The organism is Mycobacterium sp. NBC_00419 (assembly GCF_036023875.1).
GTDB lineage: Bacteria > Actinomycetota > Actinomycetes > Mycobacteriales > Mycobacteriaceae > Mycobacterium.
Genome location: NZ_CP107931.1, coordinates 857,942 through 915,612, shown reverse-complemented (window position 1 = coordinate 915,612; position 57,671 = coordinate 857,942). Strand labels below are relative to the sequence as shown.

Sequence of the window (57,671 nt, the reverse complement as noted above, 5' to 3'; positions counted from 1 at the left end):
CAGCCCGATGTGCACGTCGACACCCATCGGCTCGGCGATCTCGGTGCGCAGGTACTGCCCGATGGTGCGGCCGGTGACCCGGCGGACGACCTCGCCGAGGATGAAGCCGAAGCTGACCATGTGATAGCCCTGCGCGGTGTCGGGCGTCCACCACGGGGCGGCGTCGGCGAGTTCGTCGCACACCCGATCCCAGTCGGCGGTGTCGCTCCAATGCAGCCGGGCGCGCGGACCGATCACCCCCGAGCGGTGTCCCAGCACTGAGGCGACGGTGATGTCCTGCTTGCCGTTGCGGCCGAACTCCGGCCAGTAGGAGGCCACCGGTGCATACAGGTCGATCTCGCCCCGGTCGGCGAGCAGATGAACACACGTACTCGTCAGGCCTTTGGTTCCGGAGAACACACTGGCCAAGGTGTTCTCCCGCCAGTGCCTGCGCCGGCGCGCGTCGGCGTACCCGCCCCACAGGTTGACCACGAGGTCCCCGTCGACCCACACGGCCACGGCGGCGCCCACCTCGTTACGGTCGTTGAAGTTCGCGACGAAGGCCTCGCGCACCGCGTCGAATCCCGCGACGCATACGCCGCCGAAGGGGATGGGGTTGCTCAACGCGCCTCCTGGTCGGGCATCCCTGACCGGCGTCGGGAACCGAACCTGAATCTACGACGCCCGACGATAGCCACCGATGCTGCGAACTTGATTGGAGCCGAACCGACATCGTGTCGTGACCAGCAGATTCAGTGCTTCCCGAGCGAATGCCCGGGCCGCACTTCACACTCAGACGTCGAACGACGACGGCGGTATCGAGGAGGACTTGTTTGAGCGGCGACAACGAAGTGCACACCGCTGTGGTCTTCGTGCACGGTCTGCTGGAACGCCGGCCCACCGACATCCTCGACGCCTTCGCCAAGACGGTGCTGCCCGGCCACGACAGCCACTGGGAGTGCCACCCGCAGCCCATCGAGGTCACCGACTCCTACGAGGCGCGCCGCTACGCCGTGCCGTCGGCCGGTGTCGACCTCTTCGAGTACGACTGGTCGTTCCTGATGACGAGCACCCGCTATGCGGGGTTCGCCCCCGCGTTGCTGCGGGTGTTCCTGCGGCGCCCGCGCAATGTGCCCGACCAGATCTTCGGCGTCTGGCGCGCGGTGTGGCTGGCTCTGCTGGTCCCGGCTGCCGTGCTGATCACGCTGAGCGTGGTGGGCGGGTATCTGTTGCACACCGGCATTCCGGGCTGGATTCTCGGGGTGGTCAGCAGCGTGGTGGTGCTGAGCATCGCGGTGGCGGTGTTCCGGATGTTGCCGCGGGCATTGACCCGCAGCTTTCTCACCACCGGATTCGTCAACGTGGCGCGCTACTTCGACCCACTGCCCGAGTCGCACGCGGCGCGGCGCGCCATCCGGGGCGGCCTCGTCGATCTGCTGCACACCCTGCACCAGGGCAGTTATGCGCGGATCGTCGTGGTCGGACACGGACTGGGCGGGTTCATCGCCTACGACGCGCTGAGCACGCTGTGGGCCGAAACCCATGAACTGCACGCGGGGGAGGCCGCCGGGCTGACGTCGCTGAGCCGTGCGGAGGAGGCTGCCGGTGGTCCGATCGACGACTTTCAGGACGCCCAGTTCCAGCTGTGGCAGGAGCTCCGAGCGCAGGGGAATCCTTGGCGGACAACTGATTTCGTGACCATCGGGACGCCGATGGCTTACGCCGACCTGTTCGTGGCCCGCCCGCCGGTCCTGGCCGGCTTGGGTCGTACCGACGCCCGTCACGCACTGTTCGACCGGATGGTCAGACGGGCCGTGGTGCTGACCTGCCCGCCGCGGTCCACGGCGCTGCCGGTCGACGCCGACGGCGGGCCGACCTCGTTCGGCGCGGGGCCGGTGCTGGGCGCGCAGTCCCTATTCGCCGTGACTCGCTGGACCAACCTGTGGTTCCCGGTGCGGCGCGGCAGCATTCGCGGCGACTGGTTTGGCGGGGTGCTGCGCCCGTTGTTCGGGCCGGGCATCCGCGAGATCGCCGTCACCGGCAATCTGCCCGAGCGACTGCGCCCCGGCGCCGCGCAGACCCAGTACTTCGCCCATCCCGAGCGTGACGGCGACGGCGACGTGGCCCGGCATCTGCGCGACGTGATGGCGCTGGGCGAGATTGACGGGCTGGCGGCGTCGCGCAACGCGCCCGAACCCGATCCTGCGACGGTTTCCCGGGTGGTCTATCGGTCATGGCAGCGCAGCATGTGATGCCACGAACTCGACAGCTTTCGCCGACTCTTGCGCGTGCGGTCTGCGCGGCCTTCGCCGTCGCAGCATTGCTGTCGGCTGTCATCGCCGGCGGCGATCTGTACTTCGCCGGCTTCCCGGATTCACACCTGACCGACTACGACACCGCGGCCGCGACGCCCAAACGGATCCTGATCTGGGCGGAGGTGGGTCTTGTCGTGGTCTTTGGGTATCTGGCCGTGGCGTCGATCGGTGCGCGGGCGCGCACGCTAGGACTTATCGCCGCTGTCGCTGTGTTTGGTGTTGTCGTGCTGGTCCAATGGTTCGGCATCCCTTGGTATTTCATTGAGCATCGGGGACTCGACAACGGAATTGGGGGCTGAGCAGCAAGCTCAGTCGGTAGAGGTCTTCTTGCCCCGCTTGCTGGTGCCGGTCGCTGCTGAACCGGTTGACTTCTTGGCGCCGCGGTCTGCCCTGGCCGTGGTGTTGTCGGCGGAGGTGTCGTTCCGCGTCGCGGCCGGCCGTGCGGTGGCAGGGGTGGGAATCGGCCTGGCGGAGGCCTTAGCGGATCCACCGTCGCGGTTGCTTCGCCCCACACTTCGCTGGACTGGTTCGACGGGGCTGTCCCCAGAGTCGGCGGCGATCGTGTTGGCGGCTGCGGGCCGGGCCTGCGCGGCCGCTGCGCTGCCGCAATTCTGGCCGAAGAAACACACCGGGATTGTCGGCACTTTGGGTATGTGCAGGAAGTCCAGCACGGGATTGACCAGACCGGCGAAGCCATTCCAGGCGTAGACGACTGCACCCAGAGTCACGACGACCCCGGTCACGCCGATGGCCAACAGGCCCGGGACCGGGCCCAGACCGAGACTGTTGAGGTAGTCCAGGAACGATGCCGCCAGCGCCAGCAGGTCGGGCGGTGATGAGGTGTCCGCCGCCGTCGGGGAAGCAGAGGTTTGGCTCGCGGCTGCCGGACTGGCCGATGCTGTCGCGGGTCGGGGCACCGCGGACACCAGGGCGGACACCGGGCTGGGCAGCTCAGCCACCGCGGCGAACGCGGCAGAAATCCGCACCGCGGCGGCGCTGACGTCGGCCGTCGTGACTCCTGCGAGCTGCAGCAGGTGACTTTCGGCACGGGGAGCCGCTACACCGGTGATCGTCGGTGGCGCGGTCAACAAGCCGAGGGTGACGATGCCGGCACTGGCGGCAGCCAAGCCGGCGGCGAACGGACGAACACGCGTGCACTCGGATGGTCGGGACATCGTTACCTTCGGTCGGCGGTCACACGAATGGGATCGATCCTCGCATCGGGGAGGGCGAATCGAAGCGGCTTCCCGGCAATATCGCTCGCTCAGATCGCCGCAATCGCCTCTCACCAGTCGCTTCCGCCACACAGAAAAGGCCCTGAACTGCATGTGCAGTTCAGGGCCGTCATCTGAGCGGGCGACGGGAATCGAACCCGCGTAATCAGTTTGGAAGACTGAGGCTCTACCATTGAGCTACGCCCGCGTACATTGCGCGAGCCCAAATGTACCGGCGGCTCCCAGATCAAATCCAGTCGGCCCTGTCGAACCCCTCTCGACAAGGTGGATTGAGGCTGAGCAGCGGTGGGGCCGTAGGATCGCGGGCGCGATAAACGCAGCACGGGGTGTAGCGCAGCTTGGTAGCGCATCCGCTTTGGGAGCGGAAGGCCGCAGGTTCAAATCCTGTCACCCCGACACGCCCTACAACCACGCGTCAACGAAGAACTACACCGAGGAGCACCGCAGTGAAGAGCACCGTCGAGAAGTTGAGCCCCACCCGGGTTCGCATCAACGTGGAGGTGCCCTTCACGGAATTGCAGCCCGACTTCGACCGGGCCTACAAGGAGCTCGCCAAGCAGGTCCGGTTGCCCGGATTCCGGCCGGGCAAGGCTCCCGCCAAGCTTCTCGAGGCACGCGTCGGCCGCGGCGCAGTGCTCGAGCAGGTCGTCAACGACGCACTGCCCAGCCGTTACAGCGAGGCCGTCACCACCACCGAGGTGCGCCCGCTGGGCCAGCCCGACATCGAGATCACCAAGATCGAGGACGGCGAGGAGCTGGTATTCACCGCCGAGGTCGACGTGCGGCCCGATATCGACCTGCCCGACCTGTCCGAGCTGAAGATCTCGGTGGACTCGATCGAGGTCTCCGATGAGGACGTCGACACCGAGCTGCAGTCGCTGCGGGCCCGCTTCGGCACCCTCAAGGGTGTGGAGCGTCCGGCCGTCGAGGGTGACTTCGTCTCCATCGACCTCTCGGCCACCGTCGACGGCGAGGACGTCCCCGAGGCCTCCACCGAGGGGCTGTCCCACGAGGTCGGTTCCGGCCAGCTCATCGACGGCCTCGACGACGCGATCGTCGGGCTGTCCGAGGGCGAGTCGAAGGTGTTCACCACCAAGCTCGTCGCCGGTGAGCACGCCGGCAAGGACGCCGAGGTGACCGTCACCGTCAAGTCCATCAAGGAACGCGAGCTGCCCGAGGCCGACGACGAGTTCGCCCAGCTGGCAAGCGAATTCGACACCATCGAGGAACTCAAGGCCAACCTCGTCGAGCAGGTCACCCGCGTCAAGCGCATCCAGCAGGCCGAGCAGATCCGCGACAACGCCCTCGAGCTGCTGCTCGAGAAGGTCGAGGTGCCGCTGCCCGAGGCGATCGTGCAGGCGCAGGTCGACGAGACCGTCCACAACGCCATCCACGGCCTCGACCACGACGAGGCCAAGTTCGCCGAGGCACTCGAAGCCCAGGGCAGCACGCGCGAGGAATTCGACGCCGACACCCGCGAAGCGGCCGAGAAGGCCGTCAAGACCCAGCTCCTGATGGACGCCATCGCCGACGATCTCGAGATCCAGGTCGGCCAGAACGACCTGACCGAGCGCCTGGTGCTGATGTCGCGCCAGTACGGCATCGAGCCCCAGCAGCTGCTGGGCATCCTGCAGCAGAACAACCAGCTGCCGGCAATGTTCGCCGACGTGCGCCGCGGCCTGACCGTGGCTGCGGTGGTCGAGGCGGCCACCGTCACCGATGCCGACGGCAACGTCGTCGACACCAGCGAGTTCTTCGGCCCGCCCGCGGGTGCCGAGTCCGCCGAGGTCGAGGGCGAAGCCGGCGATTCTAGCGACGAGGACGCGCAAGAGAAGGCTGACGAGGCCGAATAACGCCGATAGCGAAAGCACACTCCTCTGGGAGTGCGGTACGCCGCTGGTTGGTTAGGGTCGGGTAGAACTTCGATTAGTTCAAGGTCTGTAGAAAGCAGGTATCAAGTCGTGACTCATATGCGTTCGGGCATGCCAGGGCTGAACCTTTCCGACTCGGTATATGAGCGGTTGCTCGCCGAGCGCATCATCTTCCTCGGCTCCCAAGTCGATGACGACATCGCCAACCGGCTGTGCGCGCAGATCCTTCTGCTCGCCGCCGAGGATCCGACCAAGGACATCTCGCTCTACATCAACTCGCCCGGCGGCTCGATCAGCGCCGGCATGGCGATCTTCGACACCATGGTCCTCGTGCCGTGCGACGTCGCCACCTACGCCATGGGCATGGCCGCCTCGATGGGTGAGTTTCTGCTGGCCGCCGGCGCCAAGGGCAAGCGCTACGCCCTGCCGCACGCCCGCATCCTGATGCATCAGCCGCTGGGCGGTATCACCGGCGGCGCCGCGGACATCGCCATCCAGGCCGAGCAGTTCGCGCTGATCAAGAAGGAGATGTTCCGGCTCAACGCCGAGTTCACCGGCCAGTCGATCGAGCGCATCGAGGCCGACTCCGACCGCGACCGGTGGTTCACCGCTCAGGAAGCCCTGGAGTATGGCTTCGTCGACCACATCATCACCCGCGCCCACTTCAACGGAGTGTCCAATGCCTGACTACACAGATCCGCGGCTCGCACCCCAGGCGCGCTACATCCTGCCGTCCTTCGTCGAGCACTCCAGCTGGGGCGTCAAGGAGTCCAACCCGTACAACAAGCTGTTCGAGGAACGCATCATCTTCCTCGGCGTGCAGGTCGACGACGCGTCGGCCAACGACATCATGGCCCAGCTGCTGGTCCTGGAGTCGCTGGATCCCGACCGCGACATCACCATGTACATCAACTCACCGGGCGGCTCGTTCACCTCGCTGATGGCGATCTACGACACCATGCAGTACGTGCGCGCCGACATCCAGACCGTGTGCCTGGGGCAGGCTGCCTCGGCCGCGGCGGTGCTGCTGGCCGCGGGCACCCCGGGTAAGCGGCTGGCGCTGCCCAACGCCCGCATCCTGATCCACCAGCCGTCCCTCGGCGGTGTCATCCAGGGCCAGTTCTCGGACCTGGAGATCCAGGCCGCCGAGATCGAGCGGATGCGGACCCTCATGGAGGAGACGCTGGCGCGCCACACCGGTAAGGAGCCCGCGGTCATCCGCAAGGACACCGACCGCGACAAGATCCTCACCGCCGCCGATGCCAAGGAGTACGGGATCATCGACACCGTGCTGGAGTACCGGAAGCTGTCGGCTCAGAACGCCTGATCGGTTCGCGCTGCGCGAAACTGGCGTGACCGGGGACTTGCCGTTGTTATTCGCCGGCCCGGTGGTTATCGGTTGGGTAACGGCGGCGACACGCCAATAACCTGCGGCGCGTCCCGAAGCGACGAGAGCGGTGTCAGGGGATATGTTCACCATCACGCACGAATACCACCGACGCTATTCGGCTCTATCAGTCGCACCGTAGCGGAGCGAACGGGTAGCGTCGGGACATACACCACACAGGGTCGATGGCAACGATCGAACACCGACGGCGAAGGAAGTAGGACACCACCACCATGGCGCGCATCGGAGACGGCGGTGACCTGCTGAAGTGCTCGTTCTGCGGCAAGAGTCAAAAGCAGGTGAAGAAGCTCATCGCCGGTCCGGGTGTCTACATCTGCGACGAGTGCATCGACCTCTGCAACGAGATCATCGAAGAGGAGTTGGCTGACGCCGACGACGTCAAACTCGATGAGCTTCCCAAGCCCGCCGAGATTCGGGACTTCCTGGAGAACTACGTCATCGGGCAGGACACCGCCAAGCGCACCCTGGCCGTCGCGGTTTACAACCACTACAAGCGCATCCAGGCGCAGGAGAAGCACCGTGACTCCCGCGCCGAGCCGGTGGAACTGGCGAAGTCCAACATCTTGATGCTCGGCCCGACCGGCTGCGGCAAGACCTACCTGGCGCAGACGCTGGCCAAGATGCTCAACGTGCCGTTCGCCATCGCTGACGCCACCGCGCTGACCGAGGCCGGCTACGTCGGTGAGGACGTCGAGAACATCCTGCTCAAGCTGATCCAGGCTGCCGACTACGACGTCAAGCGCGCCGAGACCGGCATCATCTACATCGACGAGGTCGACAAGATCGCCCGCAAGAGCGAGAACCCGTCGATCACCCGCGACGTCTCCGGCGAGGGTGTGCAGCAGGCGCTGCTGAAGATCCTCGAAGGCACGCAGGCCTCGGTGCCGCCGCAGGGCGGGCGTAAGCACCCGCACCAGGAGTTCATCCAGATCGACACCACCAACGTGCTGTTCATCGTGGCGGGCGCGTTCGCGGGCCTGGAGAAGATCGTCTCCGACCGGGTCGGCAAGCGCGGCCTGGGCTTCGGTGCCGAGGTGAAGTCCAAGGCCGAGATCGATACCCAGGACCACTTCGCCGAGGTCATGCCCGAGGATCTGATCAAGTTCGGGCTCATCCCGGAGTTCATCGGCCGGCTTCCGGTGGTCGCCTCGGTGACCAACCTGGACAAGGAATCCCTGGTCAAGATCCTCTCCGAGCCGAAGAACGCGCTGGTCAAGCAGTACACCCGGCTCTTCGAGATGGACGGCGTTGAGCTGGAGTTCGACGAGGACGCCCTGGATGCGATCGCCGATCAGGCCATCCACCGCGGCACCGGCGCTCGAGGCCTGCGCGCGATCATGGAAGAAGTCCTGCTGCCGGTGATGTACGACATCCCCAGCCGCGACGACGTCGCCAAGGTCGTGGTGACCAAGGAGACCGTGCAGGACAACGTCCTGCCGACGATCGTCCCGCGCAAGCCGGCTCGGCCCGAGCGCCGCGACAAGTCGGCCTGAGCAAAGCAGCGTTCGCCGATTCGCTCGGTCGTCATCTTCGATAGAACCGAGTTCACGCCGTGTCATGCCCTAGCTGATGAGGCGCTCCGCAATGGGTAGCCGCTTCACCGGCTCTGACCAGGGTATATGCCTTCTCTTTAGGGCTGCTACGTTGCCTCAACGCGGTTGTAGACCATTCGTACGAATTGCGGCTACGGACGGTGCGTGCCGTAGACAGCAGGGTGTTTGATACCAGAAGATCGGACCCATCAGGCACCGATATCTCGGTACGGGAGGCTACTGCATGGACATCGATCTGTTCCGCCAGCAACTGAGGGACGTCGATCCATCCATGCTGTCAGTTGACGACAGGCTGGCCCTCATCGACTTACTGAGGCGCTGCTTCGTCCACCACGCGCTGCACTCATCTGCCGTCGACGGTGCGCCGACGTAACTCATCGAGCAGGTCGTTGGTGCTGTATTCGCTGAGCGCTTGATTGACCTCGATACGCTGGGCGGCCTCTGAGGGCGTCAGATAGCCTGCGGCCACCAACGCCTCGACTGGGGGCTTTCCGATCGCCCGGGCGAAAGCGACGACACTCTCCGCGCGCGGTGCGGCCGTCTCGCCGCGTAGCCACCGTCCGATTGCGGTTTGCGCGACGCCGGTCACGAGCGCCAGCTGTACCTGCGTGGTGCCTTGAGTTGCCCGCCGCACATACTGCGCCCACGTCTCAGCCATCCTCCGCAAGGTACCTCGTTGCCTGCATAGCTGATATGGCTAGCAGGTGCTGACTAGGCATAAAGAGCTTGACGATCTCTGTTAGTGGCTGATCAGATGCCGTACTTGCGGATGAAATCAGTGCCGATGGGACCAAATCGTTACTAGATCGTTATCTCAGTTAGCTAGTTATGAATAGCTATCTAGCACCGCATAGGTAGTATCGCGGGTGCGAAATCAATCGATAACGGTCAGGAGTGCGTCATGGTGTTGAGCAAGGTTGCAAGTGCTGTCATAGGAGGCGGGTTTGCTGCCGCCGCGGGATTCGCCATCGCGGTTGCGGGGTCTGCGGTGGCGTCGGCGGACGGTCTCACGACCCAGACCGGCGGCTCGATCGACTATGACGGAACCCAGGGCTCGTTCGACGGCGACGGCACGAACGGAGCGAGTCGGGGTCTGACAACGGCATCGAGCAGTGGCCACGCCATTGTGAGCGATGCCTGCTACGTGAAGCAGAACCCGCACTACTGCCCGCCACCCTCTAGTTTTGATCCGAGCTACATCGCGTCAGTCTCTGGTACCAGCGACCAGACCGGTAGCGCACTGGATTCTGATGGCTATCAGGCCGACCACGCGTTCGGCCCAATAATTGCGGCCACGCCCGGGTCGAAGGCAACGCCTCCGAAGGGGTACTACCACTAGGAGGTTTCACCACTAGTAAGTCCGTCGTGATGAAAGTAGGTAAGTATGGTGCGATCAGCTCGCCGATTGACGGTTGCGCTCGCCATGGCTCTGTCTGTCGGGGCAACCAGCCTGACGGCAGCCTGCAGCTCTGACCAGAAGGAGCCGCCGCCCTCGCCTCAAACCAGTTCGAGCGTTACGCCGCCGTCGCCGACGGAAAAGGCTGTGACTCCTGGCGGCGGCAATAGCTTCTCACCGACGGTGAAGGCTCCTCCCGCACCTACTGCGATCCCAGGGGATCACAACTGACCACGGGCGGCCAGCGCGTCGAGCAATAGCTCGGCGTTCGCCCCGGGAGCGGCGACGACTGGAACAATCACGCCGATGGTCGTTTCTCCACTCGCGGCGCAGATTGGCTCGTGCGGGTCGCCACAGCTGGTGATCCGTTCGGCGCTGGACATTGTGCAGCTTGCCGGCGAACTGCTGATCCCTGCGGCGGCGGTCTGGATCGTGGCCGTCGTATTGCGGCGGCATCCGACTGACGTCCCTCGCTACACGAGCCCGCGCATCACCAAGGCGCTCGACAGGCGTGCCCTGCGCGTCGCCGCCGCGGTGACGCTCATCGCGGGTCTGCTGATCTTCGGCGCCAGCATCCTCACCGCCGCCGATGGCGGTCCCGAGTGCACGCAATGGTCGGTGGTCCTGGCGGCGGTGGGCATGCTGGTCACCCTCCTCGGGTCGATGGTGTTGGGGATTGCCTGGGCGATCCACAAGCAGGCCGGCTGGGTGCTGCTGGCCACCTTCTTCGCCCTCGACCTATGGATCGTGTTCGGCATGGTGATGATGCACCTCAAGGGTGTGCCGGACGCCCCGGACGCCATGCTGATGCTGGCCTTCGTCATGCACGCCATCTGCATGTACCTGACTACGGTGTGGGCGTTCCACGCCCGAAATCTCAGCACCCTGGCGCAGATTCGGGCGGGGGAGGCAGGCCGTTCGATCGGTGCGGTGTGGCTGTTCCTCGCCGCCTACATCGTGGTGAGTTTCTTCCACAACGAGACCGGACCGTTCGACTCCTCAGCCGGTGGCGCGGTGCTGTCCGCCCTGACGCTCAGCGCGCTCGCTCTGACGATGGGCAGCGGCTACACCAAGTACCGCGAAGTCATGGCCGAGCAGCCGGCTTAGAACTTCGCCGGCACCGCGGCGATCAGCGCCAGCGACTCGGCGAAGAAGTAGATCGCCTTGAAGAACTCGAGCACTTCGCCGCGCTCCAGAGCCATCCGGCGGTTGATGATGGTCCGCAAGACGTCGTAGCCGTCGCACAACGCCGTCCAGTCGGCGTGGTCGGCGGCCAGCACGTAGGTCGCGTCCACCGGCTCGGCGCCGGGCACCACCCGGCAGTCACGAACGAAGTACCCCGACCACGCGATGTACAGATGACGGTCGCCGCCGCCGAGCTCGGCAGGCAGATTGCGCACGACCAGCGCCCACGACGCGGTGTATTGGGCCCGCACCACGTCGTAGACATCCCAATACTGCGGCAACTTGCCGGTGAGGGCGACATCGTCAGGCCCGGCGTCGAGGGCCGCGCGAACGTCGTTGGCCCACGAGTCGCTGAAGAACGGCGATGCCACGGTCAGCCACCCCTGGCCTTCTGCTCGACCGGCACAAGGAGGCGTTCGAGGTCGGGGGTGAGGGCGAGGCCGAGCTCGTCGCATCGGCGCCGCAGACTGCTGCACACCAGGAGCCGCATTTCGTCTTCGCTCCAGCCCAGCGGCTCGTGGAAGTAACTGCGGCTCGATACCCCACTGATCGTCAGGATCGTGCGTAGCGTGTCGTGGATTTCGCTCACCACCGTGGGGTCCCGCCGCAGCGCGTCCTGCAGGAAGATCAACCCACCCCGCAGGTGTCGGGTGTGATCGGTATAGGTCGCCCACGCGCCGTCGAGGAATGTAGGTAGCAGGGCGCGGCCCGCCGCAAACCCCATCAGCACGCTCAGGAACGACGTGGCCAATACACCCTGGATCCACAGGAAACATGTTGTGGCGTAACGGACTCGAGCCCGAACATCGGCCGGATTGCGCCGCACTTCGTCGGCCTGAAAGGCCAGCAGGCCGAATGGTCCGACGAACGTCTCCTGCGCCAGGGGGAACGTCTCGTCCAGCATCGCCGTGACGTCGGCGACCTGCACACCGACCGCTTCACGGAAGAACCTTCCCAAGAACACCGTGTGGCGGGCCTGTGCCTCGACCTGAGCGGCGAGGTGGAGCTTGTGTTCCTCGGCTGCTCCGATCATGAACGCCGGCAGATCCGCCTCTAGTTGGCTGGCGCCGTGCAGGAAGCTTGCGGCGATGCCCAGAAACGAGTCCCGCTCGTCGGCGGTGACGTCGTGGGCCCAATCGATGTGATCCTGGCTGAAATCCAGTCCGAAGACGTCCCAGCGGGTTGCGAGGGACTGGCGGTAGAGCAGGACGAACGCCGACGGCGCGTTGACGTCGTCGCCGGCCGACCCGCCTCCGGCCAGGTCGGCGCGCGTGATGGCGATGTAGTCACGCTTGAACAGCGATCGCGTTCTCTCGTGATACACCGAAATAGGTACTTCAACCTCTGTCACCGCGTCCTCCCAGCGTGAGTGACAAGCATTACCTCGTATTGTCTCAGCCCGGGACGCGGTCCGCTCGGCTGTAGATGTTCATTGAGTCACCCCGTAAGAAAGCGATCAGAGTCAGACCGGACTGGGTTGCCAGGTCTACCGCCAACGACGACGGTGCCGACACCGCCGCGAGCACCGGGATTCCGGCCATCACCGCTTTCTGGGTGAGTTCGAACGACGCCCGCCCGCTGACCAGCAGGACGGTGCCGCCCAGCGGTACGCGATTGGCTTCCAGTGCCCACCCGATGACTTTGTCGACGGCGTTGTGCCTACCGATATCCTCCCGAACGGCCAGCAGCGTGCCGTCAGTGGTGAACAGCGCGGCGGCATGCACACCGCCGGTGCTGGCGAAAACCTTCTGCGCCGAACGCAATTGGGCCGGCATTGCCGTCAGGGTCGCCGTCGACACCGTGGACGGATCGTCACCGGGGGAGTGCCGGCTGGACAGCCTGACTGCTTCCAGCGAGGCTTTCCCGCACACGCCGCACGACGAGGTGGTGTAGAAGTTGCGGGTGACATCGGTGTCCGGGGGCGGCACGTCGGGGTGCAGTGTTACGTCGAGCACGTTGTAGGTGTTGGCCCCGTCCTCGCCGCTGCCGCGGCAGTACTGCACCGTCAGCACGTCCTCGCGGCGGGTGATCACGCCCTCCGTGAGCAGAAAGCCTTGGGCCAGTTCCACATCGGAACCCGGCGTGCGCATCGTGACCGTCACCGCCGCGGAATTGACCCGGATCTCCAACGGCTCCTCGACGACGAGTGTCTCGGGCCGCTCGGTGATGATGCCGTTGGTCAGGTGGCTGGCTCGCCGCCGTGCCGTCACCCGCCCCATGAGCGCTCCTGCCCGCCGGGTTCCAACCGAATGATGATCGCCTTGGACACCGGCGTATTCGATTTCAGCGCAACGTGATCCAGCGGAACCAGGGGATTGGTCTCGGGATAGTAGGCGGCGGCGTTGCCCTCCGGGGTGGGGTAGGGCACGACGAGAAAGTCCTTGGCGCGCCGTTCCTGGACCTCGCCCTGGGCGTTTGTGAACTCCGAGACCAAATCCACCCGAACGCCGTCGGCCAGTCCCAGCGACACGATGTCGGCAGGGTTGACGAAGACGACCCGCCGGCCGCCCTTCACGCCGCGATAGCGGTCGTCGAGACCGTAGATCGTGGTGTTGTACTGGTCGTGGCTGCGCATGGTCTGCAACACCAGCCGCCCGGGCGGCACCGGCACCCACCGCATCGGGTTGACGCTGAAGTTCGCCTTGCCGGTGATGGTCGGGAACTCGCGCGCATCGCGCGGGGGATGCGGCAGCTGGAAGCCGTCGGGCTGGCGCACGCGCCTGTTGTAGTCCGCGCAGCCCGGTACGACGGCCGCGATCGCGTCGCGGATGGTGTCGTAGTCGGCGGCGAAACCCTCCCACGGCACCGGGTGCCCGGCGCCGAGCACCGCGCGCGCCATCTGGCAGATGATCGCCACCTCGCTGCGCACCTGATCGCTCGGCGGGGTAAGTGAACCCCTGGAGAGATGCACCATCGACATTGAGTCCTCAACGGAGACAACCTGTTTGCGGCCGTCGACAAGGTCACGGTCGGTGCGGCCGAGGGTCGGCAGGATCAACGCGCTGTGGCCGTGGACGAGGTGGCTGCGGTTGAGTTTGGTCGACACCTGCACCGTCAGCGCGCATGAACTCAAGGCCGACTCGGTGACCGCGGTGTCCGGGGTGGCCGAGGCGAAGTTGCCGCCCATGCCGATGAACACCGAGGCGCGGCCGTCGCGCATCGCCCTGATGGCGTCGACGGTGTCGTAGCCGTGCTTGCGGGGGCTGGCGATACCGAACTGGCGGTCCAGGGCGGCCAGGAACGCCTCCGGCACCTTCTCCCAGATGCCCATCGTCCGATCGCCCTGAACATTGGAATGTCCGCGCACCGGGCACACCCCGGCACCCGGCTTGCCGATCATGCCGCGCATCAGCAGGACATTGGTCATCTCGCCGATGGTGGCCACGGCGTGCGTGTGCTGGGTGATGCCCATCGCCCAGCACACGATGGTGCGCTGCGAACCCGCCAGCATTCCCGCGACGCGCTCGAGCTGCGCGCGTTCGATGCCGGTGGCTTCGACGACGGTGTCGAGGTCGACGCTGCGGGCTTCGGCGAGATAGTCGTCGAACCCGTGGCAGTGCTCGTCGACGAACGCCCGGTCGATCACGCTGCCGGGGGAGCGGTCGTCGGCTTCGACGAGCAGCCGGCCCAGCCCCTTGAACAGAGCCAGGTCGCCACCGATCCGGATCTGTACGAACTCGTCGGCGATCGGCACCCCGTGGCCGACGACGCCGTGGACCTTCTGCGGATCCTTGAACCGGATCAGGCCGGCCTCGGGCAGTGGATTGATCGCGATGATCCTGGCGCCGTTGGCCCGCGCCTTCTCCAGCACCGACAGCATGCGTGGATGGTTGGTGCCGGGGTTCTGGCCTGCGATCACGATGACGTCGGCGTGCTCGATGTCCTCGACACTCACCGACCCCTTGCCGATGCCGATCGAGTCGACCAACGCGGTGCCCGACGACTCGTGGCACATGTTGGAGCAGTCCGGCAGGTTGTTCGTGCCGAAGCTGCGCACCAGCAACTGATAGAGGAACGCCGCCTCGTTACTGGTGCGGCCCGAGGTGTAGAACACCGCCTCGTCAGGTGAGGCCAGCGCGCCCAGATGTTCGGCGATCAGCGCGTAGGCCTGGTCCCAGCTGATCGGCCGGTAGTGCGCCTCACCCGGGCGCAGCACCATCGGATGGGTGAGCCGGCCCTGTTGGGACAGCCAATACTCGGGCTTGTCGGCCAACTCGGCCACGGTGTGCCGGGCGAAGAACTCTGGGGTGACGCGACGCTTCGTCGCTTCCTCGGCCACCGCCTTGGCGCCGTTCTCGCAGAACTCGGCCAGCTTGCGGCCACCCTGCTCCTCTGGCCAGGCGCAGCCGGGGCAGTCGAACCCGTGGCGCTGGTTGAGCCGGGTGAGCGCTTCGACGGTGCGCAGCGGACCCATCTCCGCCAGGCCGCGCCGAAGCGCCACCATGACGGCCGGGACACCGGCAGCCTCGGCTTTGGGCGCTCCGACGGTTACCGCATGCTCGTCGTAGTCGGCATCGATGTCCCGAGACTCACCCATGCCTCTAAATCTAGGCGGATTCGCTCAGGACTGACACGCGCCCTCGGCCGACGCCGACCTCAGTCGGCCGACTTGTGGCCGCCCCGCTTGCCCGATGCCCGGGCTGACCCGCCGGAAGCGCCCGTCGGCGAGCTCTTCTCGCTACCCGCACTGGGGCTGTCCGCCGAGTCGGCATCCTTCTTGGCGCCGGTCGGTGTGGCGACCACGGTCTTGCTCTCGCGGGCGCTGCCGGCCTTTGCCGGTGCGGCCGGGCTGCTGTCGTCGACCGATCCCTCGTCGTCCTTGGCGGGCGCGTCAGTGGTGTCGGCCGCCGGAGCGTCGGCCGGGTCGTTACTCGCGGCCGGTGTCGTCTCGGTTGCGGAGTCCTTGAGGGCCGACGGCGCCGCGGCAGGGGCCACCGCGGCTGCGGTTTGGGTTGGGGCTTGGCCGGTAAGGACCTGCTTGACCACGGCCGTGATGGTGGCGATGCCCTGAGCGACGGCGGTTGTGACGTTCTTGATGCCGGTCTGCACGACAGTGGTCAGGTCGGCTGACCCGATCGCACCCAGCACGCTAAGGGCAGCTGAGGTCACTGCCGTCACCACCGGCATGAAGGCACCCGGGAGCGCCGCGGCGATGGTCAGGGCGCCGCCGATCAGATTCGGCAATACGGTCAACACCTGCCCGATGCGCTCGAGCCCGGTCTGAATGACGCCGCCGAGCTTGCCGCCGATCGCCGTTGCGACCTGCTGGCCGGCGTCGGCGAATGCCTGGGCAAGCGATGATCCCTTGGCCAGGTCGGCGACGACCACGCCCACAGCGGTCTGGATAGCCGTGAGAATCGCCCCGCCATTGGCGGTCAACGTGTCGAAGATGCTACCCAAATCGAAACTCGGCCAGCCGTTGCCACCGCCACCCCAATTGTGGGACCCATCGTGGTAATCCTCGCCGTCATCGTGGCGGTTAGAGGTAATGGCCGAATAACTCGCCGACAATTGATCGGTCGCATTCGTGAGTGCGATTTCGACGGATGCGAATGTGGCCGCTTGGCTGTGCTCCAGGACCGGAACTGCCCCCACGAGCAGGGCCGCGACGGCGAAGGGCGCGATAGCGCGCGAAGTTTGCATGGTTATTATCCCCCCTGAGAGTTTTGACTGACGAACTCAACCCGGCATCACCATAACCTCACTGACGCCGCCATGCGACGCTTCCGGTAGGGCAATACGCCGATATTCCTGGGCCGCCGAACTGTGCCGAATTGGGTGCCGGGGAATTGTGTCGACATTAACCATTCGGGCGGAGTTGCTAGGAGTATGGGGTGCGGGGAGATAGGCCTGCGTATGCCGCATTCTGCCGTTGACGCGGACGTAACAAGTTTGGAACCGGAGCTTCCTACTGTGGGCCGGTCGCATACCCGCGAAGCAGACGCGGGTGTCCTGGGTGAAGAGGAAACACACTTGAGCGGAAACGCGGTCCGCCTGACGGCGATCAACAATGTCGAGGCTTACGAGCCGCCGCCCATCAGCTTCGATCCCGGTGAGGCGCCGGGCGAGATCTTCGGCGCCAACGTCTTCACGCTGGCCGAGATGCGCCTGCGGCTGCCCAAGTCGGTGTACAAGTCCGTCGTGGCGACCATCGAGAAGGGCGCCAAGCTCGACCCGGCCGTGGCCGACGCCGTCGCCTCGGTGATGAAGGACTGGGCACTGTCCAAGGGGGCGACGCACTACGCGCATGTCTTCTACCCGATGACAGGGCTGACCGCCGAGAAGCACGACAGCTTCCTCGACCCGGTCGGCGACGGAACCACGCTCGCCGAGTTCGCAGGCAAGACCCTGATCCAGGGCGAGCCGGACGGCTCGAGCTTCCCCTCGGGTGGCCTGCGCAGCACCTTCGAGGCGCGCGGTTACACCGGCTGGGACGTCACCAGCCCGGCCTACATCCTGGAGAACCCGAACGGAAACACGCTGTGCATCCCGACGGTGTTCGTCTCGATGACCGGTGAGGCGCTGGACTACAAGACCCCTCTGCTGCGTAGCCAGCAGGCCATGGGCGCTCAGGCCGAGCGAATCCTCAAGTTGTTCGGGCACAAGGATTTCGACCACATCGTGTCGTTCTGCGGGCCCGAGCAGGAGTACTTCCTGGTGGATCGTCACTTCTTCCTGGCGCGCCCGGATCTGATCAACGCCGGTCGCACGCTGTTCGGCGCGAAGCCGCCCAAGGGCCAGGAGTTCGACGACCACTACTTCGGCGCGATTCCCGACCGGGTGCTGGCGTTCATGATGGACACCGAGCGGGAGCTGTTCAAGCTCGGCATTCCGGCCAAGACCCGCCACAACGAGGTCGCGCCCGGACAGTTCGAGATCGCCCCGATGTTCGAGCGGGCCAACATCGCCGCCGACCACCAGCAACTGCTGATGACGACGTTCAAGGCCATCGCCAAGAAGCACGGCATGGAATGCCTGATGCACGAGAAGCCGTTCGCCGGTGTCAACGGATCGGGCAAGCACGTCAACTTCTCACTGGGTAACGCGCAGTTCGGTTCGCTGCTGGTGCCCGGTGACACACCGCACGAGAATGCTCAGTTCCTGGTGTTCTGCGCCGCGGTGATCCGTGCCGTGCACAAGTTCGCCGGCCTGCTGCGGGTGTCGGTGGCCTCGGCCACCAACGACCACCGCCTCGGCGCCAACGAGGCGCCGCCGGCAATCATCTCGATCTTCCTCGGCGACCAGCTGGCCGATGTGTTCGAGCAGATCGCCAAGGGCGCGGCGACGTCGTCCAAGGGCAAGGGCACCATGATCATGGGCGTCGACACGCTGCCGGTGCTTCCGACCGATCCGGGCGATCGCAACCGCACCAGCCCGTTTGCCTTCACCGGCAACCGATTCGAGTTCCGCGCACCGGGCTCGGGCCAGACCATCAACGTGCCGATGATCATCATCAACACGATCATGGCCGACTCGCTGGATTACATGGCGACGTGGTTGGAAGACGCGGTGGCGGGCGGCGAAGAATTCGATATGGCCGTGCAGAAGCTGCTGACCGAGATCATCACGGAGCACGGCGCCGTGGTGTTCAACGGTGACGGCTACTCGGAGAACTGGCAGACCGAGGCCGCAGCGCGCGGGCTGCCGAACCTCAAGACGACCATTGATGCCATTCCGGAACTGGTCACCCCGGAGGCCATCGAGGTCTTCGAGAAGTACGGGGTGTTCAACGAGCGCGAACTCCGTAGCCGCGAGGAGGTCCGCTACGAGATGTACTCGCTGACCGTCGGTGTCGAGGCCAAGATCACCCTGGAAGTCGGCTCGACGGTGATTCTGCCTGCCGCCGTGCGCTACCAGACCGAACTGGCTTCCAATGTCGCGACGCTCAAGGCGGCGGGGCTGGAGCCCGATCTGACGCTGCTTCAATCCGTCAGCACGCCGATCTCCGAGCTCACGAGTGCATTGACTGCGCTCAAGACGGCGATGGGCGAGCACGGCGGTGAGACGGCGGCCGAGGAGGCCAAGCATGCACAGAGCCTGCTGCCGCTGATGGATGCGGTCCGGGAGGCTGCCGACACGCTGGAAGGTGTTGTGGCCGATGACCTCTGGCCGCTGCCGACCTATCAGGAGATGCTCTACATCCTCTGAGTGGACAGACGATGATCGGCGCCCGGCGATATGCCGGGCGCCGATTTCGTTTAGCGCGGCGTCAGTGCGAACACCCGCAGTTCGCGGCTGGTACGGGTGCGATACGACTGGTACATCGGGTAGGCCAGGAAGCGCTGCAACCCTCGATCCCGGTCTTCTCCAGCGAGAAGAGTTGCCGTTACCGGGATTTCGATACCGTTGATGGCTACCACGGCTTCGGGATGGGCCAGCAGGTTCGCCGTCCACGCCGGATGGTGCTGCTGGCCGAAGTTGCTGCCGAGCACCAACAGTCGGTCACCGTCGCGCAGGTAGCTCAGCGCAGACATTCGGGGCTGGCCTGACTTGCGTCCGGTCGTGGTCAGCAGCAGTTCGGGCAGCGACGTGGGCCCGAAGAGCGTGTACTTGCCCTTGGTCGCCCCCAGGACACGCCGGTCCAGCGGTACGAGTACCCGGATGAACCGTGACCCCACCCGAGATGACGCCAGGGCGTAGAAGGGACGGAATAGCGTCGACATCCGTTCGCTGCCCCAGTGGGCGTCGGGAAAATCCTGCGGCACGGATGCCATAGTGCCCGATTCCGAGCCCCGCTGTTCGGCACTGTGAAACGTAGGATCGGGCGGTGGATGCGGTGTTGTACGTGGTCGACCTCCCGCGGATGGTTGCGTTCTACCACCACGCCCTCGGGCTGACGTTGTCGCGCAGCGACGACCGCGGTGCTGACGTGGCGGTTGCCGGGTCCACCCTGCACCTGCTCCGGGTGCCGGCTGAAGTCGCTGCCGAGATCGTCATTGCCGACCCGCCGGTGCGGCGTGAGGAGACCCCGATCAAGCTCGTCGTGCCCGTCGACGATCTGGCCGACGCGCGGCGGCGCATCGTCGAACACGGTGGCGTCGTGGATCCCCCGGACTTCGAGTGGACGTGGGCGAACACGATCCGCGTCGACGCGGTCGACCCGGAGGGCAACGTCGTGCAGGTGGCAGCCCGGCAGCGGCACTAGCATGTCGCCAATGCCACAGCCTCCCGCGAAGCCCGTTCCGGGCGTCACCGTGCTGGGCAACCTCGCCATCGACGTCATTGACGGCGGTGCCCGCACTCCCGGCGGGTGCGCGTCGTTCGCAGGCGTAGCCATCGAAGCCGCAGGCGGCCACGGTCGGATCGTGGCTCTGGCCGCGGCCAGGGACATGCCCTTGTTCACGGGTTTGGCCGAACGGTTCGGCCCGATTCTGACGATCCTGCCTGCCGAACGGACGAGCGCGTTTCGCCTCGACTACGACGACGTGGACCACCGCCGCATGTCGGTGACGGCGATCGGTCCGGTGTGGGGACCCCGCGAGATCGAGGCCGCCGACCCGGCCACCACGTGGTTACATCTGGCGCCGCTGCTGCGTACCGACTTCCCGGCCTCGACACTGGCGCTGCTGGCGAAGCGGGGCCACCGGATCGCCTACGACGGACAGGGCCTCGTGCGGGCCGACCGATTGGGGCCGCTGGTTGTCGATCGCCACTATCCGCGCGAGCTGCTGGCCGACGTCGACATCCTCAAGCTGGCCGAGGACGAGGCGCTGATCGTCGCCGACGGCGACTTCGACGAGGCCACGGCGCGACAGTTGGGGGTCCCGGAGATTCTGGTGACCTACGGGTCGGAAGGGTGCGACATCTATACCGAGGGCAGCTGCGTGCGGGTTCCGGCTGCGTGGCGTGTCGAGAACGTGCAGACCACGGGTGCCGGTGACATGTTCACCTCGAGCTATGTGGCCAACCGCGCGGCAGGCGCCGACCCCGCCTGGGCAGCCAAGGCGGCCAGTGAACTCGTCGCGGGTGAACTAGAGAAGCGGCGACGCGACGCACCGTAGCCGGGGGAGGGTCCGCGACGGCGGAGGTGACCTACTCGCGAGTAGCCAAATCTCTTAGAGTTAACAAGCCCGTAAAAGTGACGAACGACACACCGATGTCTCACTCGGTGGTACATCATGGCCGTGAGCTGTGACTTTGGGCCCTTGACGACGGCGTGTCAGGGTCCCACGCCGGCATAGCTTGCCTAAGAAAGTGCAATAATCGGTACTGCGAGTGACAGCAATTGAACACGGCTGTCCGATTTCGCTGGCGCGTCGTTCGACCGCGACACGGAATTGGCCCGAGAAGAACCAATGAAAGGCGGGCACGTGGGTCCGAACGGCAACGGGGCTACGGGTAACCGGCAGAAACTCGAGAAGGTTGTCATCCGATTCGCCGGTGACTCCGGCGACGGTATGCAGCTCACGGGTGACCGGTTCACCACCGAAGCGGCTCTCTTCGGCAACGACCTTGCGACACAGCCGAATTACCCCGCCGAGATCCGTGCACCTCAGGGCACGCTGCCCGGTGTTTCGTCGTTCCAGATCCAGATCGCCGACTACGACATCCTCACCGCGGGTGACCGTCCCGACGTGCTGGTCGCGATGAACCCGGCGGCGCTCAAGGCCAATCTCGAGGACCTGCCGCGCGGCGGCCTGGTGATCGCCAACTCCGACGAGTTCACCAAGCGCAACCTCGCGAAGGTGGGCTACGAGAGCAACCCGCTGGAGAGCGACGAACTCTCGGAGTTCGTGGTGCATGCGATCCCGATGACGACCCTGACCCTCGGTGCGGTCGAGGAGATCGGCGCGTCCAAGAAGGACGGTCAGCGGGCCAAGAACATGTTCGCCCTCGGCCTGCTGTCGTGGATGTACGGCCGGCCCATCGAGACCAGCGAGACCTTCATCCGGGAGAAGTTCGCCCGCAAGCCCGATGTCGCCGAGGCCAACGTGCTGGCGCTCAAGGCGGGCTGGAACTACGGCGAGACCACCGAGGCGTTCGGCACCACCTATGAGGTGGCCCCGGCCAAGCTGGCTCCCGGCGAGTACCGGCAGATCTCGGGTAACACGGCCCTGGCTTACGGCGTCATCGCCGCCGGCCAACTCGCCGACGTCCAGGTGATCCTGGGCAGCTACCCGATCACCCCGGCGTCGGACATCCTGCACGAACTGTCCAAGCACAAGAACTTCAACGTGCTGACCTTCCAGGCTGAGGACGAGATCGCCGGCATCGGCGCCGCGATCGGCGCGTCCTACGGCGGAGCACTGGGTGTCACCAGCACGTCGGGCCCCGGCATCTCCCTGAAGTCGGAGGCCATCGGCCTGGCTGTGATGACCGAACTGCCGCTGCTGGTGATCGACGTGCAACGCGGCGGGCCCTCGACCGGCCTGCCCACCAAGACCGAGCAGTCCGACCTGCTGCAGGCGATGTTCGGCCGCAACGGCGAGTCGCCGGTGGCTGTGCTGGCCGCGCGGTCCCCGTCGGACTGCTTCGAGGTCGCCATCGAGGCCGCCCGGATCGCGCTGACCTATCGCACGCCGGTGATCCTGCTGTCCGACGGTGCCATCGCCAACGGTTCGGAACCGTGGCGTATCCCCGACGTCGGGGATTTCGCGTCGATCGATCCCAACTTCGCGACAGCGGCCGAGGACTTCGCTCCCTACAACCGTGACCCGGAGACCCTGGCGCGTCAGTTCGCCATCCCCGGAACTCCCGGTCTGGAGCACCGCATCGGTGGCCTGGAGTCGGCCAACGGCTCGGGCAACATCTCCTACGAGCCGGCCAACCACGATCTGATGGTCCGGTTGCGTCAGGCCAAGATCGACGGCATCGACGTGCCCGACCTCGAGGTCGACGACCCGAGCGGCGACGCAGAACTGCTGCTCCTGGGCTGGGGCTCGTCGTTCGGGCCCATCGGGGAAGCCTGCCGCCGGGCCCGCCGCCGCGGAATCAAGGTGGCCCACGCCCAGCTGCGCTACCTCAACCCGTTCCCGGCCAACCTCGGTGAGGTGCTGGCGCGCTACCCGAAGGTGGTCGTGCCGGAGATGAACCTCGGCCAGCTGGCATTGCTGCTGCGCGGCAAGTACCTGGTCGACGTCCAGTCGGTCACCAAGGTGCAGGGCATGGCCTTCCTCGCCGACGAGGTCGAGGGCATCATCGATGGAGCCCTGGACGGAACGCTCAGGGAGACCGAAAGCGACAAGGCGAAGTTCGCCAGGCTGGCGGCAGCTACCGCGGGAGTGAACGCATGACCGATCTGATCGGAACTGACCTTCTGGCACCGGCGTCGAAGACGGACGGGGTGCCCACGACCGACGCGCCGCAGAAGGCCAAGGACTTCACCACCGACCAGGAGGTGCGGTGGTGCCCGGGGTGTGGCGACTACGTCATCCTCAACACCATCCGCAATTTCCTGCCCGAGCTCGGGTTGCGCCGGGAGAACATCGCGTTCGTCAGCGGCATCGGCTGCTCGAGCCGTTTCCCGTATTACCTGGAGAGCTACGGCTTCCACTCGATCCACGGCCGCGCGCCGACCGTCGCGACCGGCTTGGCGCTGGCCCGGCCCGATCTGTCGGTCTGGGTGGTCACCGGTGACGGCGACGCCCTGTCGATCGGCGGCAACCACCTGATCCACGCGTTGCGCCGCAACGTCAACATCACGGTCCTGCTGTTCAACAACCGGATCTACGGGCTGACCAAGGGTCAGTACTCGCCGACCTCTGAGGTCGGCAAGGTCACGAAGTCCACCCCGATGGGCTCGCTGGACTACCCCTTCAACCCGGTGTCGCTGGCACTGGGGGCCGAGGCGACGTTCGTCGGGCGGGCTCTGGACTCCGACCGTGCGGGGCTGTCCGAGGTGCTGCGCGCCGCGGCTGAACACCGGGGTGCTGCACTCGTCGAGATCCTGCAGGACTGCCCGATCTTCAACGACGGCTCCTTCGACGTCCTGCGCAAGGAAGGTGCTGAGGAGCGGGTCATCAACGTCCGCCAGGGTGAGCCGGTGACCTTCGGTGCCGACGGTGAGTACTGCGTCGTCAAGTCCGGGTTCGGCCTGGATGTCGCCAAGACTGCCGACGTGTCCGCCAGCGACATCGTTGTCCACGACGCACAGATCGACGACCCGGCGTACTCCTTTGCGCTCTCGAGGCTGTCCGACCAGAACCTCGAGCACACCGTGATGGGCATCTTCCGGCAGGTCAAGCGTCCCGCCTACGACGATGCGGCCCGCGACCAGGTCCGCGCGGCCCGCGAGGCCACCCCGCACGACCGCCACGCACTGCAGTCACTGCTGCGTGGGCGTGACACCTGGACCGTGGAATAGTCGGGACACCCGTGGGCGCTACCGCTCCGCTGGCCGCCGTTGTACTGGCGGGCGGTGCGTCACGCCGCATGGGCCGCGACAAGGCCACCCTGCCGCACCCCAGCGCGGCGACCACCATGGTCGAGCACACCCTCGAGGTGCTCAGCGCCCGTTGTTCCCCGGTGTTCGTGATCGCCGCACCCGGGCAAGCTCTACCAACCCTGGCCGCTGAGGTACTGCGCGACGAAGTCCGCGGAGTCGGTCCGCTGCTGGCCACCGGCCGCGGCCTGCGCGCTGCCGCAGCCGCCGGCTCCGAGCGGGCCTTCGTCACCGCCGTCGACATGCCCTTTCTGTCTGCCGAGGTCATCGACGCACTCGTGGACTACGACGGCGTCGACATCGTGCTGCCCTGGGATGGCAGGGACCACTACCTCGCCGGCATCTACCGGACCGGGCTGGCCGATCACATCGACGCACTGGTCGCCGCCGGTGAGCGCAGCATGCGTGCCCTGGCCGAGACCGTCGTGACTCAGCGCGTAGTGGTCCCCTTCGAGCACCAGCTGGCAAACATCAATTCGCCCGCTGACATGGCTCAGCAACCGTCGACATAAACCGACCAATAGTCGTTATAGGGCCGCCAATAACAAATCGGTAATCTACCGGCCCCCGTTATCTGCGTTGAAGTGCTTCCGGACGGCCGGAAATCTGATGCGGCAGAAGGTTTTTCGGCGTTCGGCGGGTAAGCGCTCACGTCCGCGGCGAGTAATTCGCACCATCGGCGCCGAGATGGCACCGAGTGTGACCGGTGCGCTGCGCATCAGGGGCGGGGGTCGGGCGTGGCACGCCCCGGCCTGCCGCCGGGGGTTGGCGGGGACTGCTCCCGCGCCGCGGCGCCGGTCTGGTGAACCCTATGGTCAGGTGGGTATCCGGTGTGGTATCAGCGCATCGCCGACCCGGTCGCCGATCGACCCGGCAAGCCTCGGAAGGGTCTGGCCAGTGCGCGAGAAATGTTGTCGCACAGTGGATTACGTGTCGCAAATCGCAGCGGCTCGGCTGTCTGCCCGTAGCTAACCACGCGGCGGACCGATACTGTGGCGTCGGCTGGCATGGGGCGCTGGTCGCCGAAAGCGGGATATTCATCGGCGCGGGAACGCTTGGTGTTATCCAAATACCTGTGGCCCATGCCACAAAAACTGCGTGATAAACATCACTTAATTTTCCGGCGCGTCAACATTCGACGTATGCAGAAAACACCCCGCTGACCTGCACAGACAACTCTCAGGTTCGTACTGTGATCGTGTTGTTATCAAACCGAGATAGGCGTGTCGCTGACGTGACTTCGTTCTGGCCGGTCCGTACGGTCCTAGTCGTTCCCCAGTGGGAGCAAACAACTCCAGATGTACGAACCCTGCGTATGAGTGGGGCCGGGGAGGTCGAGAGACCTCCTGCTGTCGCCGGTGACCGAACCCGGCGGGGCCAGCCGGCGCCACTGTCGTGCCCGACCGAGACGGCACGATCCGAGGACACCTGGCTGGAAAGCCAGGTACGCCCTGCCTGACGGCGGGTGGTCTCCCCGGCGGGCGCGCGGCGAAAGGATAGATTTTGAACCACCTCCGCAAGACGTTTGCCCGCTCCTTCGGGATGGCCGCCATCGGCGGCGCCCTGGTCGTCGCTCCGATGGCCATGGCTACCGGTACCGCCTCCGCCGACAGCGGCGTGAACTGGGACGCAGTCGCGGCCTGCGAGTCGGGCGGTAACTGGGCGATCAACACCGGGAACGGCTACTACGGCGGTCTGCAGTTCACCATCGGCACCTGGCGTTCCAATGGTGGCAGCGGCTCGCCGCATATGGCGTCGCGTTCGGAGCAGATTCGGGTGGCCGAGAACGTGCTGCGCACCCAGGGCATCGGCGCGTGGCCGGTGTGCGGGCGTCGCGGCTGATCTAGCCGTCAACAAGGGTGGCGCCGGACCTGATAGGTCCGGCGCCACCCTTGTCTCATTAAGAACTCCTCTATCAGAAATCTCAGAGAATTCAATTGACACGCCAGTAACACCCGTCCCTTTAGGTGCGATTCACCTCACAACAGCGCAGAAGTTGCGCCCCTTGTCGGGAAGGGCATACAGATGAGCACCATTCGCAGGATCGTCACTCTGGCAGTCATCTCCGGAGCACTTGCTCTGGCCGGATTCGCTCTGAGCTGCGGAAGTGCTTCTGCCGACAGCGGCGTCAACTGGGACGCGGTGGCGCAGTGCGAGTCGGGCGGCAACTGGGCGGCCAACACCGGCAATGGCTTCTACGGCGGACTGCAGTTCAAGCCGGCCACCTGGGCCGCCAACGGCGGTGTCGGCTCGCCTCACCAGGCTTCCCGCGAGGAGCAGATCCGCGTCGCCGAGAACGTGGTCAGCAAGCAGGGCATCGGCGCATGGCCGACCTGCGGCAAGAATGCCGCCGCCCCCGGTTTCGCCGTCCCGGTCTCCACCAGCTCCACTGCGAGCGGCGCCCCGGTCCAGGACGCCTGCGCGAACGTTCTGAGCGGCCCGTTCAAGTCGATCGACTTCAACAAGATGTGCCAGGCCATCCACGACCCGGGCAAGGCGATCGCCAACGCACTCGGCCTTCGCTGATATCCCGCCAACGACGCCCAGCCGGCTTACGCCGACTGGGCGTCGTGGTGTGTGGGGAGCGTGAACGCCGAGCGCCCGGCGATGGTGGCGAGGTGACGGGTCACCAGAAACTCCGGCAGCAGGACCGTCGCGCGGCTCAGCGCGCCGCTGAGGGCGGCGGGCCGCAGATTCACGATGCGTCCGATCGTGCGTGACTCGCGCACCAGGGCCGCCACCCGGTGGCGCCGAAACGCCGCGTAGGACGCGAATGCGCGCGGCAGATCAGGGTGCAGGCCGACAAAGGCACCGAGCACCGCAGCGTCCTCCAGCGCCTGACAGCCGCCCTGGCCGAGGTGCGGGCGCATTGGGTGGGCCGCGTCGCCGACGAGCGCGACGGGGCCAGCGGCCCAGCACCGTGCGGGGCTGCGGTCGTAGAGGTCGTTGCGCAGCACCTGCGCCGGGTCGGTCGCGGCCAGCATGCTGGGAATCGGTTCGGCCCAGGACGCCAGCTTCGCGCGCAGGTAGGCCAGCTCGCCCTGGGCGGCCGCGGCGCCCTCGGCCACCCGTTCGGTGACGAACCAATAGGTGCGATCGGCACCCATCGGCACGTGGCCCACCTCGGTGCCGGACCCCATCGTCTCGCCTGCCAGTTCAGCGGGGATCGCCATCGCGGCGACGCCGCGCCAGGCGGTGTAGCCGGCGTAGCGGTGCGCCAGCGGCCCGTTCAGGTGGCCGGCGACCACGGAACCGGTCCCGTCGGCGCCGACGACGGCGTCCACCTCCAGTAGTGAGGTATCCGAGAGTTCCAGCCGGACCCGGCCCGCGGCGACCGACAGCCCGCGCACCGCGATCCCGTTCACGACGGTCTGCGGCGCCAGCGCGCCGGCCAGAACGTCACGCAGCGCCACCCGCTGCAGGACCACGAGAGGCTCGCCGAGCGCGCTGACGATGCGCTGACCGGCCGGCCTGCGCAGCCAGCTGCCGTCCTTCCAGCGGATGGCGCCCGCGGTGACCCGGCCGCCCGCACGGCGGACCTGATCGCCGAGCCCCAGCACGTCCAGCGCGGCCAGGGCATTCGGCCAGATGCTGATGCCGGCCCCGGAACTGGTGTCGGTCCGTTCTTCGATCACTGTGACGGAATGGCCCTGCTGCCGTAACGCGACAGCGGTGGCCAGCCCGGCGATACCCGCCCCGACGACGGCGATGTCGGCCATGGAGCCGACCCTAGCCCCGGCTGTGCTACCAACGGGTCATGACCTCAGGGCCGTTCGACGATCTCGACACCTATATCGCGCTACCCCGGGTGTCCGGGTTGGCGGTGTCGCCCGACGGATCCCGCGTCGTGACGACGATCGCCGAACTCAACGCCAAGAACACCGAGTACATCAGTGCGGTGTGGGAGCTGGACCCCGCCGGAGTCCAGCCCGCCCGTCGGCTGACCCGCGGGGCCAAGGGTGAATCGGCGCCCGCATTCACCGCCGAGGGCGACCTGCTGTTCGCCGCGGTCCGGCCGACCGAGGACGACGACAAGCCGCCGGCCGCACTGTGGCGGCTTGCGGCCGCCGGGGGAGAAGCGACCCGGATCGCCGAACTGCCCGGTGGCCTCAGCGGAGTGTGGACCGCATCCGCTGCTCCGGTGATCGTGGCCGCGGGTGCACTGCTGCCCTCGGCCGCATCGGTCGACGAGGACCGCCGGTTGCGCGCGTTGCGCAAGGACAACAAGGTCACCGCGATCCTGCACACCGGCTACCCGGTGCGGCACTGGGGCTCCGACCTCGGCCCCGACCAGACCCACCTGTTCGTCGTCGCCCACGACGGCGCCGTGACCGACGTGACCGTCCGCCCGGGGTCCGCACTGGGCGGTGAACCGGATGTCACGGTCAGCCCCGACGGCAGCTTCGCCGTGGCGACCTGGCGCATACCCGCACCGGGTGCCGCGCTGCGGTCGATCCTCATGCGGATCGATCTGGCCACCGGTGAGCGCACCGTCATCGCCGACGATCCCGGCGCCGACCTGCAACATCCCGCGATCTCGCCGGACGGCACCGCGCTGGCCTTCACTAGGGAGACCATCTCGACTCCGTACCACGCGCCGCGAATCACGTTGTGCCACAAAGTGTTGGACTCAGAGGGCTGGACCGAGGTCGCCACGGGGTGGGACCGCTGGCCGGCCTCGGTCACCTGGACGCACGACGGCTCAGCCCTTCTGGTCACCGCCGACGACAACGGCCGCTGCCCGATCTTCGAAGTCCGGCTCGACGGGACCGTCCGCCGGCGCACCGACGACGACTTCAGCTACATCAACGTCGTCGCGGCGCCCGACGGCGTCATCTACGCCCTGCGGACCTCCTATGCGGCTCCACCGCATCCGGTCCGCGTCGGCGACGCGGTGACAGTGCTGCCCTGCGTCGACCGTCCCGAGTTGCCCGGCGAACTGACCGAGGTCACGGCCACCACCGCCGACGGGGTCGAGGTGCGGTCATGGCTGGTGTTGCCCCGCGCGCAGAGCGGTCCCGCGCCACTGCTGCTCTGGATCCACGGTGGTCCGCTGAACAGCTGGAACGTCTGGTCGTGGCGATGGAACCCGTGGCTGATGGCGGCCCGCGGGTACGCGGTACTGCTGCCCGACCCTGCACTGTCGACCGGCTACGGGCAGGAGTTCATCCAGCGCGGCTGGGGCGCGTGGGGCGGCGCACCCTACGAGGACCTGATGGCCGCCGTGGACGCCGCCTGCACCGACCCGCGCATCGATGCGCAGCGCACCGCGGCGATGGGCGGATCCTTCGGCGGATACATGGCCAATTGGGTGGCCGGGCACACCGACCGATTCCGCGCCATCGTCACCCATGCCAGCCTGTGGGCGCTCGACCAGTTCGGGCCCACCACCGACGGCGCGTACTACTGGGCACGTGAGATGACACCGGCAATGGCGCAAGCGAATTCGCCGCACCGTTTCGTCGAGAACATCAATACACCGATGCTGGTGATCCACGGGGACAAGGACTATCGCGTACCGATCGGCGAGGCGCTGCGGCTGTGGTACGAGGTGCTGACCGAATCGCGCCTGCCCGCCGCCGACGACGGCAGCTCACCACACCGCTTCCTGTACTTCCCGACCGAGAACCATTGGGTGCTCTCGCCGCAGCACGCCAAGCTCTGGTATCAGGTGGTGACCGCGTTCCTGGCCGAGTACGTGCTGGGGGAGAGTGTGCAGTTCCCCGAAGCCTTGGGGTAGCCGCGTCCCGGTAAGTTGGCGACCATGACCGCAGAGCAGCGTGAATTCGACATCGTTCTGTACGGAGCCACCGGTTTCGTCGGCAGGCTCACCGCCGAATACCTGGCCCACGCCGGCGGCGGAGCCCGCATCGCGCTGGCCGGCCGGTCACCCGAACGGCTGCTGGCCATCCGGGACGCCCTCGGCGAAGCGGCGCAAGACTGGCCGATCCTGACCGCCGACGCGTCCTCGCCGTCGTCGCTGAACGACATGGCCGCCCGCACCCGGGTGGTGGTCACCACCGTCGGTCCCTACAGCCGCTACGGGCTGCCGCTCGTGGCGGCGTGCGCGGCTGCGGGCACCGACTATGCCGACCTCACCGGCGAGGCCATGTTCGTCCGGCAGAGCATCGACGACTACCACAAGGAAGCCGTCGACACCGGGGCGCGCATCGTGCATGCGTGCGGATTCGATTCGATCCCTTCGGATATGAGCGTTTTCGCGCTCTACCGCCGGGCGCAACAGGACGGCGCGGGGGAACTCGGCGACACGAACTTCGTGCTGCGCGGATTCTCCGGCGGGGTGTCGGGCGGCACGGTGGCCTCGATGATCGAGGTGTTCCGGGCGTCGTCCAACGACCCCAACACACGCCGGCTCTTCGAGGATCCCTACACACTGAGCCAGGATCGGGCCGCCGAACCCGAGCTCGGGCCCCAGCCCGACCTGCCGTGGCGCCGGGGGCGTGACATCGCCCCGGAGTTGGCGGGCACCTGGACCACCGGCTTCGTCATGGCGCTCTACAACACGCGAATTGTGCGGCGCAGCAACGCCTTACTGGACTATGCCTACGGCACGAGGTTCCGCTACGCGGAGAACATGAGTGTCGGCTCGTCGATCCTGGCGCCCGCGGTCTCCGCGGTGGCCACGGCGGCGAACAACGGGGTGGTGGCACTGGGCAGCCGATTCTTCCGGCTGCTGCCGCGCCGCCTGGTCGAGCGCATTGCCCCCAAGCCGGGCACCGGGCCCAGCGACGAAGCCCGCGAGAAGGGCTACTACCGCGCCGAGACCTATACCGCCACCACCGGCGGCGCGCGGTACGTCGCCACCATCGCGCAGCAGGGCGATCCCGGCTACAAGGCGACGTCGGTGATGCTCGGCGAATGTGGCCTGGCCCTGGCGTTCGACCGCGACAAGCTCTCCGATCTGCGCGGTGTCCTGACCCCCGCGGCGGCGATGGGCGACGCACTGCTGGCCCGGTTCCCGGCAGCCGGCATCACCTTGGAGACGGCCCGCCTGAACTGATTTATTCTCTGCGCGTAATTAGTGCCGCAGGGGGTCGGCTCGACTAATGTCGGCTCCGATCTCCGCAAACATTCATCACGAAGGTGGAACCTCATCATGGCCGGTCTTGAAGACCTCTACAACCAGATTCCGGTAGCCGACATCGCCAGCAAGCTCGGCGCTGACCAGGGCGAGGTGAGCCAGGCCATCCAGACGCTGGTGCCGACCCTGCTCGGCAGCATCCAACACAACGTCGTCTCCAACGACATCGACTCCAGCAAGCTCGAGTCGACCATCGCCGAAACCGCATCCAGCGACCTGCTCGACGGCGGGGTGAATGTCGACCAGGTCGACACCGGCCAGGGCGAGGCGATCGTCTCGCGCATCTTCGGCGGCAACGACACCAATCAGGTGGCCTCGGCACTGGCCGGAACCGGCGCCGGCGGCGGAGACCTGATCAAGAAGCTGCTGCCGATCCTGACCCCGATCATCATCGCCTACATCGGCAAGCAGTTCGCCGGCAACCAGGCCGGCGGCGCCAGCACTCAGGCCGCCTCCTCCGGCGGTGGCCTCGGTGACCTGCTGGGCGGCATCCTCGGCGGTGCCTCCGGTGGCGGTGGCGGCGGCAACAACGCGCTGGGCAGCATCCTGGGCAGCGTGCTCGGCGGCCAGCAGGGCGGTGCCATCGGCAGCATCCTGGGCGGGCTGCTGGGCGGCAAGAAGTAGTGCGAACGGCCCGGCGGGACGCGGCGCTGTCCGCACCGCCCGTCGGGCCCGGTTCGCCCGTTCCTAGAATTAACGGGTGACCACCACTGACGACTCTCGTGCCGAGGCCCTGCCCAAGTCGTGGGAGCCGGGAGCGGTAGAGCAGCAGATCTATCAGGGCTGGGTCGATGCCGGCTATTTCACCGCCGATGCCACCAGCGCAAAACCCCCGTACTCCATCGTGCTGCCGCCGCCGAACGTCACCGGCAGCCTGCACATGGGCCACGCGCTCGACCACACCCTGATGGACGCCCTGACCCGACGTAAGCGCATGCAGGGCTTCGAGGTGCTGTGGTTGCCGGGCATGGACCACGCCGGCATCGCCACCCAGTCCGTGGTGGAAAAGCAGATCGCCGTCGACGGCAAGACCAAAGAGGACTTCGGCCGCGAGCTGTTCGTCGAGAAGGTCTGGGACTGGAAGCACGAGTCGGGCGGGACGATCGGCGCCCAGATGCGCCGCATCGGCGACGGCGTGGACTGGAGCCGTGACCGCTTCACCATGGACGAGGGTCTGTCCCGGGCGGTGCGCACCATCTTCAAACGCCTCTACGACGCCGGACTGATCTATCAGGCCGAGCGATTGGTCAACTGGTCGCCGGTGCTCGAGACGGCGATCTCGGACCTCGAGGTGAAGTACGAGGACATCGAGGGCGAGCTGGTGTCCTTCCGGTACGGCTCGATGGACGACGCGCAGCCACACCTGGTGGTGGCCACCACCCGCATCGAGACGATGCTCGGCGACACCGCGATCGCGGTGCACCCCGACGACGACCGCTACCGGAACCTGGTCGGCACCACGCTGCCGCACCCGTTCCTGGACCGCGAGATCATCATCGTCGCCGACGCGCACGTCGACCCCGAATTCGGCACCGGCGCAGTGAAAGTCACCCCTGCGCACGACCCGAACGACTTCGAGATCGGCCTGCGGCACAACCTGGCGATGCCGTCGATCATGGACACCAAGGGCCGGATCGCCGACACCGGAACACAGTTCGACGGCATGGACCGCTTCGAGGCGCGCGTCAAGGTGCGCGAGGCGCTCGCCGCCGAGGGCCGCATCGTCGCCGAGAAGCGGCCGTACCTGCACAGCGTCGGGCACTCCGAGCGCAGCGGGGAGCCGATCGAGCCGCGGCTGAGCCTGCAGTGGTGGGTGAAGGTGGAATCGATGGCCAAGGCCGCCGGCGACGCGGTCCGCGACGGTGACATCGTGATTCACCCCAAGAGCCTGGAGCCGCGCTGGTTCGCCTGGGTCGACGACATGCACGACTGGTGCATCTCACGTCAGCTCTGGTGGGGCCACCGCATCCCGATCTGGCACGGGCCGGATGGTCAGACGGTGTGCGTCGGTCCCGACGAGACCCCGCCGGAGGGCTGGGAGCAGGACCCCGACGTTCTGGACACCTGGTTCTCCTCAGCGCTGTGGCCGTTCTCCACGATGGGCTGGCCGGACCGCACCCCTGAGCTCGAAAAGTTCTATCCGACAAGTGTTCTGGTCACCGGCTACGACATCCTGTTCTTCTGGGTGGCCCGCATGGTGATGTTCGGGACCTTCGTCTCGGGCGACGACGCGATCACCGACGGCGGCGCGCGCGGACCGCAGGTGCCGTTCGACAACGTCTTCCTGCATGGCCTGATCCGCGACGAGCACGGCCGCAAGATGAGCAAGTCCCGCGGCAACGGCATCGACCCGCTGGACTGGGTCGAACTGTTCGGCGCGGACGCGCTGCGGTTCACCCTGGCCCGCGGCGCCAGCCCGGGCGGCGACCTGTCGATCGGCGAGGACGCCGCGCGGGCCTCCCGCAACTTCGCCACCAAACTGTTCAACGCCACCCGGTTCGCGTTGATGAACGGCGCCGCCCCGGCGCCGCTGCCCGCCGCCGAGGATCTGACCGACGCCGACCGCTGGATCCTTGGGCGGCTGGAACAGGTTCGGGCCGAAGTTGATTCAGCCTTCGATGGCTACGAATTCAGCCGGGCATGCGAGTCCCTCTACCACTTCGCCTGGGACGAGTTCTGCGACTGGTATCTGGAGTTGGCCAAAGTCCAGATCGCCGAAGGGGTTTCGCACACCACCGCAGTGCTGGCCTTGGTACTCGACACCTTACTCAAGCTGCTGCACCCGGTGATGCCGTTTGTCACCGAGACGTTGTGGAAGGCGCTCACGGGCTCGGCTGGGGCGAGCGAAGCGACGGGAAAGGTGGAGTCGCTCGTCGTCGCCGACTGGCCGGCGCCGTCGGGCTTCGTGTTGGATGCCGTTGCCGCCCAACGCATCGCCGACGTGCAAAAGCTGGTGACCGAGGTGCGCCGGTTCCGCAGCGACCAGGGCCTGGCCGACCGGCAGAAGGTGCCCGCCCGGCTGTCGGGCGTCCAGCAGGCCGGCCTGGGTGCTCACGTGGCACCGGTCACCGCACTGGCCTGGCTGACCAGCCCGGCCGCCGAGTTCACCCCGACCGCGCACATCGAGGTGCGGCTGTCCGGCGGCACCGTCGACGTCGAACTCGACACCTCCGGAACCGTCGACGTCGCCGCCGAGCGCCGCCGGCTGGAGAAGGATCTGGCCGCCGCGCAGAAGGAATTGGCAGGCACCACAGCAAAACTCGACAACGAGGCGTTCCTGGCCAAGGCGCCCGACGATGTCGTCGCCAAGATCCGCGGTCGGCAGCAGCTGGCCGGCGAGGAAGTCGAGCGGATCACCGCGCGCCTGGCTGCGCTGGCATGACGGAGCCGCTGGGCTGGCGAGGTTCGGCTGATGAGCCCACACCGGACGAGATCGCGGCGCTGTTGCAGGTCGAGCATCTGCTCGATCAGCGCTGGCCGGAGACCAAGCTCGAGCCCAGCACGGCTCGTATCTCGGCATTGATGGATCTACTGGGCTCACCGCAGCGCAGCTACCCGTGCATCCACGTTGCGGGCACCAACGGCAAGACCTCGGTGGTGCGGATGATCGACGCGCTGCTGACGGCGATGAACCAGCGCACCGGGCGCACCACCAGCCCACACCTGCAGTCGGCAGTCGAACGCATCGCCATCGACAACCAGCCGATCAGCCCCGCCCGCTACGTCGAGGTCTACCGCGAGATCGAACCCTTCGTGCAGATGGTCGACGCCCAGTCCGAGGCTGGGGGAGGTCCGGCGATGAGCAAGTTCGAGGTGGTCACCGCGATGGCGTTCGCCGCCTTCGCCGACGCCCCGGTCGACATCGCCGTCGTCGAGGTCGGGATGGGCGGTCGCTGGGACGCCACCAACGTCGTCGACGCACCCGTGGCGGTGATCACGCCGATCGGTATCGACCACACCGAATACCTCGGTGAGAGCATCGCCGAGATCGCCGCCGAGAAGGCCGGCATCATCAGCGCCCCGCGAGGTGAGCTGGTGCAGACCGACACCGTCGCGGTGATCGGCCGTCAGGATCCGGCGGCGATGGAGGTTGTGCTGGCCGAGGTGGTCCGCGCGGACGCCGCGGTGGCCCGCGAGGATTCCGAGTTCGCCGTGCTGAGCCGGCAGGTCGCCATCGGCGGCCAGGTGCTCGACCTGCAGGGCCTCGGCGGGCTCTACCCCGAGGTGTTCCTGCCGCTGCACGGCGAGCATCAGGCGCACAACGCGGTCGTCGCCCTGGCCGCAGTCGAGGCGTTCTTCGGTGCCGGCGCGCAACGCCAGCTCGACATCGACGCCGTGCGTGCGGGTTTCGCCGCCGCCGCGAGCCCCGGCCGGCTGGAGCGGATGCGCAGCGCGCCGACGGTGTTCATCGACGCCGCGCACAATCCCGCCGGTGCCGCGGTGCTGGCGAACGCGCTCAGCACCGAGTTCGACTTCCGGTTTCTTGTCGGTGTGCTCAGCGTGATGGGGGACAAGGACGTCACAGGTATCTTGGCCGCGCTGGAGCCGGTGCTCGACCAGCTCGTCGTCACCCAGAACGGGTCACCCCGGGCACTGGAGGTCGACGCGCTGGCTCTACGGGCCGAGGAGGTCTTCGGGCCCGAGCGGGTGTTGCGCGCCCCGACGCTGCCCGACGCCATCGAGACGGCCACCGCGCTGGTCGAGGAGTCCGCCGCCGAGTCCGACGGGTTCTCCGGTGCCGGCATCGTCATCACCGGCTCGGTGGTGACGGCCGGAGCTGCCCGCACCTTGTTCGGGAAGGACCCGCAATGACCGACGACACGCCCGGCCCGGCGGCTCCGCAGCCCAATGTCGCCGGCCCGGCGGCTCCGCCAGACCCCTGGAAGAGTTTCCGCGGCGTCATGGCCGGCACCCTGATCCTCGAGGCGATCGTCGTGCTGCTGGCGCTCCCGGTGGTCGGGTCGGTCGGTGGTGGGCTGACGGCCTGGTCGACCGCATACCTGGTGGGCTTCGCGGTGCTGCTGATCCTGCTGGCCGGTGTGCAGGGCAAGCCGTGGGCGATCTGGATGAACCTCGGTGTGCAGTTCGTTCTGGTCGCCGGATTTGCCGTGTACCCGGCTGTCGGATTCATCGGGGTGCTGTTCGTCGTGGTCTGGGCCGTGATCGCCTACCTGCGCGCCGAGGTGCTGCGCAGACAGCGTCGGGGCCTGCTGCCCGGGCAGCAGCGACCGCCGGACTGACGGGTACGCTGTCGGCCGTGACTGAGCGGACTCTTGTGCTGATCAAGCCCGATGGTGTGCAACGACAGGTGGTCGGCGAGATCATCAGCCGTATCGAGCGCAAGGGCCTGACCATCGCGGCCCTCGAACTCAAGCAGGTCAGCGACGAGCTGGCCCGCGCGCACTACGCCGAACACGAGGACAAGCCGTTCTTCGGCTCGCTGCTGGAGTTCATCACCTCGGGCCCGGTGGTGGCGGCGATCCTGGAAGGACCTCGCGCCGTCGCGGCGTTCCGCCAGCTCGCCGGTGGTACCGACCCCGTCGAAAAGGCCACCCCCGGCACGATCCGCGGTGATTTCGGGCTCGAGACCCAGTTCAACCTGGTGCACGGCTCGGACTCTCCGGACTCTGCGGAGCGCGAGATCGCGCTGTGGTTTCCCGCCGTCTGACACTCCGTTGTGGCCAATGCGGCGCCACTACGTCAGAACTGCCCCTGCGGTGTGGGATACTGGGAGGCGGATGTGCCCCTAAACACATCCGAATGAAGACTTAGACGAGCGCGACCATCGCAATTAGTGGTGCGGCGCCGACCGTCCACAGCCGTCATTCAGCCAGGCACCGAGCGCGTTCGCTACGAGCCGTTCGGGGCGAGACCATGACAAGCCCGGGGGAAGTAACCCGGGCGCATAGCGGAAGCCCTCGCGTGGCCGCGTCGTAGGACGCGCCCGGGGGCCATAGGAGACTACGTGGCCGACGATGACAACTACCAGGACCTGCCCGAAACCCCGAGCGAGCTCCCGAGTGAGCCCCAGTGGGAACCACCCGCGGCCCCCGCGGGTGAGGAGCTGCCGGACCGCCTGAGGGTGCACTCCCTCGCGCGAGTCCTCGGCACCACCAGCCGACGCGTCCTCGACGCGTTGAGCGAGCTCGACGGCCGCACGCGCAGCGCGCAGTCCACCGTCGAGCGCACCGATGCAGTGCGCGTGCGTGACGTGCTGGCCCAGGAGCCGGCCCCCGCCGCTGAGCAACCCGCCGCACCGGTCGAGGTGCCGGCCGTCGAGGTCGACGTCGTGCCGGACGATGAGCCGGAATCGCGGTTGATTCTGGAAACCACCGCCGTCGAGCAGTCGGCGTACATGCCGTTGTTCGTCGCCCCGCAGCCGGTCCGGGCCGTCCCGGTCGAGAGCGACGACGACGACGCCGACGACGATGACGAAGACGACGACGACGAGGAGTCCGGCGCCGAAACCGACGACGACCAGTCCGAGCGGCCGGCCAGCCGTCGCCGCCGGCGGGGACGTCGTGGCCGCGGTCGTGGTCGCGGTGAGCAGGGCGAGGCCACCGGCGAGGACTCCGACGAGGAAGCCTCCGAGGGCGCCGACGAGGACGAGAACGACGAGGCAGCCGGCGACGAGGAGTCGGGCACCGGCGAGGCAGCCACCCGGCGCCGCCGCAGGCGCAGGCGCCGCAAGAGCGGTGGCGGTGGCGAGGACGGCGAGCCCGCGTCGGAGGACGATCCGCCCAACACTGTCGTTCACGAGCGCGCCCCGCGCAGCAAGGCCGAACGTGACCCGGATGCCATCCAGGGCATCAGCGGCTCCACCCGGCTCGAGGCCAAGCGTCAGCGCCGCCGCGACGGACGTGACGCCGGTCGTCGGCGCCCGCCGATCCTGTCCGAGGCCGAGTTCCTCGCCCGCCGGGAAGCGGTCGAACGCGTCATGGTCGTCCGCGACAAGATCCGCACCGAACCGCCGCACGAGGGCGCCCGCTACACCCAGATCGCGGTGCTCGAGGACGGTGTCGTCGTCGAACACTTCGTCACCTCGGCGGCGTCGGCGTCGCTGGTCGGCAACATCTACCTGGGCATCGTGCAGAACGTGCTCCCGTCGATGGAGGCCGCGTTCGTCGACATCGGCCGTGGCCGCAACGGCGTGCTCTACGCCGGTGAGGTCAACTGGGAGGCCGCCGGACTCGGCGGCGCGCAGCGCAAGATCGAGCAGGCACTCAAGCCCGGCGACTACGTGGTCGTCCAGGTCAGCAAGGACCCGGTGGGACACAAGGGCGCCCGGCTGACCACTCAGGTGTCACTGGCCGGCCGGTACCTGGTCTACGTGCCGGGTGCCTCGTCGACCGGGATCAGCCGCAAGCTGCCCGACACCGAGCGCCAGCGCCTCAAGGAGATCCTGCGCGAGGTCGTGCCGTCTGATGCCGGCGTGATCATCCGCACCGCCTCCGAAGGGGTCAAGGAAGAGGACATCCGCGGCGACGTCGAGCGCCTGCAGGAACGCTGGAACGCGATCGCTCAGGAAGCCGAGCGGGTCAAGGGCAACAAGGCCGGCGCCGCGCTGGCGCTCTACGAGGAGCCCGACGTCCTGGTCAAGGTGATCCGCGACCTGTTCAACGAAGACTTCTCCGGGCTGATCGTCTCCGGCGACAGCGCCTGGGACACTATCAACGAGTACGTGAATTCGGTTGCGCCCGAGCTTGTTCCGAAGCTGACGAAATACGATCCGCCCGGTGGTCCGGAAGGGCCGGACGTGTTCGCGGTGCACCGCATCGACGAGCAGCTGGCCAAGGCGCTGGACCGCAAGGTCTGGCTGCCCTCTGGCGGCACGCTGGTCATCGACCGCACCGAGGCGATGACGGTCGTCGACGTCAACACCGGCAAGTTCACCGGTGCCGGCGGCAACCTGGAGCAGACGGTCACCAAGAACAACCTCGAAGCGGCCGAGGAGATCGTGCGCCAGCTGAGGCTGCGCGATATCGGCGGCATCGTGGTGATCGACTTCATCGACATGGTGCTGGAGTCCAACCGCGACCTGGTGCTGAGACGCCTGACCGAGGCGCTGGGCCGCGACCGCACCCGTCACCAGGTCTCCGAGGTCACCTCGCTGGGCCTGGTGCAGCTGACCCGCAAGAAGCTCGGCACCGGGCTGGTGGAGGCCTTCTCCACGACCTGTAGCCATTGCAGCGGGCGTGGCATCGTGCTGCATGCCGACCCGGTGGACACCACGCAGGCGGTCGCACGCAAGGCCGAGGCGGGTAGTAGCCGCCGCAGCAAGCGTGGCAAGAAGGGCCGCACCGAGGAGCCGGCGGTCGCCCGGGTGCCGGTGCACGTGCCCGGAGAGCACCCGATGTTCAAGGCGATGGCGGCGGCTAACGGCGGCCCCGAGTCCGAGGAGTCCGACGAGGAGTTTGTCGACGAGCTCGACGGCGAGGCGATCTCGGCGGCGCAGGCCGACGTTGAGGAGCAGGTGGCCGACGAGGTCGTCGACGAGGATCTCGACGATGAGGACTTCGACGACGAGTCCGAGGATGACGAGTCCGACGACGATGACGATGAGGACGAGATCGACGTCGACCTGGACGAAGACGACGACGACCTCGACGATCCCCTCGACGTCGGCGACTCTGACGAGGACGACGAGGACGAGGACCTGCCGGACAGCGACGAGTACGACGACGACGTCGACGAACCCGCCGTGGTCGAGGTCCCCGTGGTGGGCGGCAGACGGCCCCGGCGCCGTGCGGCGGCCCGTCCGGCCGGGCCACCCGTGGCCTAGGCGAGGCGGTTTGACCCTCCCGGTGCTGGTCACGTAACCTTGAGCAGTTGTCGCCAGGCGTCCGACGCCGGTGGCAGCGGGCTTACGATCCCGCACCCCCAGACCCGCGCACGCAGCTTCGGTTAGCGCGCGCCCGCAGAGCAAGGCAGAAGAGGAACTGATGGCGACGTACGCAATCGTCAAGACCGGCGGCAAGCAGTACAAGGTCGCCGTGGGAGACATCGTCAAGGTCGAGAAGCTCGAGGTCGAGGCCGGTAGCTCCGTTTCGCTGCCTGTCGCGCTCGTCGTCGACGGCGCCACGGTGACCACCGACGCCAAGGCTCTGGAGAAGGTCGCGGTCACCGGTGAGGTGCTCGAGCACACCAAGGGTCCCAAGATCCGCATCCACAAGTTCAAGAACAAGACCGGCTACCACAAGCGGCAGGGTCACCGTCAGCCGCTGACCGTGCTCAAGGTCACCGGGATCAAGTAGCGACAGGGAGCGAACAGACATGGCACACAAAAAGGGCGCTTCCAGCTCGCGCAACGGCCGCGAGTCCAATGCCCAGCGACTCGGCGTCAAGCGTTTCGGTGGTCAGGTCGTCAAGGCCGGCGAGATCATCGTCCGCCAGCGCGGCACCCACTTCCATCCCGGCGTCAACGTCGGTCGTGGCGGGGATGACACCCTGTTCGCCACCGCGCCTGGCGCCGTGGAGTTCGGGCTGAAGCGCGGCCGTAAGACCGTCAACGTCACCCGCGTCGCCCGACCGGAGTAGGTCTTAATTTCGCGAGTGTGCGTCCACTGCGAGATTGAGACCGATTTCTCGCAGTACGTTCACACTCGACGATTGAAAGGACCCTCCGATGCCCCGGTTCGTCGACCGCGTTGTCATTCGTACTCACGCGGGCAACGGCGGTAACGGCTGCGCCTCGGTGCACCGCGAGAAGTTCAAACCACTCGGCGGGCCTGACGGCGGCAATGGCGGCAATGGCGGCAGCGTCATCCTGGTCGTCGACCCGCAGGTGCACACCCTGCTGGACTTCCACTTCCACCCCAACGTTGTCGCACCCTCGGGTAAGCAGGGGATGGGCAACAACCGGGACGGGGCCAACGGCACCGATCTCGAGGTCAAGGTTCCCGACGGCACCATGGTGCTCGACGACCACGGCCGGCTGCTGGCCGACCTGGTGGGCGCCGGCACCAGTTTCATCGCGGCCGAAGGTGGCCGAGGCGGACTCGGCAACGCCGCGCTGGCCTCCCGTGCCCGCAAGGCGCCGGGGTTCGCGCTGCTCGGCGAAAAAGGCCAGGAACGCGACCTCACCCTCGAGCTCAAGACGGTAGCCGACGTCGGCCTCATCGGATTCCCGTCGGCCGGTAAATCGTCGCTGGTGTCGACCATCTCAGCGGCCAAGCCCAAGATCGCCGACTACCCGTTCACCACGCTTGTGCCCAACCTCGGTGTCGTCTCGGCCGGTGAGCACACCTTCACCGTCGCCGACGTCCCGGGCCTGATCCCGGGCGCCTCCGAGGGCCGCGGCCTGGGTCTGGATTTCCTGCGTCACATCGAACGCTGTGCCGTGCTGGTGCACGTCGTCGACTGCGCCACCCTGGAGCCGGGCCGCGACCCGGTCTCCGACATCGACGCGCTGGAGGCCGAGCTGGCCGCCTATCAGCCGACGCTGCAAGGAGATACGACGCTCGGGGACCTCGAAGGCCGGCCCCGTGCGGTGGTGCTGAACAAGATCGACGTCCCCGAAGCCCGCGAACTGGCCGACTTCGTCCGTCCCGAGATCGCCAAGCGCGGCTGGCCGGTGTTCGAAGTCTCGACGGTCAGCCGGGAAGGCTTGCGGGAGTTGACTTTTGCGCTGTGGGATCTGGTCGCCGCCTACCAGGCCGCCCAGCCCGAGGTGATTCCGCGCCGGCCGGTTATCCGGCCGATCCCGGTGGACCAGAGCGGCTTCACCGTCGAGACCGACACCGCCAACCCCGGTGGCTTCATCGTGCGCGGCACCCGCCCCGAGCGCTGGGTGGCGCAGACCGACTTCACCAACGACGAAGCGGTCGGCTATCTCGGTGACCGACTGGCCCGTCTCGGCGTCGAGGACCAGCTGCTGAAGCGGGGTGCGGTGGCGGGGTGTGCGGTGACCATCGGCGACATGACCTTCGACTGGGAGCCGCAGACACCGGCCGGTGTGGATGTCACACCGACGGGCCGCGGAACCGACGCCCGGCTCGAACAGAACGATCGAATCGGCGCCGCCGAGCGGAAGGAACTGCGCCGCCAGCGCCGTGAACACGGCGAGGAGACGTGAGCGAGTACCGCGACGCGATCCGGAGCGCCCGCAGTGTCGTGGTCAAGATCGGCACCACGGCACTGACCACGAAGTCCGGGCTCTTTGACGCAGGCCGGCTGGCGAAACTGGTCGACGCCATCGAGGCCCGGATGCGGGCCGGCTCCGACGTCGTCATCGTCTCGTCCGGCGCGATCGCCGCAGGCATCGAGCCGCTGGGCCTGAGCCGGCGACCTACCGATCTGGCCACCAAGCAGGCCGCGGCCAGCGTCGGGCAGGTTGCGCTGGTCAACGCCTGGAGTGCGGCGTTCGGCCGCTATGACCGCACCGTCGGCCAGGTGCTGCTGACCGCGCACGACATCGCGATGCGGGTCCAGCACACCAACGCCCAACGCACCCTGGACCGGTTGCGCGGGCTGCACGCGGTGGCCATCGTCAACGAGAACGACACCGTGGCCACCAACGAGATCCGCTTCGGCGACAACGACCGGCTCTCGGCCCTGGTGGCCCACCTGGTCGGTGCCGACGCGCTGATCCTGCTCTCCGACATCGACGGGCTCTACGACGCCGACCCGCGCAAGGGTGATGCCCGGTTCATCCCCGAGGTCGCCGGCCCCGACGACCTCGACGGTGTCGTCGCCGGGCAGGGCAGCCGGCTGGGCACCGGCGGTATGCGCTCGAAACTGTCCTCGGCGCTGCTGGCCGCCGACGCCGGCGTGCCGGTTCTGCTGGCCGCCGCCGCTGACGCCGGCGCCGCCCTCTCGGACGCCTCGGTGGGCACGGTGTTCGCGCCGCGCGCAGACCGGATGTCGGCCCGGCGGTTCTGGGTGCGGTACGCCGCCGAGGTCGCCGGGGCGCTGACGCTTGATGCCGGTGCGGTCCGGGCGGTGGTCAAACAGCGCCGTTCACTGCTGCCCGCCGGGATCACCGGGGTATCGGGCCGGTTCTTCGGCGGAGACGTCGTGGAGCTGCGCGGCCCCGACGAGGAGATGGTGGCGCGCGGTGTGGTGGCCTACGACGCCGCGGAGCTGACGACGATGATCGGGCGTTCAACCACCGACCTGCCTGCTGAGATGCGCAGGCCCGCCGTGCACGCGGACGACCTCGTCGCGGTCTAGCGCCGCCCGCGATGCAGTAGCCCGCGGATCCCTTTTTCCAGCTCAGCCAGTTTGGCTTTCAACACCTCGGCACGGTCGCCGGCCGCGTCCATCGGGTCGTCGTCACGCTTGCGGACGGTGACACCGTTGGCCGTGGCGGTGGCGATCACCGACTCGCTGACCCGGGCGTCGGCCAGGATCAGGGTGGAGATCACGCCGGGGGAGAGCACCTTGTCGCGGCGGAACAGGCCGCCGCGATAGTGCACCTCGGCCGGGATGCGGACGTCGGCGTGGTCTTCGATCTGCCGTCTGGCGGTGGCCATCAGCAGCGTCAGGACCGCCGCCGACGCCAGGCCCAGCAGCCTGCCCCGGCCGGGGAACCAGGGCACCGGCAGCCGGTCCACCTGCTTCTCGACAGCGCCCGACAGCAGGTACTCGACGAGGTTGCGGGTGTCGATCTCGGTCATCTTCGACCACTTGACGTCATCGCCGTCGAATTCGAGGGTGTCCGGCGTGATGGCCAGACCGCCGTAGCGGTTGAGGAACAGCACGGCGCCGCGCAGCCGCTGCGGCAGCCGGGTGGTGTCGGCGACGATGTCGCCGATGCCCAGCGCCCACCGCTCGGTGATCGGCCCGGGTGGTGGTCGCATCCGTTTGAGCAGTGCGGCAACCCGGCCGGCTTCGGTGTCGATGTCCTCTTGGGTGGGTGCGCCGACCTCCCGGCCCCTGGAGCGTTTCATGCCGACATGGTCTCAGCCAGTTCGTCGGCCAGCAGCACGAGCATCTCCGAACAGCCGTTGTCGACCTTCACCGTCGCCAGATCGTCGCCGCGGGTGGCGCCGCGGTTGACGATCGCGACGGGCATGCCCAGCGCTGCGGCGTGCCGCACGAACCGGTAACCCGAGAACACCGTCAGCGACGAACCGGCCACCAGCAGCGCGTCGGAGTCGTCGACCATCGAATAAGCCTGGGCGACAACGTCTTTACTGACGCTCTCGCCGAAGTAGACGATGTCGGGTTTGAGCATTCCGGCACAGGCCGGGCAGTCCACGAAGTGAAAGGACTCGGTGTCGTCCACCACGGCGTCGGCGTCGGGGGCGACGGCAAGCCCACCGACCCGCTCGGCGCGTTCGGTGAAGCCGGGATTGGCCGCCTCGAGTTGTTCGGCCAGCGCGGCCCGCGACATGGTGTGCCCGCAGTCCAGGCACACCACCTGGGCGTAGGTGCCGTGCAGGTTGATGACGTTGCGGCTGCCGGCCTTGGTGTGCAGCAGGTCGACGTTCTGGGTGATCACACCGGTGACCACCCCGGCCCGCTCCAGGGCGGCCAGCGCCCGGTGCCCGGCATTGGGCAGGGTCTGGGCCATGTGCCGCCAACCCAGGTGATTCCGTGCCCAGTACCGCTGCCGGTATTCGCGGCTGGAGGTGAACTGGCGGATGGTCATCGGATTGGCCGGCGGGGAGTCCGGTCCGCGGTAGTCGGGGATGCCCGAGTCGGTGGACAGGCCGGCCCCGGTGAGCACCGCGATACGGCGCCCCGACAGCGCCGCAACGAGCTCCGGGGCGTCCATGCCACCAGGATAGGCGGCTAGCCGATGTTGATGAACGGGCTCACTGCATCGCGGGCGAACTGGGCCACGTTCACCGTTGCGTCGCCGTCCGGGAAGCTCACCGTGGACAGCAGATGGCCGCCGGCGTCCACGAAGTCGCCGTCGGCACGGCCCTGATGAGTCGACGACGTGACGAGGATGATTCCCGAGGTTCCGGCCTGTTCGGCCAGCGGCACCGAGAATCGCGCGTTCTGCACGGTGCTGTTGGCCTTGTCCTCCACGATGATCCGGTTGTCCGGGAACCCGAACATCATCAGCATGCGGCGCATCTGAGCGGCCTCGGTCTGCCCGTTGCGCGGGTTACCGCCGGTGACGATGACCGGCGACTGCGGGAAGAACTGCGCGACGGCCAGTCCGGTGAACACCCGGTTGCGCAGCACCGCCCGCATGCTGCCGTCCGGGTTGAGGCCGTAGCCGAGGATCACGATCGCCGGCCTGGAGAAATCCTTGGCCGATGTCGGTGGCGCGGCCTGGGCGGGTGTCGGTGCGACGCCGCCCATTACCGCGGCGGCGACGGCGAGAGCAGCGGCTGCAGCTTTGAGTCGACGACGCACGTGGCCTCCGCGGAAGTATCTGAATTGTCGTCTGCGTAATCGTGCGGCGACAGTGGATCGTTACTTCGGGCATACCCGTTTCCGGCCCGTGACCTGGTCGGGCGACAATGGGGCATGGACTTCTACTCCGTCTACCGGCACGGGTTCGCGCGGGTGGCCGCGTGTACGCACCACACGGTGCTGGCCGACCCGGCCGCGAACGCCGAGTCGGTGGTGCGGATCGCTCGCGCCTGCCACGACGACGGGGTGGCCGTGGCGGTGTTCCCCGAACTGACCCTGTCGGGCTATTCGATCGAGGACATCCTGCTGCAGGACAGCCTGCTCGACGCCGTCGAGGACGCCCTGCTCGACGTCGTCGCCGCCTCGGCGGACCTGCTTCCGGTGCTCGTGGTGGGAGCCCCGCTGCGCTACCTGCACCGCATCTACAACACCGCGGTGGTCATTCACCGCGGCGCGGTTCTTGGCGTCGCGCCGAAGTCCTATCTGCCCACCTACCGGGAGTTCTACGAGAGCCGGCAGCTCGCTGCGGGTGACGATCTGCACGGCACGATCCGCATTGGTGGCGCCGAGCGCTTGCGCGAAGAGCATCGGGCCCCGGTTGACGTGCCGTTCGGTCCGGATCTGCTGTTCGCTGCCGAGGACGTCCCCGGTCTGGTGCTGCACGTCGAGATCTGCGAGGACATGTTCGTGCCCGTGCCGCCCAGTGCGCACGCCGCACTGGCGGGTGCGACGGTGCTGGCCAACCTGTCGGGAAGCCCGGTCACGATCGGCCGCGCCGAGGACCGCAAGCTGCTGGCCCGGTCGGCGTCGGCGCGCTGCCTGGCCGCCTATGTCTACGCCGCGGCGGGTGAAGGGGAGTCGAGCACCGACCTGGCCTGGGACGGGCAGACGATGATCTTCGAGAACGGCAGGCTGCTGGCTGAGTCGGAGCGCTTCCCGAAAGGTGAACGCCGTTCGGTGGCCGATGTCGACCTCGATCTGTTGCGCGCGGAGCGGTTGCGGATGGGCACCTTCGACGACAATCGCCGCCACCACCAGGACGCGCTGACCTCGTTCCGGCGTATCGGTTTCGTTCTCGATCCGCCGACGGGTGACATCGGCGTGCTGCGCGAGATCGAACGGTTCCCCTTTGTGCCCAGCGATCCCCTCCGGCTGGAACAGGACTGCTACGAGGGCTACAGCATTCAGGTCTCCGGCCTCGAGCAGCGGCTGCGTGCGCTGAACTACCCCAAGGTCGTCATCGGTGTCTCCGGCGGTCTGGATTCGACGCACGCGCTGATCGTCGCGGCACGGGCGATGGACCGGGAAGGCCGCCCGCGCAGCGACATTCTGGCGTTCACGCTGCCCGGTTTCGCCACCGGTGAGCGCACCAAGAGCAACGCCATCAAGCTGTCGCGGGCGCTGGGCGTCACCTTCGAAGAGCTCGACATCCGGTCGACGGCCTCGCTGATGCTCACCGAGCTCGGCCACCCGTTCTCGCACGGCGAACCGGTGTACGACGTCACCTTCGAGAACGTGCAGGCCGGCCTGCGCACCGATTACCTGTTCCGGATCGCCAACCAGCGCGGCGGCATCGTGCTGGGCACCGGTGACCTGTCCGAATTGGCGCTGGGCTGGTCGACCTACGGTGTCGGCGATCAGATGAGCCACTACAACGTCAACGCCGGTGTGCCGAAAACCCTTATCCAGCATCTGATTCGGTGGGTCATATCATCGGGTCAGTTCAACGACGAGGTCGACGAGATCCTGCAGTCGGTGCTCGACACCGAGATCACCCCCGAACTCGTGCCCACCGGTGAGGACGAGGAAATCCAGAGCAGTGAGGCCAAGGTGGGCCCGTACGCTCTGCAGGATTTCTCGTTATTCCAGGTGCTGCGCTATGGCTTTCGGCCCTCGAAGATCGCGTTCCTCGCCTGGCACGCCTGGAGTGATCCCGATAGCGGAACCTGGCCCCCGGGTTATCCGGAGGGCAAGCGAACAGCCTATTCGCTCAAGGAGATTCGGCACTGGCTTGCGGTTTTCGCGCAGCGGTACTACTCGTTCAGCCAGTTCAAGCGCTCGGCACTGCCCAATGGGCCCAAGGTGTCCCATGGCGGTTCATTGTCGCCGCGCGGTGACTGGCGGGCGCCGTCGGACATGTCGGCGCGGATCTGGCTCGCCGAGATCGAACGGGAGATTCCCGAGGCCTGAGCGGTGGCCGGGGCCGAAAGGTGCCTTGATGGCGGCTGACGTCGGGTGTTAGCCTCGGCTTTGTCGATGCGTTTGAGCGTATCCCCGGACGAGATGTGCGCCGTACCCGGCTTGTCAAGACGACGCACCTTGGAGGGTTGATGTCCGACGCTGCCAGCACCGCCGCCCTAAGTGCCCCGACGTTGTTGGGTGTGCGGTGGATACACGGATCGGTGTCGTCCAAGCACAACACCGACCCGGACGTGCAGATCCACTGGTACGACGACGACACGGTGATTTTGCGGCAGAACAAGGCAATTCACTACGAAGCGCCGTTCATGTTCCTGCTCTTCGGCCGAGACCGGGCGGTTCTGCTGGACACCGGCGCCACTGCTGAGGAGCAGTATTTTCCGCTGCGTGAAGTGGTTGACGGCGTGATCGAGGAGTGGCTCGGCCGCCACTCAGAGGCACAGCGGCCCTATGACCTGCTGGTCCTGCACACGCACTCCCATGGCGATCACATCGCCGGTGACATTCAGTTCACAGACCGCCCCGGGACGACCCTTGTGGCGGCTGACAAGGAAATCGCTTGGAAATACTTCGGTTTCACCGACAACCTGCACGCGACCCGAACGGTCGACCTCGGCGATCGAGTGCTGGACGTTATCGCCACACCGGGACATGACGCTTCAGCGGTGACCTACTACGACCCGTGGACGGGCATCCTCTTCACCGGCGACACGGTGTACCGCGGTCGGCTTTACATTGTCGACTGGCAGGCGTTCTCGCAGAGCATCGACCGGCTCATCGAGTTCTCCGAATCGCACCGTGTGAGCCACGTGATCGGCTGTCACATCGAGATGACCTGCGCACCCGGCGTGGACTATCCCGTTCTGACGACCTATCAGCCCGACGAGCCTCCCCTGGAGATGTCCGTCGCGCACCTGCATGCCGTTCGCGCCGCACTCGAGACGGCCGGCCCTCATCCCGTGCGGCACGTCTGCGACGACTTCATCCTCTGGCCCGAGGACGACTGAGGAGCCTCGGCCCTACAGCCTGCCGAACGCTAGAAGCTGAACGCCAGAAAGTGAAACAGCTTGGAGTCGACCTCGAACGTCGCCAGCGATTGCGCCCCGAGTTTATCGGTCGCCGTGTGCAGTGATCTCGGGTTGTCGGCGGCGACGAAGAGCACGCCGACGTCGAACTTGTCGCGGTAGGCCTTGCGGGTCACCGCGTTGAACGATGAGTAGACCCCTTGTCCTCTCAGTTCCGCGCCGATGCAGACCGGACCGCGTAATGCGTAGCGCTGCATGGCGATTGGTCGTCCGTTCATCTCCACGGTCTGAGCGAGGTCGATCACTCCGCGCACGATCGGCGGCAGGTCCGGGTCGGTCGCCGCCGGTGGGGCGAGCACGGCGATGAAACCGCCAACGCGGTCGTCCTCGGTCACGGCGACGTGCACGCCCCCGTCGTCAACCGCCCGGGCAAACCATTCCGGGGAATGCCGAACGGAGATGAAGCCGCCGGCACGCTCGGATTCGCTGAGATTGCCGATGAAGTAGCGGTCTTCGAGCGCAACCAGTGCGGGGACATCGAGCAGGGTTGCCGGTCGTATCCGGGCTTGCGTCACCATCGCGGGGCCCTACAGCCTGCCGTCGATCCGCAGGTCCGGGTGCACCCAGCTCGGTGAGCGGCGCTCCTTGAACGCCAGGAAGCCCTCGATCGACTCCGGGGATCCGAGACTGCGCTGCATGCCGATCCGGTCGTAGAGGCCCAGGTAACTGTCGATGGTCGACTTCACCACCGAGCGGGCGTCGGGCGCGGTGCGACAGCACTGGGCCAGCACTTCCCGGGCGGCGTCGGCCAGCTCGTCGTGGGGGACCACCCGCGCGACCATGCCCCAGTCCAGGGCTTCCTGGGCAGTCAGGGTTCGGCCGGTGAACATCAGGTCGCGGGTGCGGACCGGGCCGATGAGCCGGGTCAGCATCTGGCTGTAGTACGTATCGGCGATGCCCCGGTACAGCTCGGGCACCCGGAACGTCGCGCGCTCACTGACCACGGCCATGTCGGCGCACAGCGCGATCTGCAGACCGCCGCCCTGGCACAGGCCGTTGACCGCCGCGACCACCGGCTTGCTGGACTGGCGCAGGGTCTCGAACGGGGTGACGTCCAAACCGAGTGCCGAGCCGAAGGTCAGCCAGTTGTCGGCGCCGCCGCCGCCCATGTCCCCGCCAGGGGCGAAGACCTCACCCGTGCCGGTGATCAGCAGCCCGGCTAAGTCCGGATCGGAGCCGACATGGTTGACGGCGTATCTGATGCCGAAGTACATCGCCGGTGTCATCGCGTTGCGCGCCTCGGGGCGATCCAGCGTGCACACCCCGAACGCGCCTTCGCGGGTGAACCTCAGGAACGGCGTGCCCAGCCAATCCCCATCGGGCGGGCGGGGCGAATCAGTGTGCGTCATCGACGATGAGACTATCGCCTCTACGGTAGATCGTTCAGTAGCGCATCGTCGATCGCCTCGACGGTCGGCGCGCAGTCTCCCGCGCCGGCGACCAGCGTCGCCAGCGCCCCCGCCGCGCACGCCCGTCGCAGCGCCCGCTGCGCACCCGTCGTCCAGTCGGCGGCGAGCACGCCGGCGAACACATCGCCGGCTCCGGTGGTGTCGATCGCTTCGACCTCCGGCGCCGGTACCTCGAGCGGGCCGTCCGGTCCGCAATAGCTCGCACCCCGCGCTCCCCGGGTGACCACACGATGTGGTGTCGGCCAGTCCCAGTGCGGCTCCTCGGTTTCATTGACCACCACCACATCGGTCACCGCGGCCAGGTCCGCCAACGCCGCGTCGGTGCTCACCGGTGAGGCGTTGACGATGACGGTCGCCCCGACCGAGCGGGCCACCCTCGCGGCCGCCACCGCGGTCGCCACCGGTATCTCGAGCTGGACCAGCAGTACCTCGCACCCGGTGATCGCCGCGCGGGCGGCCGCCGACGCCAGGGTCAGATGGCCGTTGGCGCCGGGAGCGACGACGATCAGGTTGTCGCCGTCCTCGCCGACCATGATCACGGCGCTGCCACTGGGCGCGTAGAGCTCCTCGAGACCGTCGAGACCGACTCCGTTGGCGCTGAGGTGGCTTCGCAGTTGTGCACCGGCCGCGTCGGCGCCGACCGCACCGACGAATTCGACCTCGGCGCCGGCCCGGGCGGCGGCCACCGCTTGGTTACCGCCCTTCCCGCCGGGTTCGGTGCGCACAGCGGATGCGAGCACCGTTTCACCGGGCCGCGGCAGGGCGGCCACCGAGAAGAACTGATCGACGTTCACGCTGCCAACCACACACACCCGCGCCATGGGTCCACGCTAGTTTGCCAACGGCCGGAATCACTTCGTGGGGCGAATCTGAGCGCTGTTTGTTTTAGCCACAACACGGTACCGACGCGCGTGTTAATTTATGGCCGTGACCGGCCGTCATCGCGCCAAGAAAGCGCCGAAAGTCAAAGCCGGTCGCCATCGTCGCAAGCCCCAGCGCCGCATCGAACCGTACGCGTGGCTGGGCGCGGGCGTGGCCACCGTCGCGGTCGGCGCCGCATTTGCTGCCGGGCCTGCGATCGCCCACGCGGATACCGCGGACTCCGCCGGATCGACGGCGGGCAGTTCGGCACCGGCCCACGGCGGTTCAGGTCGCAGCACCGCTGCCCGATCGAGCGCCGAAGACTCACCGGCCTCCACCACCACCGCGCCCACGCGCAGCGTCGGGAAGTCGGGTCGCGCGGCCCGATCCGCCGACGCCGACTCCGCCAAGACCGCCGGCGGCGGCACGGCGTCGACGGCCACCGCAGGATCCACCGCGACCACCAGTGCCGCGCCGCCCGCCGCCGCCCGGGTGCCTGCCGCGGCCGCGGCTGCGCCCACGCCCGCTGACGACCCGCCACCGGCGACCACCGCCGCCGTGGCCGACGCCGTGGCCGCCACTGTGTTCGAGGCTCCCGAAGCCGCCGCGGCCGCAGTGGCCGACGCTCCGATCGCCGCCGCGGCGACAACCCCTCTGAACAGCGCGGCGGTCGTCGACTACGACGACGTCTCTGCCGCGCTGACGGCCTGGGTCGCCGCACTGTCCACCCAGCTCACCGCCGGCACGTTGCAGGACCGGTTGCGCAATTTCCTGGCAGTGCCGCTGTTCACCTCGCTGCTGACGTCGCTGGGGACCAATCTCGGCCTGGGCAACGTCGGTACGGCCAACCTCGGCTCCGGCAACGTCGGTGATCTCAACCTGGGATCGGGCAACAAAGGCAGCTCGAACCTGGGCGACGGCAACGTCGGCGACGGCAACCTCGGCTCGGGCAACTCCGGAAGCAACAACGTCGGCTCCGGAAACTCCGGCAGCTCGAACCTGGGCGCGGGCAATCTCGGTAGTTCCAATATCGGGTGGGGGAACCTGGGGGACAACAACTTCGGGTTCGGCAATACCGGTAGCGGGAATATCGGGTTCGGCAACACCGGCACCGGCAACATCGGCATCGGGCTGACCGGCAACAACCAGATCGGATTCGGCGGCTGGAACACCGGCACGGGCAATATCGGGTTGTTCAACTCCGGCAACAACAACATCGGGTTCTTCAACTCCGGTGACGGCAATGTCGGATTCTTCAACTCCGGAAACGGCAACTGGGGCATCGGCAACGCCGGCGATTTCAACACCGGGCTGTTCAACGTCGGCATGGCCAATACCGGCATGTCGAACGTCGGTAGCGCCAACACCGGCCGCGCCAACAGCGGCAACCACAACAGCGGCCAGGCCAACATCGGTAGCACCAACACCGGGTCGTTCAACGTCGGAAACACCAACACCGGGTGGGCCAACACCGGCAATTCCAATACCGGACTTGCCAATTCGGGCAACGTCAACACCGGTGCCTTCATCTCCGGCAACTACAGCAACGGATTCTTCGTCACCGGAGACAACCAGGGCTGGATCGGTATCGACCTGTCGATCACGATCCCGGCCATCCCGTTCAGCTTCACGTTCAGCATCCCGATCAATCAGGAGATCGACGTCCCGACACAAGCGGTCGACGTTCCTGGTCTCACGGTTCCCGCCTTCACCTACTCGACGACGGGTTTCTCGGCCTTCTTCGGGCCGATCATCGTCCCGCAGTCGATCCTGGACACCCCGGGCGTCAAGATCTTCGTCGGTTCCTCGACGACGACGCTCGACATCACGATCACCGGACAAGCTGATCCCTACACCATCACCTTCCTCAAAATCGACCCCGCCCCGGGGTTCTTCAACTCGACGACCAACCCCACGTCGGGCTTCTTCAACTCGGGAACCGGCGGCGGGTCCGGGTTCTCCAACGATGGTGCCGGCGCCTCGGGCTGGGCCAATCAGGTCGCGCCGGGCGGCACCGGTCTGTCCGGCTGGCAGAACTACGGCCAACTGGCCTCCGGGTGGGCCAACCTGGGCAACACCATCTCGGGATTGTTCAACACCTCGACGCTGGATCTCGCTGTCCCGGCGTTTGTTTCAGGCATGGCCAACGTCGGCTCCCAGGTGGCCGGCGTCTTGCAGGGATTGGCCCCCAATCTCGGGTTGGGCAATGTCGGGTCGTGGAATGCCGGGTTCGGCAACGTCGGGGACTGGAACCTGGGCTCGGGCAACGAAGGCACACTCAACGTCGGTGACGGCAACCTGGGCGATAGCAATCTCGGCGCGGGTAACTCCGGAGACAACAACGTCGGCTCGGGTAACTCCGGTAATGCGAACGTCGGCGCGGGCAATCTCGGTAGTTCCAATATCGGGTGGGGGAACCTGGGGGACAACAACTTCGGGTTCGGCAATACCGGTAGCGGGAACATCGGGTTCGGGAATACCGGCACCGGCAACATCGGGATCGGGCTGACCGGCAACAACCAGATCGGGTTCGGCGGCTGGAACACCGGGACGGGCAATATCGGGTTGTTCAACTCGGGTAACAACAACATCGGGTTCTTCAACTCTGGTGATGGCAATGTCGGGTTCTTCAACTCCGGTGACAACAACTTCGGGATCGGCAATGCCGGAAACCTCAACACCGGGTTGTTCAATGTGGGCAACACCAACACCGGCATCTCGAATGTCGGCAGCGTCAACACCGGCTACGGCAACAAGGGCAGCCACAACTCGGGCAGCCTGAACATCGGCAACACCAACAGCGGCGACTTCAACGCGGGCAACACCAACACCGGGTGGGCGAACTCGGGTAATTCCAATACGGGTCTGGCCAATTCGGGCGATGTCAACACCGGGGCGTTCATCTCCGGTAATTACAACAACGGCTTCTTCTGGCGTGGCGACAACCAGGGTCAGTTCGGCGCAGCCTTCGGGATCTACCTACCCGTCTACTCCATCCACGCCACCGCGACCATCCCGATCGACATCCCGATCACCACGAACCTCGGCGATGTCTTCTACAGCCTGCCCACCATCCCCAGCATCCCGTACGGGATCACCCTGCTCAGCATCCTCAGCATCACCGGCCAGATCACCTCCGTGACCATTCCGACCATCGAGGCCGAGACATCCACAGCGGCACCGCAGATCCGCATCGGTGGCCCCGACACCGTGATCACCGGTACCGCGACGGCGGGCATCGGTGGCGTGTACATCTCACTGTTGGATATTCCGAAGGGTCCGGGGTTCTTCAACTCCACCACCGCAGCGACGTCGGGGTTCTTCAACTCGGGTGCCGGTGGTGGTTCGGGGCTCTTCAACTTCGGTGCAGGCAGTTCGGGTCTGCTGAACATGGTGCCGCTGGAGATCGTCGGCGGCTCCGGCCTGTCCGGACTGCTCAACTACGGGTCGCTGTCCTCCGGGCTGGCGAACCTCGGCTCGCAGATCTCTGGGTGGTTCAACACCTCGACGTTGAACCTCGATGCCGCCGCGGATCTTTCGGGTCTGGCCACCGTGGGCACCTCGCTGGCCGGGCTGTTCCGCGACGCCACGGGCAGCACCTTCAACCTGGGTCTGGGCAATCTGGGGTTCGGCAACGTCGGGTCGGGCAACGTCGGAAACTGGAACTTGGGCTCGGGTAACGAGGGTGCGACGAATGTCGGTGACGGCAATGTGGGGGACGGCAATCTGGGGTTGGGGAACTCCGGTGACGGCAACATCGGCGCGGGCAACAACGGCGACGTCAATGTCGGGTTCGGTAACCGGGGGAACTTTAATGTCGGCTGGGGGAACCTGGGGGACAACAACTTCGGGTTCGGCAATACCGGTACCGGGAATATCGGGTTCGGCAACACCGGCACGGGCAATATCGGGTTTGGTCTGACGGGGAACAATCAGATCGGGTTCGGTGGCTGGAACACCGGGACGGGCAATATCGGGTTGTTCAACTCGGGGAACAACAACATCGGGTTCTTCAACTCTGGTGATGGCAATGTCGGGTTCTTCAACTCTGGTGACAACAACTTCGGGATCGGCAATGCCGGAAACCTGAACACCGGGTTGTTCAATGTGGGCAACACCAACACCGGTGTCTCGAATGTGGGCAGTGTGAACTCGGGGTATGGCAATTCCGGTAGCCACAACTCGGGTGGGATGAACGTCGGCAACACCAACAGTGGTGCCTTCAATGCGGGTAACACCAATACGGGGCTGGCGAACTCGGGGAACTCCAACACCGGTGTCGCCAACACCGGCAACGTCAACACCGGGGCCTTCATCGCCGGCAACTTCAGTAACGGCCTGCTCTGGCGCGGCAACAATCAGGGCCAGTTCGGCGCCAGCCTCGGCATCACCATCCCGACAATCCCCATCACCCTCGAAGCGGACGTTCCGATCGCGGTCCCCATCACGGCCACCATCGGCGCCGGCCCGCAGCCGGGAACCGTCACAGTCCTGGCCTTCAGCGTTCCCCAGATTCAGGCCCAGATCAACGGCCTCGGCAACGCCATCACCATCGGCCCCATCAACATCCCGAACATCGTGGTATCGGCCGACAATCCCTTCCTCACCGCTGAGATCGGTGGCCAGGGCACGGCGATCCACATCACCGGTACCGGCGGCATCGGACCCATCGTGATTTCGCTGTTGGATATTCCGAAGGGTCCCGGGTTCTTCAACTCGACGACGGCGCCGACGTCGGGGTTCTTTAATTCGGGTGCTGGTGGTGGTTCGGGGTTCTTCAACTTTGGTGCGGGTAGTTCGGGTCTGTTGAATATGGTGCCGTTGGAGTTGGTGGGTGCGGCGGGGTTGTCGGGGTTCTTGAACTATGGGTCGTCCTCGTCGGGGGTGGCCAATCTTGGTTCGGCGGTGTCGGGGATCTATAACTCCTCGAGTCTGAATCTTGGTGATGCGGCCAATGTTTCGGGCTGGGGCAGTGTGGGTTCGCAGGTGGCGGGTCTGCTGCGTGGTGCTCAGGTGAATCTGGGTCTGGGCAATGTGGGGTTTGGCAATGTCGGGTCGGGCAATGTGGGGGATTGGAACCTGGGCTCGGGTAACGAGGGTGCGACCAATGTCGGTGACGGCAATGTGGGGGACGGCAATCTGGGGTCGGGGAACTCCGGTGACGGCAATGTCGGTTGGGGTAATGCGGGGTCGGGCAATGTTGGTGTCGGGAACCTGGGGGACAACAACTTCGGGTTCGGCAATACCGGTAGCGGCAACATCGGGTTCGGGAATACCGGGACGGGCAATATCGGGTTTGGTCTGACGGGTAACAATCAGATCGGGTTCGGCGGCTGGAACACCGGGACGGGCAATATCGGGTTGTTCAACTCGGGGAACAACAACATCGGGTTCTTCAACTCTGGTGACGGGAACATCGGGTTCTTCAACTCCGGTGACAACAACTTCGGTATCGGCAATGCCGGAAACCTCAACACCGGGTTGTTCAATGTGGGCAACACCAACACCGGCGTCTCCAATGTCGGCAGCGTCAACACCGGCTACGGCAATGCCGGTAGCCACAACTCGGGTGGGATGAACGTCGGTAACACCAACTCGGGGTTGTTCAACGCGGGCAATACCAACACCGGGTGGGCGAACTCGGGGAACTCCAACACCGGTGTGGCCAATGCCGGCAACCTCAACACCGGGGCGTTCATCTCCGGCAACGGCAACAACGGCTTCTTCTGGCGCGGCAACAACCAGGGCCTCTTCGGGGCGAGCCTGGGTATCACCATCTCCGAGATCCCCATCACCCTCAACATCGACGTCCCCATCGACATCCCGATCAGTGTCGACCTCGCCGACGTCACCCTCGAAACCTTCACCATCCCAGGCTTCCTCATCGACGCACCGCTGTGGCCGCTGCCACTCGGCACCGGTGGCGGCACCTCCTTCCAGGTCTCCAGCATCACCATCCCCACCGTGCCCGTCACCCTGCCCGATGTCTCCGCACTCATCGGCGGACCGGATACCACCATCCACATCACCGGTCTCGGTGCGATCGACCCGATCACCATCTCGCTGCTCGACATCCCCACCGCCCCCGGCTTCTTCAACTCGACGACGGCGCCGACGTCGGGGTTCTTTAATTCGGGTGCTGGTGGTGGTTCGGGGTTCTTCAACTTTGGTGCGGGTAGTTCGGGTCTGTTGAATATGGTGCCGTTGGAGTTGGTGGGTGCGGCGGGGTTGTCGGGGTTCTTGAACTATGGGTCGTCCTCGTCGGGGGTGGCCAATCTTGGTTCGGCGGTGTCGGGGATCTATAACTCCTCGAGTCTGAATCTTGGTGATGCGGCCAATGTTTCGGGCTGGGGCAGTGTGGGTTCGCAGGTGGCGGGTC

General features: G+C 66.7%; 45 protein-coding genes, 2 tRNA genes, 2 pseudogenes and 1 riboswitch (2 of these 50 running past the window's edge). Of the genes and pseudogenes, 32 read left to right on the top strand and 17 right to left on the bottom strand.

Annotated elements, in window-relative coordinates; translation table 11 throughout:
* Positions 1-591: the 5' portion of a serine hydrolase domain-containing protein gene (locus OG976_RS04385; RefSeq protein WP_328363155.1), read on the bottom strand. Its footprint begins 579 nt before the window's first position; only the first 591 of its 1,170 coding nucleotides appear in the window; its start codon is at positions 589-591; the stop codon falls past the left edge of the window.
* Between the two features lie 221 nt (positions 592-812).
* On the opposite strand from OG976_RS04385, the gene OG976_RS04380 reads away from it, so the two are divergent.
* Complete coding sequence (locus OG976_RS04380) at positions 813-2,231, top strand: hypothetical protein (RefSeq protein WP_328358378.1); 1,419 nt, start codon at positions 813-815, stop codon at positions 2,229-2,231.
* Between the two features lie 68 nt (positions 2,232-2,299).
* Entirely contained in the window at positions 2,300-2,593 is a 294-nt protein-coding gene (locus OG976_RS04375; protein ID WP_328358375.1) for a hypothetical protein, read from the top strand.
* A gap of 9 nt (positions 2,594-2,602) precedes the next feature.
* Here the strand turns inward: OG976_RS04375 and OG976_RS04370 are convergent, their stop codons facing one another.
* Both OG976_RS04370 and OG976_RS04365 read right to left on the bottom strand, forming a co-directional pair.
* Positions 2,603-3,469, bottom strand: a complete 867-nt coding sequence (locus tag OG976_RS04370) for a hypothetical protein (protein WP_328358373.1) — start codon at positions 3,467-3,469, stop codon at positions 2,603-2,605.
* Between the two features lie 176 nt (positions 3,470-3,645).
* Positions 3,646-3,716, bottom strand: a tRNA-Gly gene (locus OG976_RS04365).
* Between the two features lie 135 nt (positions 3,717-3,851).
* On the opposite strand from OG976_RS04365, the gene OG976_RS04360 reads away from it, so the two are divergent.
* The 5 genes from OG976_RS04360 to clpX all read left to right on the top strand — a co-directional run bounded on the left by OG976_RS04360 (position 3,852) and on the right by clpX (position 8,301).
* Positions 3,852-3,925 (top strand) — tRNA-Pro (locus OG976_RS04360).
* A 50-nt stretch (positions 3,926-3,975) separates the two neighbouring features.
* Positions 3,976-5,382 carry a trigger factor gene (gene tig / locus OG976_RS04355; RefSeq protein ID WP_328358370.1) on the top strand — a complete coding sequence of 469 codons (1,407 nt, stop codon included), beginning with the start codon at positions 3,976-3,978 and terminating at the stop codon, positions 5,380-5,382.
* A 117-nt stretch (positions 5,383-5,499) separates the two neighbouring features.
* On the top strand, positions 5,500-6,087 hold the full coding sequence (locus OG976_RS04350; protein ID WP_328363153.1) for an ATP-dependent Clp protease proteolytic subunit: 588 nt from the start codon (positions 5,500-5,502) through the stop codon (positions 6,085-6,087).
* Complete coding sequence (locus tag OG976_RS04345; RefSeq protein WP_328358367.1) at positions 6,080-6,727, top strand: ATP-dependent Clp protease proteolytic subunit; 648 nt, start codon at positions 6,080-6,082, stop codon at positions 6,725-6,727. The genes OG976_RS04350 and OG976_RS04345 overlap by 8 nt, the downstream gene beginning before the upstream one ends.
* A 293-nt stretch (positions 6,728-7,020) precedes the next feature.
* Positions 7,021-8,301 carry an ATP-dependent Clp protease ATP-binding subunit ClpX gene (gene clpX / locus OG976_RS04340; protein ID WP_328358365.1) on the top strand — a complete coding sequence of 427 codons (1,281 nt, stop codon included), beginning with the start codon at positions 7,021-7,023 and terminating at the stop codon, positions 8,299-8,301.
* 403 nt (positions 8,302-8,704) lie between these two features.
* On the opposite strand, the gene OG976_RS04335 is transcribed toward clpX, so the two are convergent.
* Positions 8,705-9,019, bottom strand: coding sequence for a helix-turn-helix domain-containing protein (locus tag OG976_RS04335; RefSeq protein WP_328358363.1), 315 nt, complete (start codon positions 9,017-9,019; stop codon positions 8,705-8,707).
* Between the two features lie 243 nt (positions 9,020-9,262).
* Between OG976_RS04335 and OG976_RS04330 the strand changes: the two genes are divergently transcribed.
* Together OG976_RS04330 and OG976_RS04325 are read left to right on the top strand one after the other, a co-directional pair.
* Complete coding sequence (locus OG976_RS04330; protein ID WP_328358360.1) at positions 9,263-9,700, top strand: hypothetical protein; 438 nt, start codon at positions 9,263-9,265, stop codon at positions 9,698-9,700.
* 363 nt (positions 9,701-10,063) lie between these two features.
* Positions 10,064-10,864, top strand: coding sequence for a hypothetical protein (locus OG976_RS04325; RefSeq protein WP_328358357.1), 801 nt, complete (start codon positions 10,064-10,066; stop codon positions 10,862-10,864).
* On the opposite strand, the gene OG976_RS04320 is transcribed toward OG976_RS04325, so the two are convergent.
* From OG976_RS04320 to OG976_RS04300, 5 genes are read right to left on the bottom strand one after another with little or no spacing between them, the layout of a single operon-like run.
* Positions 10,861-11,313 (bottom strand): hypothetical protein, encoded by a 453-nt coding sequence (locus tag OG976_RS04320; protein WP_328358354.1) that lies wholly within the window; start codon positions 11,311-11,313, stop codon positions 10,861-10,863. The two genes, OG976_RS04325 and OG976_RS04320, sit on opposite strands and share 4 nt — an antisense overlap.
* 2 nt (positions 11,314-11,315) lie before the next feature.
* The gene (locus OG976_RS04315) at positions 11,316-12,293 is read right to left on the bottom strand and encodes a hypothetical protein (protein WP_328358352.1); all 978 of its coding nucleotides are present in this window, start codon (positions 12,291-12,293) and stop codon (positions 11,316-11,318) included.
* A 43-nt stretch (positions 12,294-12,336) separates the two neighbouring features.
* Complete coding sequence (gene fdhD / locus OG976_RS04310; protein ID WP_328358349.1) at positions 12,337-13,161, bottom strand: formate dehydrogenase accessory sulfurtransferase FdhD; 825 nt, start codon at positions 13,159-13,161, stop codon at positions 12,337-12,339.
* Complete coding sequence (locus tag OG976_RS04305) at positions 13,149-15,479, bottom strand: FdhF/YdeP family oxidoreductase (protein ID WP_328358346.1); 2,331 nt, start codon at positions 15,477-15,479, stop codon at positions 13,149-13,151. Before OG976_RS04305 ends, fdhD begins: the two co-directional genes overlap by 13 nt.
* 59 nt (positions 15,480-15,538) lie before the next feature.
* Positions 15,539-16,342 (bottom strand): hypothetical protein, encoded by an 804-nt coding sequence (locus tag OG976_RS04300; RefSeq protein ID WP_328358343.1) that lies wholly within the window; start codon positions 16,340-16,342, stop codon positions 15,539-15,541.
* A 573-nt stretch (positions 16,343-16,915) separates the two neighbouring features.
* Between OG976_RS04300 and OG976_RS04295 the strand changes: the two genes are divergently transcribed.
* On the top strand, positions 16,916-19,090 hold the full coding sequence (locus OG976_RS04295) for a glutamine synthetase III family protein (protein WP_328358341.1): 2,175 nt from the start codon (positions 16,916-16,918) through the stop codon (positions 19,088-19,090).
* 50 nt (positions 19,091-19,140) lie between these two features.
* Here OG976_RS04295 and OG976_RS04290 read toward each other — a convergent pair whose 3' ends face one another.
* Positions 19,141-19,656: a nitroreductase family deazaflavin-dependent oxidoreductase gene (locus OG976_RS04290; RefSeq protein ID WP_328358339.1), complete on the bottom strand. Its 516-nt coding sequence runs from the start codon at positions 19,654-19,656 to the stop codon at positions 19,141-19,143.
* 53 nt (positions 19,657-19,709) lie between these two features.
* Here OG976_RS04290 and OG976_RS04285 point away from each other — a divergent pair, with 53 nt between their 5' ends.
* The 7 genes and pseudogenes from OG976_RS04285 (at position 19,710) to OG976_RS04255 (ending at position 26,849) form a co-directional block, all read left to right on the top strand.
* Positions 19,710-20,087, top strand: coding sequence for a VOC family protein (locus tag OG976_RS04285; protein ID WP_328358336.1), 378 nt, complete (start codon positions 19,710-19,712; stop codon positions 20,085-20,087).
* Between the two features lie 10 nt (positions 20,088-20,097).
* Complete coding sequence (locus OG976_RS04280; RefSeq protein WP_328358333.1) at positions 20,098-20,943, top strand: PfkB family carbohydrate kinase; 846 nt, start codon at positions 20,098-20,100, stop codon at positions 20,941-20,943.
* A 309-nt stretch (positions 20,944-21,252) separates the two neighbouring features.
* Positions 21,253-23,175, top strand: coding sequence for a 2-oxoacid:acceptor oxidoreductase subunit alpha (locus tag OG976_RS04275; protein ID WP_442930426.1), 1,923 nt, complete (start codon positions 21,253-21,255; stop codon positions 23,173-23,175).
* Positions 23,172-24,245, top strand: a complete 1,074-nt coding sequence (locus OG976_RS04270) for a 2-oxoacid:ferredoxin oxidoreductase subunit beta (RefSeq protein ID WP_328358327.1) — start codon at positions 23,172-23,174, stop codon at positions 24,243-24,245. Before OG976_RS04275 ends, OG976_RS04270 begins: the two co-directional genes overlap by 4 nt.
* 11 nt (positions 24,246-24,256) lie before the next feature.
* On the top strand, positions 24,257-24,835 hold the full coding sequence (mobA, locus tag OG976_RS04265) for a molybdenum cofactor guanylyltransferase (protein ID WP_328358324.1): 579 nt from the start codon (positions 24,257-24,259) through the stop codon (positions 24,833-24,835).
* Positions 24,836-25,940: 1,105 nt separating this feature from the next.
* A pseudogene (locus OG976_RS04260) lies at positions 25,941-26,165 on the top strand (transglycosylase family protein); the annotation flags it as partial.
* A gap of 183 nt (positions 26,166-26,348) precedes the next feature.
* A complete protein-coding gene (locus tag OG976_RS04255; RefSeq protein WP_328358320.1) occupies positions 26,349-26,849 on the top strand; it encodes a transglycosylase family protein in 501 nt (166 codons plus the stop codon).
* Between the two features lie 26 nt (positions 26,850-26,875).
* Here the strand turns inward: OG976_RS04255 and OG976_RS04250 are convergent, their stop codons facing one another.
* On the bottom strand, positions 26,876-28,042 hold the full coding sequence (locus OG976_RS04250; protein WP_328358317.1) for an FAD-dependent oxidoreductase: 1,167 nt from the start codon (positions 28,040-28,042) through the stop codon (positions 26,876-26,878).
* A 38-nt stretch (positions 28,043-28,080) separates the two neighbouring features.
* Here OG976_RS04250 and OG976_RS04245 point away from each other — a divergent pair, with 38 nt between their 5' ends.
* From OG976_RS04245 to proB, 12 genes are all read left to right on the top strand, one after another.
* On the top strand, positions 28,081-30,063 hold the full coding sequence (locus OG976_RS04245) for a prolyl oligopeptidase family serine peptidase (protein ID WP_328358314.1): 1,983 nt from the start codon (positions 28,081-28,083) through the stop codon (positions 30,061-30,063).
* 24 nt (positions 30,064-30,087) lie between these two features.
* A complete protein-coding gene (locus tag OG976_RS04240) occupies positions 30,088-31,344 on the top strand; it encodes a saccharopine dehydrogenase family protein (RefSeq protein WP_328358311.1) in 1,257 nt (418 codons plus the stop codon).
* Positions 31,345-31,440: 96 nt separating this feature from the next.
* Positions 31,441-32,049 carry a DUF937 domain-containing protein gene (locus OG976_RS04235; protein ID WP_328358308.1) on the top strand — a complete coding sequence of 203 codons (609 nt, stop codon included), beginning with the start codon at positions 31,441-31,443 and terminating at the stop codon, positions 32,047-32,049.
* A gap of 76 nt (positions 32,050-32,125) precedes the next feature.
* On the top strand, positions 32,126-34,807 hold the full coding sequence (locus OG976_RS04230) for a valine--tRNA ligase (RefSeq protein ID WP_328358306.1): 2,682 nt from the start codon (positions 32,126-32,128) through the stop codon (positions 34,805-34,807).
* Positions 34,804-36,237 carry a bifunctional tetrahydrofolate synthase/dihydrofolate synthase gene (gene folC, locus OG976_RS04225; protein WP_328358303.1) on the top strand — a complete coding sequence of 478 codons (1,434 nt, stop codon included), beginning with the start codon at positions 34,804-34,806 and terminating at the stop codon, positions 36,235-36,237. The genes OG976_RS04230 and folC overlap by 4 nt, the downstream gene beginning before the upstream one ends.
* On the top strand, positions 36,234-36,665 hold the full coding sequence (locus OG976_RS04220; protein WP_328358300.1) for a DUF4233 domain-containing protein: 432 nt from the start codon (positions 36,234-36,236) through the stop codon (positions 36,663-36,665). Before folC ends, OG976_RS04220 begins: the two co-directional genes overlap by 4 nt.
* Before the next feature lie 17 nt (positions 36,666-36,682).
* A complete protein-coding gene (ndk, locus tag OG976_RS04215; protein WP_167100144.1) occupies positions 36,683-37,093 on the top strand; it encodes a nucleoside-diphosphate kinase in 411 nt (136 codons plus the stop codon).
* Between the two features lie 285 nt (positions 37,094-37,378).
* Positions 37,379-40,207 (top strand): Rne/Rng family ribonuclease, encoded by a 2,829-nt coding sequence (locus OG976_RS04210; RefSeq protein ID WP_442930499.1) that lies wholly within the window; start codon positions 37,379-37,381, stop codon positions 40,205-40,207.
* A 160-nt stretch (positions 40,208-40,367) separates the two neighbouring features.
* Positions 40,368-40,679 carry a 50S ribosomal protein L21 gene (rplU, locus tag OG976_RS04205; RefSeq protein WP_059018069.1) on the top strand — a complete coding sequence of 104 codons (312 nt, stop codon included), beginning with the start codon at positions 40,368-40,370 and terminating at the stop codon, positions 40,677-40,679.
* Between the two features lie 19 nt (positions 40,680-40,698).
* A complete protein-coding gene (rpmA, locus tag OG976_RS04200; protein ID WP_328358293.1) occupies positions 40,699-40,962 on the top strand; it encodes a 50S ribosomal protein L27 in 264 nt (87 codons plus the stop codon).
* A gap of 88 nt (positions 40,963-41,050) precedes the next feature.
* Positions 41,051-42,499 (top strand): GTPase ObgE, encoded by a 1,449-nt coding sequence (gene obgE, locus OG976_RS04195; RefSeq protein ID WP_328358290.1) that lies wholly within the window; start codon positions 41,051-41,053, stop codon positions 42,497-42,499.
* Positions 42,496-43,596 (top strand): glutamate 5-kinase, encoded by a 1,101-nt coding sequence (gene proB, locus OG976_RS04190; RefSeq protein ID WP_328358287.1) that lies wholly within the window; start codon positions 42,496-42,498, stop codon positions 43,594-43,596. The genes obgE and proB overlap by 4 nt, the downstream gene beginning before the upstream one ends.
* Here proB and OG976_RS04185 read toward each other — a convergent pair.
* From OG976_RS04185 to OG976_RS04175, 3 genes are read right to left on the bottom strand one after another with little or no spacing between them, the layout of a single operon-like run.
* The gene (locus tag OG976_RS04185; RefSeq protein WP_328358285.1) at positions 43,593-44,315 is read right to left on the bottom strand and encodes a hypothetical protein; all 723 of its coding nucleotides are present in this window, start codon (positions 44,313-44,315) and stop codon (positions 43,593-43,595) included. The genes proB and OG976_RS04185 overlap by 4 nt on opposite strands.
* A complete protein-coding gene (locus OG976_RS04180; protein ID WP_328358282.1) occupies positions 44,312-45,145 on the bottom strand; it encodes an NAD-dependent protein deacetylase in 834 nt (277 codons plus the stop codon). Before OG976_RS04180 ends, OG976_RS04185 begins: the two co-directional genes overlap by 4 nt.
* A gap of 17 nt (positions 45,146-45,162) precedes the next feature.
* Complete coding sequence (locus OG976_RS04175; protein WP_442930498.1) at positions 45,163-45,684, bottom strand: YdcF family protein; 522 nt, start codon at positions 45,682-45,684, stop codon at positions 45,163-45,165.
* A 168-nt stretch (positions 45,685-45,852) separates the two neighbouring features.
* Between OG976_RS04175 and OG976_RS04170 the strand changes: the two genes are divergently transcribed.
* Positions 45,853-47,928 carry an NAD(+) synthase gene (locus OG976_RS04170; protein ID WP_328358276.1) on the top strand — a complete coding sequence of 692 codons (2,076 nt, stop codon included), beginning with the start codon at positions 45,853-45,855 and terminating at the stop codon, positions 47,926-47,928.
* A 61-nt stretch (positions 47,929-47,989) separates the two neighbouring features.
* Positions 47,990-48,057: riboswitch (guanidine-III (ykkC-III) riboswitch) on the top strand.
* A gap of 113 nt (positions 48,058-48,170) precedes the next feature.
* The gene (locus tag OG976_RS04165; RefSeq protein WP_328358273.1) at positions 48,171-48,944 is read left to right on the top strand and encodes an MBL fold metallo-hydrolase; all 774 of its coding nucleotides are present in this window, start codon (positions 48,171-48,173) and stop codon (positions 48,942-48,944) included.
* Positions 48,945-48,973: 29 nt separating this feature from the next.
* Here the strand turns inward: OG976_RS04165 and OG976_RS04160 are convergent, their stop codons facing one another.
* Genes OG976_RS04160 through OG976_RS04150 form a run of 3 tightly spaced genes read right to left on the bottom strand, consistent with a single transcriptional unit; the run spans position 48,974 to position 51,252 of the window.
* A complete protein-coding gene (locus OG976_RS04160) occupies positions 48,974-49,540 on the bottom strand; it encodes a hypothetical protein (RefSeq protein WP_328358270.1) in 567 nt (188 codons plus the stop codon).
* Positions 49,541-49,549: 9 nt separating this feature from the next.
* Positions 49,550-50,371, bottom strand: a complete 822-nt coding sequence (locus OG976_RS04155) for an enoyl-CoA hydratase/isomerase family protein (protein ID WP_328358267.1) — start codon at positions 50,369-50,371, stop codon at positions 49,550-49,552.
* Between the two features lie 20 nt (positions 50,372-50,391).
* Entirely contained in the window at positions 50,392-51,252 is an 861-nt protein-coding gene (locus OG976_RS04150; protein ID WP_328358264.1) for a PfkB family carbohydrate kinase, read from the bottom strand.
* Positions 51,253-51,358: 106 nt separating this feature from the next.
* Between OG976_RS04150 and OG976_RS04145 the strand changes: the two are divergent.
* Positions 51,359-57,671: pseudogene (locus tag OG976_RS04145) on the top strand (hypothetical protein); its annotated part runs 2,669 nt beyond the window's last position; the annotation flags it as partial.

Bases quoted from the DNA above. Each gene is read 5' to 3' on its own strand.
- OG976_RS04155 (WP_328358267.1), bottom strand. From the start codon at position 50,371: ATGACGCACACTGATTCGCCCCGCCCGCCCGATGGGGATTGGCTGGGC.
- OG976_RS04160 (WP_328358270.1), bottom strand. From the start codon at position 49,540: ATGGTGACGCAAGCCCGGATACGACCGGCAACCCTGCTCGATGTCCCC.
- OG976_RS04175 (WP_442930498.1), bottom strand. From the start codon at position 45,684: ATGGGCGGCGTCGCACCGACACCCGCCCAGGCCGCGCCACCGACATCG.
- OG976_RS04290 (WP_328358339.1), bottom strand. From the start codon at position 19,656: ATGGCATCCGTGCCGCAGGATTTTCCCGACGCCCACTGGGGCAGCGAA.
- fdhD (WP_328358349.1), bottom strand. From the start codon at position 13,161: ATGGGGCGGGTGACGGCACGGCGGCGAGCCAGCCACCTGACCAACGGC.
- OG976_RS04180 (WP_328358282.1), bottom strand. From the start codon at position 45,145: ATGGACGCCCCGGAGCTCGTTGCGGCGCTGTCGGGGCGCCGTATCGCG.
- obgE (WP_328358290.1), top strand. From the start codon at position 41,051: ATGCCCCGGTTCGTCGACCGCGTTGTCATTCGTACTCACGCGGGCAAC.
- OG976_RS04255 (WP_328358320.1), top strand. From the start codon at position 26,349: ATGAGCACCATTCGCAGGATCGTCACTCTGGCAGTCATCTCCGGAGCA.
- rplU (WP_059018069.1), top strand. From the start codon at position 40,368: ATGGCGACGTACGCAATCGTCAAGACCGGCGGCAAGCAGTACAAGGTC.
- OG976_RS04335 (WP_328358363.1), bottom strand. From the start codon at position 9,019: ATGGCTGAGACGTGGGCGCAGTATGTGCGGCGGGCAACTCAAGGCACC.
- OG976_RS04305 (WP_328358346.1), bottom strand. From the start codon at position 15,479: ATGGGTGAGTCTCGGGACATCGATGCCGACTACGACGAGCATGCGGTA.
- OG976_RS04280 (WP_328358333.1), top strand. From the start codon at position 20,098: ATGCCACAGCCTCCCGCGAAGCCCGTTCCGGGCGTCACCGTGCTGGGC.
- clpX (WP_328358365.1), top strand. From the start codon at position 7,021: ATGGCGCGCATCGGAGACGGCGGTGACCTGCTGAAGTGCTCGTTCTGC.
- OG976_RS04220 (WP_328358300.1), top strand. From the start codon at position 36,234: ATGACCGACGACACGCCCGGCCCGGCGGCTCCGCAGCCCAATGTCGCC.
- OG976_RS04330 (WP_328358360.1), top strand. From the start codon at position 9,263: ATGGTGTTGAGCAAGGTTGCAAGTGCTGTCATAGGAGGCGGGTTTGCT.
- OG976_RS04325 (WP_328358357.1), top strand. From the start codon at position 10,064: ATGGTCGTTTCTCCACTCGCGGCGCAGATTGGCTCGTGCGGGTCGCCA.
- OG976_RS04270 (WP_328358327.1), top strand. From the start codon at position 23,172: ATGACCGATCTGATCGGAACTGACCTTCTGGCACCGGCGTCGAAGACG.
- OG976_RS04370 (WP_328358373.1), bottom strand. From the start codon at position 3,469: ATGTCCCGACCATCCGAGTGCACGCGTGTTCGTCCGTTCGCCGCCGGC.
- folC (WP_328358303.1), top strand. From the start codon at position 34,804: ATGACGGAGCCGCTGGGCTGGCGAGGTTCGGCTGATGAGCCCACACCG.
- OG976_RS04185 (WP_328358285.1), bottom strand. From the start codon at position 44,315: ATGAAACGCTCCAGGGGCCGGGAGGTCGGCGCACCCACCCAAGAGGAC.
- rpmA (WP_328358293.1), top strand. From the start codon at position 40,699: ATGGCACACAAAAAGGGCGCTTCCAGCTCGCGCAACGGCCGCGAGTCC.
- OG976_RS04240 (WP_328358311.1), top strand. From the start codon at position 30,088: ATGACCGCAGAGCAGCGTGAATTCGACATCGTTCTGTACGGAGCCACC.
- OG976_RS04150 (WP_328358264.1), bottom strand. From the start codon at position 51,252: ATGGCGCGGGTGTGTGTGGTTGGCAGCGTGAACGTCGATCAGTTCTTC.
- OG976_RS04245 (WP_328358314.1), top strand. From the start codon at position 28,081: ATGACCTCAGGGCCGTTCGACGATCTCGACACCTATATCGCGCTACCC.
- OG976_RS04345 (WP_328358367.1), top strand. From the start codon at position 6,080: ATGCCTGACTACACAGATCCGCGGCTCGCACCCCAGGCGCGCTACATC.
- OG976_RS04350 (WP_328363153.1), top strand. From the start codon at position 5,500: ATGCGTTCGGGCATGCCAGGGCTGAACCTTTCCGACTCGGTATATGAG.
- OG976_RS04235 (WP_328358308.1), top strand. From the start codon at position 31,441: ATGGCCGGTCTTGAAGACCTCTACAACCAGATTCCGGTAGCCGACATC.
- OG976_RS04170 (WP_328358276.1), top strand. From the start codon at position 45,853: ATGGACTTCTACTCCGTCTACCGGCACGGGTTCGCGCGGGTGGCCGCG.
- OG976_RS04250 (WP_328358317.1), bottom strand. From the start codon at position 28,042: ATGGCCGACATCGCCGTCGTCGGGGCGGGTATCGCCGGGCTGGCCACC.